The 56,094-nt window shown below is 69.3% G+C and carries 51 protein-coding genes and 1 pseudogene (2 of these 52 cut by a window edge); 18 read left to right on the top strand and 34 right to left on the bottom strand.

All coding sequences use genetic code 11. From position 1 onward, the window contains the following. From M5C96_RS03555 to M5C96_RS03475, 17 genes are all read right to left on the bottom strand, one after another. Positions 1 to 893: the 5' portion of a D-alanine--D-alanine ligase gene (locus tag M5C96_RS03555; RefSeq protein WP_272567216.1), read on the bottom strand. Its footprint begins 133 nt before the window's first position; only the first 893 of its 1,026 coding nucleotides appear in the window; it begins with the start codon at positions 891 to 893; its stop codon lies beyond the left edge, outside the window. Continuing rightward, positions 890 to 2,323, bottom strand: coding sequence for a UDP-N-acetylmuramate--L-alanine ligase (gene murC / locus M5C96_RS03550; RefSeq protein ID WP_272567214.1), 1,434 nt, complete (start codon positions 2,321 to 2,323; stop codon positions 890 to 892). The genes M5C96_RS03555 and murC overlap by 4 nt, the downstream gene beginning before the upstream one ends. Further along, complete coding sequence (gene murG / locus M5C96_RS03545; protein ID WP_272567213.1) at positions 2,320 to 3,384, bottom strand: undecaprenyldiphospho-muramoylpentapeptide beta-N-acetylglucosaminyltransferase; 1,065 nt, start codon at positions 3,382 to 3,384, stop codon at positions 2,320 to 2,322. Before murG ends, murC begins: the two co-directional genes overlap by 4 nt. Before the next feature lie 162 nt (positions 3,385 to 3,546). Then, on the bottom strand, positions 3,547 to 4,833 hold the full coding sequence (gene ftsW / locus M5C96_RS03540; RefSeq protein ID WP_272567211.1) for a putative lipid II flippase FtsW: 1,287 nt from the start codon (positions 4,831 to 4,833) through the stop codon (positions 3,547 to 3,549). Further along, positions 4,830 to 6,887: a UDP-N-acetylmuramoyl-L-alanine--D-glutamate ligase gene (murD, locus tag M5C96_RS03535; protein ID WP_442867354.1), complete on the bottom strand. Its 2,058-nt coding sequence runs from the start codon at positions 6,885 to 6,887 to the stop codon at positions 4,830 to 4,832. The genes ftsW and murD overlap by 4 nt, the downstream gene beginning before the upstream one ends. After that, positions 6,884 to 8,062: a phospho-N-acetylmuramoyl-pentapeptide-transferase gene (mraY, locus tag M5C96_RS03530; RefSeq protein WP_272567209.1), complete on the bottom strand. Its 1,179-nt coding sequence runs from the start codon at positions 8,060 to 8,062 to the stop codon at positions 6,884 to 6,886. Before mraY ends, murD begins: the two co-directional genes overlap by 4 nt. Then, positions 8,053 to 9,474 (bottom strand): UDP-N-acetylmuramoyl-tripeptide--D-alanyl-D-alanine ligase, encoded by a 1,422-nt coding sequence (locus M5C96_RS03525; RefSeq protein ID WP_272567207.1) that lies wholly within the window; start codon positions 9,472 to 9,474, stop codon positions 8,053 to 8,055. Before M5C96_RS03525 ends, mraY begins: the two co-directional genes overlap by 10 nt. Next, entirely contained in the window at positions 9,465 to 10,976 is a 1,512-nt protein-coding gene (locus M5C96_RS03520) for a UDP-N-acetylmuramoyl-L-alanyl-D-glutamate--2,6-diaminopimelate ligase (RefSeq protein WP_272567206.1), read from the bottom strand. Before M5C96_RS03520 ends, M5C96_RS03525 begins: the two co-directional genes overlap by 10 nt. Beyond that, on the bottom strand, positions 10,973 to 12,718 hold the full coding sequence (locus tag M5C96_RS03515) for a peptidoglycan D,D-transpeptidase FtsI family protein (RefSeq protein WP_272567204.1): 1,746 nt from the start codon (positions 12,716 to 12,718) through the stop codon (positions 10,973 to 10,975). Before M5C96_RS03515 ends, M5C96_RS03520 begins: the two co-directional genes overlap by 4 nt. Continuing rightward, positions 12,715 to 13,053 carry a cell division protein FtsL gene (gene ftsL / locus M5C96_RS03510; RefSeq protein ID WP_272567203.1) on the bottom strand — a complete coding sequence of 113 codons (339 nt, stop codon included), beginning with the start codon at positions 13,051 to 13,053 and terminating at the stop codon, positions 12,715 to 12,717. Before ftsL ends, M5C96_RS03515 begins: the two co-directional genes overlap by 4 nt. Next, positions 13,050 to 13,979: a 16S rRNA (cytosine(1402)-N(4))-methyltransferase RsmH gene (rsmH, locus tag M5C96_RS03505; RefSeq protein ID WP_272569588.1), complete on the bottom strand. Its 930-nt coding sequence runs from the start codon at positions 13,977 to 13,979 to the stop codon at positions 13,050 to 13,052. Before rsmH ends, ftsL begins: the two co-directional genes overlap by 4 nt. A 7-nt stretch (positions 13,980 to 13,986) precedes the next feature. Continuing rightward, on the bottom strand, positions 13,987 to 14,415 hold the full coding sequence (gene mraZ, locus M5C96_RS03500; protein WP_272569587.1) for a division/cell wall cluster transcriptional repressor MraZ: 429 nt from the start codon (positions 14,413 to 14,415) through the stop codon (positions 13,987 to 13,989). Between the two features lie 298 nt (positions 14,416 to 14,713). After that, a complete protein-coding gene (gene hslU / locus M5C96_RS03495) occupies positions 14,714 to 16,042 on the bottom strand; it encodes an ATP-dependent protease ATPase subunit HslU (protein ID WP_272567201.1) in 1,329 nt (442 codons plus the stop codon). An 82-nt stretch (positions 16,043 to 16,124) separates the two neighbouring features. After that, the gene (gene hslV, locus M5C96_RS03490; protein ID WP_272567200.1) at positions 16,125 to 16,670 is read right to left on the bottom strand and encodes an ATP-dependent protease subunit HslV; all 546 of its coding nucleotides are present in this window, start codon (positions 16,668 to 16,670) and stop codon (positions 16,125 to 16,127) included. 110 nt (positions 16,671 to 16,780) lie between these two features. Further along, complete coding sequence (locus M5C96_RS03485) at positions 16,781 to 18,514, bottom strand: STAS domain-containing protein (RefSeq protein WP_272567198.1); 1,734 nt, start codon at positions 18,512 to 18,514, stop codon at positions 16,781 to 16,783. 54 nt (positions 18,515 to 18,568) lie between these two features. Continuing rightward, the gene (dksA, locus tag M5C96_RS03480) at positions 18,569 to 19,306 is read right to left on the bottom strand and encodes an RNA polymerase-binding protein DksA (RefSeq protein WP_272567197.1); all 738 of its coding nucleotides are present in this window, start codon (positions 19,304 to 19,306) and stop codon (positions 18,569 to 18,571) included. A 175-nt stretch (positions 19,307 to 19,481) separates the two neighbouring features. Beyond that, the gene (locus M5C96_RS03475) at positions 19,482 to 20,564 is read right to left on the bottom strand and encodes a CobW family GTP-binding protein (RefSeq protein WP_272567194.1); all 1,083 of its coding nucleotides are present in this window, start codon (positions 20,562 to 20,564) and stop codon (positions 19,482 to 19,484) included. Between the two features lie 208 nt (positions 20,565 to 20,772). Here M5C96_RS03475 and M5C96_RS03470 point away from each other — a divergent pair, with 208 nt between their 5' ends. Then, positions 20,773 to 22,098 carry a sensor domain-containing diguanylate cyclase gene (locus M5C96_RS03470; protein ID WP_272567192.1) on the top strand — a complete coding sequence of 442 codons (1,326 nt, stop codon included), beginning with the start codon at positions 20,773 to 20,775 and terminating at the stop codon, positions 22,096 to 22,098. Between the two features lie 10 nt (positions 22,099 to 22,108). On the opposite strand, the gene M5C96_RS03465 is transcribed toward M5C96_RS03470, so the two are convergent. Further along, complete coding sequence (locus tag M5C96_RS03465) at positions 22,109 to 23,290, bottom strand: class I SAM-dependent rRNA methyltransferase (RefSeq protein ID WP_272567189.1); 1,182 nt, start codon at positions 23,288 to 23,290, stop codon at positions 22,109 to 22,111. Positions 23,291 to 23,507: 217 nt separating this feature from the next. Here M5C96_RS03465 and M5C96_RS03460 point away from each other — a divergent pair, with 217 nt between their 5' ends. After that, positions 23,508 to 25,112, top strand: a complete 1,605-nt coding sequence (locus M5C96_RS03460; protein ID WP_272567188.1) for a methyl-accepting chemotaxis protein — start codon at positions 23,508 to 23,510, stop codon at positions 25,110 to 25,112. A gap of 54 nt (positions 25,113 to 25,166) precedes the next feature. Here the strand turns inward: M5C96_RS03460 and M5C96_RS03455 are convergent, their stop codons facing one another. From M5C96_RS03455 to M5C96_RS03410, 10 genes are all read right to left on the bottom strand, one after another. Next, a complete protein-coding gene (locus tag M5C96_RS03455; protein ID WP_272567186.1) occupies positions 25,167 to 26,174 on the bottom strand; it encodes a tyrosine recombinase XerC in 1,008 nt (335 codons plus the stop codon). A 67-nt stretch (positions 26,175 to 26,241) separates the two neighbouring features. Further along, positions 26,242 to 26,937, bottom strand: coding sequence for a DUF484 family protein (locus tag M5C96_RS03450; RefSeq protein WP_272567184.1), 696 nt, complete (start codon positions 26,935 to 26,937; stop codon positions 26,242 to 26,244). Continuing rightward, complete coding sequence (dapF, locus tag M5C96_RS03445) at positions 26,934 to 27,812, bottom strand: diaminopimelate epimerase (RefSeq protein WP_272567181.1); 879 nt, start codon at positions 27,810 to 27,812, stop codon at positions 26,934 to 26,936. The genes M5C96_RS03450 and dapF overlap by 4 nt, the downstream gene beginning before the upstream one ends. Positions 27,813 to 27,962: 150 nt before the next feature. Further along, positions 27,963 to 28,898 (bottom strand): ROK family protein, encoded by a 936-nt coding sequence (locus tag M5C96_RS03440; protein ID WP_272567180.1) that lies wholly within the window; start codon positions 28,896 to 28,898, stop codon positions 27,963 to 27,965. Positions 28,899 to 29,047: 149 nt separating this feature from the next. Further along, a complete protein-coding gene (locus M5C96_RS03435) occupies positions 29,048 to 29,950 on the bottom strand; it encodes an amino acid ABC transporter substrate-binding protein (RefSeq protein ID WP_272567178.1) in 903 nt (300 codons plus the stop codon). 94 nt (positions 29,951 to 30,044) lie between these two features. Then, the gene (locus M5C96_RS03430) at positions 30,045 to 30,239 is read right to left on the bottom strand and encodes a DUF2905 domain-containing protein (protein WP_272549218.1); all 195 of its coding nucleotides are present in this window, start codon (positions 30,237 to 30,239) and stop codon (positions 30,045 to 30,047) included. Positions 30,240 to 30,354: 115 nt separating this feature from the next. Beyond that, complete coding sequence (locus M5C96_RS03425; protein WP_272567177.1) at positions 30,355 to 31,263, bottom strand: ABC transporter permease; 909 nt, start codon at positions 31,261 to 31,263, stop codon at positions 30,355 to 30,357. Beyond that, positions 31,260 to 32,246, bottom strand: coding sequence for an ABC transporter ATP-binding protein (locus M5C96_RS03420; protein ID WP_272567176.1), 987 nt, complete (start codon positions 32,244 to 32,246; stop codon positions 31,260 to 31,262). The genes M5C96_RS03425 and M5C96_RS03420 overlap by 4 nt, the downstream gene beginning before the upstream one ends. Before the next feature lie 8 nt (positions 32,247 to 32,254). Next, entirely contained in the window at positions 32,255 to 33,295 is a 1,041-nt protein-coding gene (locus tag M5C96_RS03415) for an ABC transporter substrate-binding protein (RefSeq protein WP_272567175.1), read from the bottom strand. An 81-nt stretch (positions 33,296 to 33,376) separates the two neighbouring features. Then, on the bottom strand, positions 33,377 to 34,309 hold the full coding sequence (locus tag M5C96_RS03410) for a TauD/TfdA dioxygenase family protein (protein ID WP_272567173.1): 933 nt from the start codon (positions 34,307 to 34,309) through the stop codon (positions 33,377 to 33,379). Positions 34,310 to 34,717: 408 nt separating this feature from the next. Between M5C96_RS03410 and M5C96_RS03405 the strand changes: the two genes are divergently transcribed. The 9 genes and pseudogenes from M5C96_RS03405 (at position 34,718) to M5C96_RS03365 (ending at position 43,081) form a co-directional block, all read left to right on the top strand. Next, the gene (locus M5C96_RS03405) at positions 34,718 to 35,494 is read left to right on the top strand and encodes a DeoR/GlpR family DNA-binding transcription regulator (protein WP_272567172.1); all 777 of its coding nucleotides are present in this window, start codon (positions 34,718 to 34,720) and stop codon (positions 35,492 to 35,494) included. A 27-nt stretch (positions 35,495 to 35,521) separates the two neighbouring features. Beyond that, positions 35,522 to 36,919, top strand: a complete 1,398-nt coding sequence (locus tag M5C96_RS03400) for an ethanolamine ammonia-lyase subunit EutB (protein WP_272567171.1) — start codon at positions 35,522 to 35,524, stop codon at positions 36,917 to 36,919. Next, positions 36,919 to 37,749 (top strand): ethanolamine ammonia-lyase subunit EutC, encoded by an 831-nt coding sequence (gene eutC / locus M5C96_RS03395; protein WP_272567169.1) that lies wholly within the window; start codon positions 36,919 to 36,921, stop codon positions 37,747 to 37,749. Before M5C96_RS03400 ends, eutC begins: the two co-directional genes overlap by 1 nt. Positions 37,750 to 37,900: 151 nt before the next feature. Continuing rightward, on the top strand, positions 37,901 to 38,857 hold the full coding sequence (locus tag M5C96_RS03390) for a TauD/TfdA dioxygenase family protein (protein WP_272567168.1): 957 nt from the start codon (positions 37,901 to 37,903) through the stop codon (positions 38,855 to 38,857). Positions 38,858 to 38,875: 18 nt separating this feature from the next. Beyond that, on the top strand, positions 38,876 to 40,207 hold the full coding sequence (locus tag M5C96_RS03385; RefSeq protein ID WP_272567167.1) for an ABC transporter substrate-binding protein: 1,332 nt from the start codon (positions 38,876 to 38,878) through the stop codon (positions 40,205 to 40,207). Positions 40,208 to 40,214: 7 nt separating this feature from the next. Continuing rightward, positions 40,215 to 41,127, top strand: a pseudogene (locus M5C96_RS03380) (carbohydrate ABC transporter permease). Then, complete coding sequence (locus tag M5C96_RS03375; protein WP_272567162.1) at positions 41,114 to 41,800, top strand: carbohydrate ABC transporter permease; 687 nt, start codon at positions 41,114 to 41,116, stop codon at positions 41,798 to 41,800. Before M5C96_RS03380 ends, M5C96_RS03375 begins: the two are co-directional and overlap by 14 nt. Next, positions 41,797 to 42,006 (top strand): hypothetical protein, encoded by a 210-nt coding sequence (locus tag M5C96_RS03370; protein ID WP_272567161.1) that lies wholly within the window; start codon positions 41,797 to 41,799, stop codon positions 42,004 to 42,006. The genes M5C96_RS03375 and M5C96_RS03370 overlap by 4 nt, the downstream gene beginning before the upstream one ends. 1 nt (position 42,007) lies before the next feature. Further along, on the top strand, positions 42,008 to 43,081 hold the full coding sequence (locus M5C96_RS03365) for an ABC transporter ATP-binding protein (protein ID WP_272567160.1): 1,074 nt from the start codon (positions 42,008 to 42,010) through the stop codon (positions 43,079 to 43,081). A 49-nt stretch (positions 43,082 to 43,130) separates the two neighbouring features. Here the strand turns inward: M5C96_RS03365 and M5C96_RS03360 are convergent, their stop codons facing one another. Next, a complete protein-coding gene (locus M5C96_RS03360; protein ID WP_272569585.1) occupies positions 43,131 to 44,249 on the bottom strand; it encodes a class I SAM-dependent methyltransferase in 1,119 nt (372 codons plus the stop codon). Between the two features lie 8 nt (positions 44,250 to 44,257). Between M5C96_RS03360 and M5C96_RS03355 the strand changes: the two genes are divergently transcribed. The 6 genes from M5C96_RS03355 to M5C96_RS03330 all read left to right on the top strand — a co-directional run bounded on the left by M5C96_RS03355 (position 44,258) and on the right by M5C96_RS03330 (position 48,964). Next, positions 44,258 to 45,061, top strand: a complete 804-nt coding sequence (locus tag M5C96_RS03355) for an SDR family oxidoreductase (RefSeq protein WP_272567158.1) — start codon at positions 44,258 to 44,260, stop codon at positions 45,059 to 45,061. 42 nt (positions 45,062 to 45,103) lie between these two features. Further along, positions 45,104 to 45,472, top strand: a complete 369-nt coding sequence (locus M5C96_RS03350) for a dihydroneopterin aldolase (RefSeq protein WP_272567157.1) — start codon at positions 45,104 to 45,106, stop codon at positions 45,470 to 45,472. A gap of 5 nt (positions 45,473 to 45,477) precedes the next feature. Beyond that, positions 45,478 to 46,464, top strand: a complete 987-nt coding sequence (gene ttcA / locus M5C96_RS03345; protein WP_272567155.1) for a tRNA 2-thiocytidine(32) synthetase TtcA — start codon at positions 45,478 to 45,480, stop codon at positions 46,462 to 46,464. A gap of 61 nt (positions 46,465 to 46,525) precedes the next feature. Then, entirely contained in the window at positions 46,526 to 47,155 is a 630-nt protein-coding gene (locus M5C96_RS03340; protein ID WP_272567153.1) for a DUF4136 domain-containing protein, read from the top strand. A gap of 17 nt (positions 47,156 to 47,172) precedes the next feature. Further along, positions 47,173 to 47,811, top strand: coding sequence for a histidine phosphatase family protein (locus tag M5C96_RS03335; RefSeq protein WP_272567152.1), 639 nt, complete (start codon positions 47,173 to 47,175; stop codon positions 47,809 to 47,811). After that, positions 47,795 to 48,964, top strand: a complete 1,170-nt coding sequence (locus M5C96_RS03330; protein ID WP_272567151.1) for a DSD1 family PLP-dependent enzyme — start codon at positions 47,795 to 47,797, stop codon at positions 48,962 to 48,964. Before M5C96_RS03335 ends, M5C96_RS03330 begins: the two co-directional genes overlap by 17 nt. A 149-nt stretch (positions 48,965 to 49,113) precedes the next feature. On the opposite strand, the gene M5C96_RS03325 is transcribed toward M5C96_RS03330, so the two are convergent. The 5 genes from M5C96_RS03325 to ruvA all read right to left on the bottom strand — a co-directional run bounded on the left by M5C96_RS03325 (position 49,114) and on the right by ruvA (position 55,410). Then, positions 49,114 to 49,746 (bottom strand): phage tail protein, encoded by a 633-nt coding sequence (locus M5C96_RS03325; protein WP_272567150.1) that lies wholly within the window; start codon positions 49,744 to 49,746, stop codon positions 49,114 to 49,116. A gap of 234 nt (positions 49,747 to 49,980) precedes the next feature. Beyond that, entirely contained in the window at positions 49,981 to 51,054 is a 1,074-nt protein-coding gene (gene ruvB, locus M5C96_RS03320; protein WP_272567148.1) for a Holliday junction branch migration DNA helicase RuvB, read from the bottom strand. A 10-nt stretch (positions 51,055 to 51,064) separates the two neighbouring features. Then, complete coding sequence (locus M5C96_RS03315) at positions 51,065 to 52,990, bottom strand: trypsin-like peptidase domain-containing protein (protein WP_272567147.1); 1,926 nt, start codon at positions 52,988 to 52,990, stop codon at positions 51,065 to 51,067. Between the two features lie 141 nt (positions 52,991 to 53,131). Then, entirely contained in the window at positions 53,132 to 54,694 is a 1,563-nt protein-coding gene (locus tag M5C96_RS03310) for a trypsin-like serine peptidase (RefSeq protein ID WP_272567145.1), read from the bottom strand. 143 nt (positions 54,695 to 54,837) lie between these two features. Then, positions 54,838 to 55,410 (bottom strand): Holliday junction branch migration protein RuvA, encoded by a 573-nt coding sequence (ruvA, locus tag M5C96_RS03305; RefSeq protein ID WP_272567143.1) that lies wholly within the window; start codon positions 55,408 to 55,410, stop codon positions 54,838 to 54,840. A 48-nt stretch (positions 55,411 to 55,458) separates the two neighbouring features. Here ruvA and M5C96_RS03300 point away from each other — a divergent pair, with 48 nt between their 5' ends. Then, positions 55,459 to 56,094: the 5' portion of a PhoH family protein gene (locus M5C96_RS03300; protein WP_272567141.1), read on the top strand. It continues 324 nt past the right edge of the window; the window shows 636 of its 960 coding nt (coding positions 1-636); its start codon is at positions 55,459 to 55,461; its stop codon lies off the right edge, out of view.

The raw sequence follows: 56,094 nt of genomic DNA, 5'->3' as shown, positions 1-56,094 counted from the left end.
CGGGCCGACATGGGCACCAGCGAATGGCCGGTCATGCCGGGCGAGGTGTTGATCTCCAGCAGGAAGGGCTTGCGGTCGCTGGCGCGGATCATGATGTCGGCGCGCGCCCAGCCTCGGCACTGCAGCGTGCGGAAGGCCTCGACCACGAGGCGCTGGATCTCACGCTCCTCGGCCTCGGGCAGGCCGCTCGGGCAGTGGTACTGAGTAACGTCGGTGAAGTACTTGTTCTGGTAGTCGTAGTTGCCGGCCGGCGCCACGATGCGGATCACCGGCAGCGCATGCGCATCCGCCCCCTGGCCCAGCACCGGGCAGGTGGTCTCGTCGCCTTCGATGAATTCCTCGCACAGCACTTCGGGGTCGTAGCGGGAGGCCAGCAGGTAGGCCTGTTCGCACTGCCCGGGCGAGGTCACCTTGGTCAGGCCGATGGTGGAGCCCTCGCGCGAGGGCTTGACGATCATCGGCGCGCCCAGCGCCTGCAGCGCCTGCGCGGTCGCGGCGGCGCTCGACACCAGGCGCCAGTCCGGCGTGGGCAGCCCCTCGAAGCGCCAGATGCGTTTGGTCATGATCTTGTCCATCGCGATGCTGGACGCCATCACGCCGGGGCCGGTGTACGGAATGCCGAGCAGCTCGAGCGCGCCCTGCACCGTGCCGTCCTCGCCATGGCGGCCGTGCAGGGCGATGAAGCAGCGCGCATAGCCGCCGTGCCGCAGCTCGGACAGGTCGGTCTGCGACGGGTCGAACGCGTGCGCGTCCACGCCGCGGGCGCGCAGCGCCTGCAGCACGCCGCCGCCGGACATCAGCGAGACCTCGCGCTCGGCGGACGAGCCGCCCATCAGCACCGCGACCTTGCCCAGGGCGCGCACGTCGATGGCAGGGGTGTCTTCGTGGCTCATCGCGCGACCTCCGCCAACGCTGGCGCTTCTTCTTTCTGCAGCATTTCCACCACCTTCGCCGGCACGGCGCCGATGGAGCCCGCGCCCATGCACAGCACCACGTCGCCGTCCCGGGCGTTGTCCACGATCGCCTGCGCGAGCAGGGCCACGTCGTCCACGAACACCGGCTCGACCTTGCCCGCCACGCGCAGGGCGCGCGTGAGCGAGCGGCCGTCGGCGGCGACGATGGGCGCCTCGCCGGCGGCATACACCTCGGTCAGCAGCACGGCGTCCGCACTGCCCATGACCTTCACGAAATCCTCGAAGCAGTCGCGCGTGCGGCTGTAGCGGTGCGGCTGGAACGCCAGCACCAGGCGCCGGCCCGGGAAGGCGCCGCGCGCCGCGGCCAGCGTGGCCGTCATCTCGACCGGGTGGTGGCCGTAGTCCTCGATCAGCGCGAACCTGCCACCGCCCGGCGCGGCGATGTCGCCGTAGCGCTGAAAGCGCCGGCCCACGCCCTTGAACTGGGCGAGGGCGCGCAGCAGCGCGTCGTCGGGAATGTTCAGCTCCACCGCCACCGCGATGGCCGACAGGGCGTTCAGCACGTTGTGCTCGCCCGCCAGGTTCAGCACCACGTCGATGTCGGGCAGCGTGACGCCGTTGCGCCGCTGCACGCGAAAACGCATCTGGCCCGCATCGGCCCGCACGTCCACTGCGCGCACCTGGGCGTCTTCGGAGAAGCCGTAGCTCGTCACCGGGCAGGTCACGTCGGCCAGGATGTCGCGGATGGCCGGGTTGTCCACGCACAGGATCGCCGTGCCGTAGAACGGCATGCGGTGCAGGAACTCGACGAACGCGCCCTTGAGGCGGCCGAAGTCGTGCCCGTAGGTTTCCATGTGGTCGGCGTCGATGTTCGTCACCACGGCCATCACGGGCAGCAGGTTGAGGAACGAGGCGTCGGACTCGTCCGCCTCCACCACGATGTAGTCGCCGCTGCCCAGCTTGGCATTGGCGCCCGCGCTGTTGAGCCGCCCGCCGATCACGAAGGTCGGGTCGAGCCCGGCCTCGGCCAGCACGCTGGTCACCAGGCTGGTGGTGGTGGTCTTGCCGTGCGTGCCGGCGATGGCGATGCCGCGCTTCAGGCGCATCAGCTCGGCCAGCATCAGCGCGCGCGGCACCACGGGAATCTTTTTTTCGCGGGCGGCCAGCACCTCGGGGTTGTCGGCCTGCACCGCCGTGGAGGTGACCACTGCATCCGCCCCCTCGATGTGCGCGGCCGCATGGCCCACGCAGGTACGGATGCCCAGCGCCTGCAGGCGGCGCAGGGTGGCGCTGTCGGACAGATCCGAGCCCGAAATGCCGTAGCCCAGGTTGAACAGCACCTCGGCGATGCCGCACATGCCGGCGCCGCCCAGGCCGACGAAATGGATGTGGCGAATGGCGTGCTTCATGCCAGCTCCTCGCAGGCAGTCACCACTTCGCGGGTGGCGTTGATCTTTTGCATGTTTTTGGCTTTCCGAGCAATATCCACTAGGGCATTGCGCTCTGAATTTTGTAGCAACTGTGCCAGCCACTCGGGGGTGAGGTCGCGCTGCGGCACGAGCCACCCGCCACCGGCGTCCACGAGGAAGCGGGCATTGGCGGTCTGGTGATCGTCCACCGCGTGGGGGAAGGGCACGAACACCGCCGCCGCGCCCACGGCGGCGATCTCGGTGACGGTGCTGGCGCCCGCACGGCAGACGATGAGGTCCGCGTCGGCGAACGCCGCCGCGGTGTCGTCGATGAACGGCGTGAGCGTGGCCTGCACGCCCGCCTTCGCGTAGTGCTCGCGCAGCGCATCGATCTGCGCTGCGCCGCTCTGGTGGGTGACGACGGGCCGGCGGTCCGCCGGAATCAGCGCCAGGGCCTGCGGCACGATCTCGTTGAGCGCGCGGGCGCCCAGGCTGCCGCCCACGACCAGGAGGCGCAGCGGCCCCGTGCGGCCGGCGAAGCGCTCGGCCGGCGCGGGCTGCTGCGTGAAGGCGGTGCGCAGCGGGTTGCCCACCCACTGGGCCTTCTTGAGCACCCCGGGAAAGGCCGTGAAGATACGGTCGGCCACGCCGGCCAGAACCTTGTTCACGAGGCCGGCCACCGAGTTCTGTTCGTGCAGCACCAGCGGCTTGCCCAACAGCACGGCCATCATCCCGCCCGGAAACGTGACATAGCCGCCCAGGCCCACGACCACGTCGGGGCGCACGCGGCGCACCACGGCCAGCGACTGCCAGAAGGCGCGCAGCAGGCGCAGCGGCAGCAAGGCCAGCGTGAGCAGCCCCTTGCCGCGCACGCCGGAAAAATCGATGGGCTCGAACGCGAACCCGCGCGGCGGCACCAGGCGCGACTCCATGCTGCCGGGCGTTCCCAGCCAGTGCACGCGCCAGCCGCGCGTGCGCAGCTCCTCGGCCACGGCCAGGCCCGGGAAGATGTGGCCACCGGTGCCGCCGGCCATGATGAGCGCGGTTTTGGGTGCGCTCATACGCGTCCACCCCGCACCGTGCGCTGCGCGCCCGGCATGGCTGGCGCCATGCAGTGCCTGTTTTGTTGAAACAAGCACCTCATACGCGGCCTCCGCGCATCGCGCGCTGCGCGCCCGGCATGGCTGACGCCATGCGGTGCCCGTTTTGTTGAAACAAGCACCTCATACGCGGCCTCCGCGCATGAGGTGCTTGTTTTCGTAGTCAACCCGAAGCACCACGGCGATGGCCACCAGATTCATCAGGATGGCGGAGCCCCCGAAGCTCATCAGCGGCAGGGTCAGCCCCTTGGTCGGCAGCGCGCCCAGGTTCACGCCCATGTTGATGAAGGCCTGAAAGCCCATCCAGATGGCCACGCCCTGCGCCACCAGGCCGGCGAACACTCGGTCCAGCGCGATGGCCTGGCGGCCGATGTGCATGATGCGGCGGGTCATCCACAGGAAGAGCACGATGAGGATGAGCACGCCGACCAGGCCGAACTCCTCGCCGATCACCGCGAGCAGGAAGTCGGTGTGCGCCTCGGGCAGCCAGTGCAGCTTTTCCACGCTGCCGCCCAGCCCGACGCCGAAGATCTCGCCGCGGCCGATGGCGATCAGCGAGTGCGACAGCTGGTAGCCCTTGCCCAGCGCGTGCTTTTCGCTCCAGGGATCGAGGTACGCGAAGATGCGCTCGCGCCGCCAGTCGCTCATCATCACCATGAGCGCGAAGGCGCCCACCAGCACGGCGGCGATCAGGAAGAACATGCGGGCGTTCACGCCGCCCAGGAACAGGATGCCCATGGCGATCACGGCGATCACCATGAAGGCGCCCATGTCGGGCTCGGCCAGCAACAGCGCGCCCACCACGGCCACGGCCGCGCCCATGGGCAGCACGGCGCGAAAGAAGCGCTCCTTGACCTCCATCTTGCGCACCATGTAGTCCGAGGCGTAGATGAGCACGGCGAACTTCGCCAGCTCCGACGGCTGGAAGTTCATGACCCCCAGCGAGAGCCAGCGCCGCGCGCCGTTGACCACCGTGCCCACGTGCGGGATCAGCACCGCGATGAGCAAAGCGATCGACAGCACGAACAACCACGGCGCCACGCGCTCCCAGGTGGACATGGGAATCTGGAACGCCAGCAGGGCCGCGACGAAGGCCATCACCAGCGCCATGATGTGGCGCACCAGGAAATGGGTGGGCGCGATCTTGCCGAAGCGCGGGTTGTCCGGCATGGCGATGGACGCGGAATACACCATCACCAGTCCCCAGGCGAGCAGCGCCACCACGACCCACAGGAGGGCCTGGTCGAAGCCGAGCACGCTGGCCGGCGTGGTCGTGGTCTGGCGGTATTCGGTGCCGCCCACGCGCACCGGCAGCACGTCGGCGGGCTTGGCGGGCAGGCCACCGAACCAGCCGCCGAACTTTCCGGTCACGCGCTGCAGCAGGCCGGGGGATGCGGGTGCGGTGCTCATGCGGAGCCCTCCAGGTCCTGGCCGCGATCGTTCGCAAGCGCCTGCACGGCTTCGCAAAACACGCGGGCGCGGTGCTCGTAATCGTTGAACATATCGAAACTGGCACAGGCGGGCGACATCAGCACCGCATCGCCGGCATGGGCGCGCTGCGTGGCCAGATCCACCGCCTGCGGCAGCGTCGGTGCGTCCAGCAGGGCCACGCCCGCGTCTTTGAGCGCGGCGCGGATCTGGGGTGCATCGCGGCCGATCAGCACCACGGCGCGGGCGTAGCGCGACACGGGCGCGGCCAGCGGCGAGAAGTCCTGCCCCTTGCCGTCGCCGCCCAGGATGACGACCAGCCGGCGCTCCGCGCCCAGGCCGGTGAGCGCCGCCACGGTGGCGCCCACGTTCGTGCCCTTGCTGTCGTCGAAATATTCCACATCGCCGATGAGCCCCACGGGCTCCACGCGGTGCGGCTCGCCGCGGTAATCGCGCAGGCCGTACAGCATGGGGCCCAGCGCGCAGCCGGCGGCCTGTGCGAGCGCCAGCGCGGCGAGCGCGTTCACGGCGTTGTGGCGGCCGCGGATGCGCAGCGCATCGGCGGGCATCAGGCGCTGGATGTGCAGCTCTTCTTCCTGCGCACGCGAACGGCGGGCGGTTTCGTCGGCCTCCTGCGCCCGCACGAGCCAGGCCATGCCGTTGACGATCTCCAGGCCGAAATCGCCCGGGCGCTGGGGCATGTCGCCGCCGAACGTGACATGGGGACGCACCTGCACCTTCGGGGCCTTCGCGCGCCCGGTCGCCGGCCTGGCCGCGCTGCGCGCCAGCCCGGCCTCGGGCAACATGCCCATGACCTCCGGGTCTTCGCGGTTGAGCACCATCAGGCCGCTCTCGCCGAAGATGCGCGCCTTGGCGGCCGCGTAGGCGGCCAGGCTGCCGTGCCAGTCCAGGTGGTCCTGGCTGATGTTGAGGACGGCCGCGGCCGTGGGCTCGAAGCCCGCCACGCCGTCGAGCTGGAAGCTGGACAGCTCCAGCACCCAGACCTCGGGCAGGGTGCCCGCATCGATGTGCTGGCCCAGCGTGTCCAGCAGGGTCGGGCCGATGTTGCCGGCCACGGCCACGGTCTTGCCGGCGCAGTCCACGAGCCGGCCGGTGAGCGAAGTCACCGTGGTCTTGCCGTTGGTGCCGCTCACGGCCACCACCGCCGGGGCGTAGCCGTGCGCGGCGCGCAACTCGCGCAGCGCCATGGCGTACAGGGCGAGTTCACCCTCCATGCGGATGCCGCGCGCTCGGGCCTCGGACGACAGGGCGGCCAGCGTGTCGGGACGCAGGCCGGGCGAGCGGTAGATGGCCTGCGGCGTGCGCCCTTCGAGCAGGGAGGCGTCGAACGCACCGGCCACGAAGCGCACCTGGGGCAGCTCGGCATGCAGCGTGCCGCGCTGCGGAGGCGCCTCGCGCGTGTCGGCCACGGTCACCTGCGCGCCGCAGCGCACGCACCAGCGGGCCATGGCCAGCCCGGAAGCGCCCAGGCCGAGAATGAGAATGTCCTGGCCCTGCAGCAGCGCAGCGCCCTCGCCCGGCCAGCCGGCCGGCACCGGCGTAGGACCGGCCACCGGGCCGGTGGCGCCGTCGGCCGGGGCTGCGTCATCGGAGGATGGCGCCGCGCCCGGATCGCGCGGACCGGCCGCGGTGGCGGACTCGGGCGAGCCCACGTCCGCGAAGATCTGCGCCACGAACGCCGCAGCGGCCGCAGCGGCCGAGACTGCGGGCGCGGTCATGCCGGCGAGCGCCTGCGCCATCGCGTCGTTCGCGGGGGTCGGTGGTGCCTGCGGGGCCGGTGCGGAGGATGCGTCCTCATCCTGCGGCGCCAGCGCCACGCTTTCGGGCGTGCGGGGCACGTCGGGCGAATCGGGAGCGCCGGATGCGTCTGAGCGCGGCGGCATGGCGTCCATGCCCTGCACCGACACCACCACGGACGGAGAAACCCTGGGCGCGACCTCCCCCTCGCCGGGGCCATCGGCACCCTGCGGCAGGCCTGGCGCCTCGCCAGGAAGAAGGGGGTCGTGCGGGTTCATCGCAGTTTCAGCGTGGTCAGGCCGATGAGGCACAGCAGCATGGTGATGATCCAGAAGCGCACGACCACCTGCGTCTCCTTCCAGCCGCTTTTCTCGAAATGGTGGTGCAGCGGCGCCATCTTGAGCAGCCGCCGGCCCTGGCCGTAGCGCTTCTTGGTGTACTTGAACCAGGCGACCTGCAGCATCACCGAAAGCGCCTCGACCACGAAGATGCCGCCCATGATGGCCAGCACGATCTCCTGGCGCACGATGACGGCGATGGTGCCCAAAGCGCCGCCCAGCGCCAGCGCGCCCACGTCGCCCATGAACACCTGGGCCGGGTGGGTGTTGAACCACAGGAAGGCCAGGCCCGCGCCGGCCATGGCCGAGCAGAAGATCAGCAATTCGCCCGCGCCGGCGATGTGCGGGAACAGCAGGTACTTGGAGTACACCGTGCTGCCGGCCACGTAGGCGAACAGCCCCAGCGCCGAGCCCACCATGACGACCGGCATGATCGCCAGTCCATCGAGGCCGTCGGTCAGGTTGACCGCGTTGCTCGATCCCACGATCACGAGGTAGGTCAGGATCACGAAGCCCAGCACGCCCAGCGGGTAGCTGACTTCCTTGAAGAACGGCACCAGCAGCCCGGCCTGCGGCGGTAGGTCCAGCGAGAAGCCGGACTGCACCCAGGTGATGAACAGCTCGAACACGCGCGAATTGGAGTTCTCGGAAATGCTGAACACCAGGTAGAGCGCGGCCAGCAGACCGATGACGGACTGCCAGAAATACTTCTCGCGCGAGCGCATGCCTTCCGGGTCCTTGCGCACCACCTTGCGCCAGTCGTCCACCCAGCCGATGGCGCCGAAGCCCAGGGTCACGGCCAGCACGATCCACACGAAGCGGTTGGACAGGTCGAACCACAGCAGCGTGGAGATCGCGATCGAGCCCAGGATGAGCACGCCCCCCATGGTCGGGGTACCGCTCTTGGAAAGGTGCGATTCCATCGCGTAGCCACGGATGGGCTGCCCGATCTTGAGCGAGGCGAGCATGCGGATCACCTTCGGCCCCGCCGCCAGCCCGATCACCAGTGCCGTCAGCGCCGCCATCACCGCGCGGAACGTGAGGTACTGGAAGACGCGGAAGAACCCGAATTCCGGGGACAGGCCCTGCAGCCATTGCGACAGCATCAGCAGCATGTGGCGCCCCCGCGTGCGTTCGTCTTCGTGTCCGCACGGGCTTCCAGCGCCTGCACCACCTGCTCCATCTTCATGAACCGAGATCCCTTCACCAGCACGCTGCCCACCTGGGGCAGGGCTTGCCGCACCGCTGCAAGCAGCGATGCCATGTCTTCGAAATGCCGCGCATCCGGCCCGTGGGCCTGCGCAGCGTGGGTGCTGAGCGCGCCCAGCGCGAACAGCCTGTCGATGCCGCTGGCGCGCGCCTGCGCGCCCGCTTCGGCGTGGAACTGCGGCCCTTGCTCGCCCACCTCGCCCATGTCGCCCAGCACCAGCAGCCGTGGACCGGGCAGGCCGGCCAGCACGTCGATGGCGGCGCGCATGGAATCGGGGTTGGCGTTGTAGGTGTCGTCCACCGCCGTGACCACGCGCCCGTCCTGCGGCACGCTGAAGGCGCGCGAGCGCCCCTTGACCGGCACGAAGGCGGAAAGCCCGCGCGCGACGGCATCCAGCGGCACGCCCGCCGCCCATGCGCAGGCCGTGGCGGCCAGTGCATTGGTCACGTTGTGCATGCCTGCGATGCGCAGCGTGGTATCGAAGCCGCCCTGCGGCGTTTCGATGCGGATGTGCCAGGTGTTCGCTTCCCAGCGCGCGGCGGTGCATCGCACGTCGGCGCCGTCCGCACCAAAGGTCACGCAGCGGCGTCCCGCGGCCAGTTGCCGCCAGAGTGCGGTGTAGGCATCGCCCGCGGGGAACACGGCCACGCCGTCGGCGGGCAGGGCCGGGAGGCAGGCGCCGTTCTCCTCGGCCACGGCCTGCACCGTGTGCATGAACTCCAGGTGTTCGCGCTGCGCGTTGTTGACGAGCGCCACCGTGGGACGGGCCAGCCCCGCCAGGTACGAGATCTCGCCCGGATGGTTCATGCCCAGCTCGATCACCGCCGCCTCGTGCGCCGCGTTGAGCCGCAGCAGCATCAGCGGCACACCGATGTCGTTGTTGAAATTGCCTTGCGTCGCAAAGGCCGCCGGGCCCTTCCAGGCCTGCAGCACCGCCGCGAGCATCTGTGTGACGGTGGTCTTGCCGTTGCTGCCGGTCACCCCGATCAGCGGCAGCCGGAACTGGGCCCGCCAGCCGGCGGCCAGGGCACCGAGCGCCGCCAGCGTGTCGGGCACCTCGATGCCGGGCAGCCCGGCCGCATCGAGCAGCCCGCCATGGGCCACGGCGGCGGCGGCACCGGCCTTGCGCGCGTCGGCCAGGAAGGCATTGGCGTCGTAGCGCTCGCCCTTGAGCGCCACGAAGAGGTCGCCGGCCTGGAGCGTGCGCGTGTCGGTGTGCACGCGGGACAGCGGCATGCCGCCCTCGCCCACCAGCCGTGCAGCGGGGACGCGCGCCTGGATGAACCCCAGCGCCTCTTGCAGCGTCATCATGCCCATGCACGGCCTCCCCGGGCGGCCAGTCCGGCCTGGGCGTGGGACATGTCGGAGAACGGCCTGCGCTCGCCCGCCGCCTCCTGGTAATCCTCATGGCCCTTGCCGGCGATCAGGACCACGTCCCGCGGGCCGGCCTCGGACAGCGCGAGCGCGATGGCCGCGGCGCGATCGACCTCGGCACGGACGGTGCGCCCGGCCAGGGTGCCCTGCAGGATCTCATGGATGATGTCCGCAGGCGTCTCGCCGCGCGGGTTGTCGCTGGTGACGATGACCGCATCGGCACGCTGCTGCGCGACCGCGCCCATCAGGGGGCGCTTGGTGCGGTCGCGGCTGCCGCCGCAGCCGAACACGCACCACAGCCGACCGCCGCGTTCCGCCGCGATGGGGCGCAGCGCCTGCAACGCCTGGTCGAGGGCATCGGGCGTGTGGGCGTAATCCACGGCGACCAGGGGCTGGTCGGGCGCATGGATCTGCTCCATGCGGCCCGGCACCGGCGACAGCTGTGCGCAGGCATACAGCGCGTGTTCCAGCGGCACGCCCAGCGCCCGCAGCGTTGCCATCACGAGCAGCAGGTTGCCCACGTTGTAGTGGCCGATGAGCCGGGTCTGCAGCACGTGGCTTTGCGCGCCCTCGGCCACAGTGAACGACAGGCCGCCATCGCCCCAGGCAATGTCCCGCGCCTGCAGGCGCGCCGGCCCCTGAAGGGAGACGCTCCACAGGTCCAGCGGCTGCTGGGAGAGCGTCTCGTGCAGTTCGGCGCCGCGCCGGTCGTCGATGTTGACCACGGCGATCTGCAGCCCGGGCCAGTCGAACAGGGTGCTCTTGGCCTGCCAGTAGGCGGCCATGCTCGGGTGGTAGTCCAGGTGGTCCTGGGTGAAATTGGTGAACAGGGCCGCCCGCACCCGCGTGCCGGTCAGGCGGTGCTCCGCCAGCCCGATGGACGACGCCTCGATCGCGCAGGCCACATGGCCTTCTTTGGTGAAATGAGCGAAGGCGCGCTGCAGGCGCACCGGGTCCGGCGTGGTGAGGCCGGTGGATTCGAGCGCGGGCGGCACGCCGGCACCCAGCGTGCCGATCAGCGCGCAGCCGCCGGGCGCCGCCAGTTCGTTGCGCGCCAGCAGGTTGAGCGCATCGGCCAGCCACCAGCTGACGCTGGTCTTGCCGTTGGTGCCGGTCACGGCCAGCACGTCGATCGACTGGGTGGGGTGCCCGAACCACTCGGCCGCCAGCGTCCCGGTGATGGCCTTGAGCCCGCGCAGCGCGGCCACCGGCGCGTCGGCGAAATGGAAGGCCTCGATGCCTTCGTGCTCGACCAGGCAGGCCATGGCGCCACGCGCCAGTGCGTCGCCCACATGGGCGCGGCCATCGGTGGCGGCGCCCGGCCAGGCGATGAAGCCGTCGCCAGGCTGGATCAGCCGGCTGTCGGTCTGCAGCGTACCGGTCACCCGGGCGGCCAGCCATTGCACGGCGTCGTGCACCGAAGTGAGCAGCGGGGTCGTCGTCATAGCGATTCCTCCACGGTGTTGGCCACGATCTGGGGCTTGACGGCCATGTCGGGCTGCACGCCCATCATGCGAAGGGTCTGCTGCACCACGGCGCTGAACACCGGCGCGGCCACCGCGCCGCCGTAGAACACGCCGTTGCTGGGCTCGTCGATCATCACCGCGACGATGATGCGCGGCTTGTCGATCGGCGCCATGCCGGTGAACCACGCCCGGTACTTGCCCGAGGCATAGCTCTTGCCCACCTGCTTTCGCGCGGTGCCGGATTTTCCGCCCACCGAGTAGCCCACGGTCTGCGCCTGCTGGCCCGTGCCGCCGGGGCCCGCGGCCATCTGCAGCATCTTGCGCACCTGGTCGGCCGTGCGCTCGGAGAACACGGGCACGCCGACCGCCGGCGTGCTCGACTTGAGCATGGTGGCGGGAATGATCTGGCCGCCGTTGGCGAACACCGTGTACGAGCGCGCCATCTGCAGCAGGCTGGCCGACAGGCCGTAGCCGTAGGACATGGTGGCCTGCTCCACCGGGCGCCAGGTCTTGTAGGGCCGCAGGCGGCCGCTCACCACGCCGGGGAAGTGGATCTGCGGCTTCTGCCCGAAACCGGCCGCCGAGAAGGTCTCCCACATCTCGCGCGCCGGCATCTGCATGGCGATCTTGGTGGTGCCCACGTTGCTGGATTTCTGGATCACGCCCTCGACCGTGAGCACGCCGTAGTTGTGCGTGTCGGAGATGGTCGAGCCCGTGATGGTGACGCGGCCGGGGTTGGTGTCCACGATGGTTTCCGGGCGCACGCGGCCGGTCTCCAGCGCCAGGCCGATGGTGAACGGCTTCATGGTGGAGCCGGGCTCGAACACGTCGGTGAGCGCGCGGTTGCGCAGCTGCTCGCCGGTGAGGTTCTGGCGCTTGTCGGGCACGTAGCTCGGGTAGTTGGCCAGCGCCAGCAGCTCGCCCGTGTGCGCGTCGATCACCACCACGCTGCCGGCCTTGGCCTTGTGCAGCGCCACCTGGTCGCGCAGCTTCTGGTAGGCGAAGAACTGCACCTTGCTGTCGATAGACAGCTGCATGTCCTGCCCGTCCACCGGCGGTACCTCGGCGCCCACACCCTCCACCACGCGGCCCAGGCGGTCCTTGATGACGCGGCGCGAGCCGGCCTTGCCGGCCAGCTGCTGGTCGAAGGCCAGCTCCATGCCCTCCTGGCCATGGTCTTCCACGTTGGTGAAACCCACCACGTGCGCGGCCGATTCGCCTTCGGGGTACTGGCGCTTGTATTCCTTACGCTGGTAGATGCCCTTGATGTCGAGGGCGGCGATCTGCTGGCCGACCTCCCAGTCGAGCTGGCGCTTGATCCAGACGAAGGTCTTGTCCTCGTCCGCGAGCTTGGTCTTGAGCGCGGGCAGCGGCATCTCCAGCAGCTTGGCCAGTTGCTGGAGCTTTTCGCGCACCTCGGGCTTGTCCTGCTCCACGTCTTCCGGAATGGCCCAGATGCTGGCCGCCGGCACGCTGGAGGCCAGGATCAGCCCGTTGCGGTCCAGGATGCGGCCCCGGTTGGCGGGCAGCTCCAGCGTGCGGGCGAATCGCACCTCGCCCTGCCGCTGGAAGAACGCATTGCCGAACACCTGCACGTAGGCCGCGCGGGCGCCCAGGCCCACGAAGCCCAGCGCCACCATGGCTACGATGAACTTGCTGCGCCAGACCGGCGTCTTGCTGGCCAGCAGCGGGCTGGAGGTGTAGTTGACGCTGCGGCTCATCGGCGCACGCTCCCCGCGCCACCCGGCGTGGCCGGCACCGGAGCCGCCGTGGCGGCCGTGACCACGGGCGTGCCGTCGTCGGCGACGTACTGCGTGATGGCCGGCGTGGCCGTGCGCATCTGCAGGCGGTCGCGGGCGAGCTTTTCCACCCGCAGCGGCGTCGCCTGGGCGCGCTTTTCGACCTGCAGGCGCTGGTGTTCGGTCTCCAGGCGGCGCGAATTGGCCACCGCGCGGTCCAGTTCGGTGAACAGGCGCCGCGACTCGTACTGCATGTGCACGAGGTACAGCGCGCTCACCATCACCCCCAGCAGCAGCACCAAGCTCAGGCGCGTCATGCCGGCACCTCCGTGCGCTCGGCCACGCGCATCACCGCGCTGCGGGAGCGGGGGTTGGCCTCGATCTCGGCCGCGGTGGGCTTGATGCGGTCCAGCGCCTTGAGCCGCATGGGCTGCGGCTGCGCAAATGGTGCGCGGCGGTCGAAGACCTCCTTGGAATGCTGGGCGATGAACTGCTTGACGATGCGGTCTTCCAGCGAATGGAAGCTGATCACCACCAGCCGGCCACCGGGTGCGAGCACCCGCAGGCTGGCCTCTAGCGCCTGTTGCAACTCTTCAAGCTCGGCGTTGATGAAAATCCGAAGAGCCTGAAATGTGCGCGTTGCAGGGTTCTGGCCTGCTTCGCGGGTCTTGACCGAGCCAGCCACGAGTTGGGCCAGTTCAGCGGTGGTGGCAAGAGGGCCCCGCTCCTCGCGACGAGCAACAATCGCCTTTGCAATGGGGCCAGCAAACCGTTCTTCGCCGTAGTCACGTATCACCTCCGCAATCTGCCCGACCTCGGCCGTGGCCAACCAATCGGCCACGCTCTCGCCGCGCGTGGTGTCCATGCGCATGTCCAGCGGGCCGTCGAAACGAAAGCTGAAGCCCCGGTCGGGGCTGTCGATCTGGGGCGAACTCACGCCCAGGTCCATGAGGATGCCCGCGGCGCTGCGCTCGGGCAGTTCGGCCAGATGGCGGAATCCTTCGTGCCGAATGGAAAAGCGCGCATCGGTGATGCGCGCTGCTTCTGCGATGGCCTCGGGGTCCTTGTCGAACGCCACGAGGCCCCCGCCCGGCCCCAGCCGGTCCAGTATCTTGCGGGAGTGCCCGCCACGGCCGAAGGTGGCGTCGATCCACACGCCGGCGGGCGCGGGGCCGGCGGCGCCCAGCAAGGCGTCGACCGCCTCGCCCAGCAAGACCGTGGTGTGTTGCAGCGGTGCGTTCACCATGGCCTCAGAAAGAAAAGTCCTGGAAAGCGGCCGGCATCTCGGCCTGCATGGCAACAGCCTCCTGCGCCTCGTAGGTGGCCTTGTCCCACAGCTCGAAGTGGTTGCCCATGCCGAGCAGCATCGTGTCCTTGGTGATGCCGGCGGCCTGCCGCAGTTCGGGCGAGACCAGCACGCGGCCGGTGCCGTCCATGTCCACGTCCATCGCGTTGCCCAGGAAGATGCGCTTCCACCACTGGGCGGACATGGGCAACTCGGCAATGCGCTCGCGGAATTTTTCCCATTCGGGGCGGGGGAACACCATGAGGCAGCCGTGCGGATGCTTGGTGATGGTGAGCTGGCTGTTGGCGGTCGCCGCGAGGACGTCACGATGCCGGGTAGGCACGGAAAGCCTTCCCTTCGCATCCAGACTCAGCGATGACGCCCCTTGAAACACGGAATCGAACCCCAGCTCGTTGTCGCGCCTGCGCATCCGGAATGGACGCACGAGGGCACTTTTCACCACTTAATTGCACTTTTTTGCACTGTAGCAGGAAAAAAATACCGAGCCCCGCCAGGTGCAACAAAGTTTTGCAATGAAATCAACGACTTAGCACCGACAGTGCCAGTGGAGAACGCCCAAAATGCTTTACTGAATAAGCACTTAGCCCAGGCTATGCAAGTGATACCTGAAGGCTATCGGGCAACCTGGAATCCGGGCAAGAATCCAGGGGCCCGCAACACGCCGGAATCTTTTACAAGATATAGCGCGACAAATCCTCGTCCTGGCTCAAGGACTCGAGCCGCGCGTTCACGTACGCGGCATCCACCACCACCGTCTGGCCGGACAAACGGGCGGCATCGAAGCTCACTTCGTCGAGCAGCCGCTCCATCACCGTGGACAGCCGGCGCGCGCCGATGTTCTCGGTGCGCTCGTTCACCTCGAAGGCGATGTGCGCCAGGCGCGTGATGCCCTCGGGCGCGAATTCGAGCGTAACGCCTTCGGTGGCCAGCAGGGCCTGGTACTGCTTGACCAGCGAGGCATGCGTCTGCGTGAGGATGGCTTCGAAATCCTGCACGGACAGCGATTCGAGTTCGACGCGGATCGGAAAACGCCCCTGCAGCTCGGGGATCAGGTCGCTCGGCTTGCTCAGGTGGAACGCGCCTGAGGCGATGAACAGGATGTGGTCCGTCTTGACCATGCCGTACTTGGTGGACACGGTGGTGCCCTCCACCAGCGGCAGCAGGTCGCGCTGCACGCCCTGGCGCGAAATGTCCGAGCCGCTCGATTCCTGCCGGGTGGCCACCTTGTCGATCTCGTCGATGAAGACGATGCCGTTCTGCTCGGCGTTCTGCACGGCGCGGGTCTTCACCTCGTCCTCGTTCACGAGCTTGGCGGCCTCCTCGTCGGTGAGCAGCTTGAGCGCCTCGGCGATCTTGAGCTTGCGCGTGCGGCGCTTTTCCTGGCCCATCTGGCTGAACATGCCGCGCAGCTGCTCGGCCATCTCTTCCATGCCCTGCGGGCCCATGATCTCCAGTTGCGGGCGGGCGTCGGCCACGTCGATCTCGATTTCCTTGTCGTCCAGCTGGCCCTCGCGCAGCTTCTTGCGAAAGACCTGGCGGGCGGTGTTGTCGGCGGGCGCGGCCGCATCCTGCGCGGTGTTCCGCGCAGGCGGCACCAGCACGTCGAGGATGCGGTCCTCGGCCGCGTCTTCGGCGCGGGCCCGGCCCTTCTTCATGTCGTTCTCGCGCGCCTGCTTGACGGCCATCTCGACCAGGTCGCGGACGATGGAGTCCACGTCCTTGCCCACGTAGCCCACCTCGGTGAACTTGGTGGCCTCGACCTTGATGAAGGGCGCATCGGCCAGCCGGGCCAGGCGGCGCGCGATCTCGGTCTTGCCCACGCCGGTGGGGCCGATCATGAGGATGTTCTTGGGGGTGATCTCGTGGCGCAGGCTGCCTTCCACCTGCTGGCGGCGCCAGCGGTTGCGCAGCGCGATGGCGACGGCGCGCTTGGCGCTGGCCTGGCCGACGATGTGGTGGTCGAGTTCGGAGACGATTTCCTGGGGGGTCATGGACGACATGGGGACCTGCAATCAAATGAGCCGTCAGCGCATATTCTTCTATGGCAGACAGCTATCAAAATAATAGTAACCGCCGGGGCGCTCAGAGCGTCTCGATGGTGTGGTTCATGTTGGTGTAGATGCACAGTTCGCCGGCGATCTCCAACGACTTCTTGACCACTTCCTGCGCGCTGAGCTCGGTGTGGTTCAGCAGCGCCTTGGCCGCCGAGTGCGCATAGGCGCCGCCCGATCCGATGGCCACGATGCCCTGCTCGGGCTCCAGCACGTCGCCGTTGCCGGTGATGATGAGCGAGGCGCTGGTGTCGGCCACGGCCAGCATGGCCTCCAGGCGGCGCAGCACGCGGTCGGTGCGCCAGTCCTTGGTGAGTTCGATGGCCGCGCGCGTCAGGTGGCCCTGGTGCTTTTCCAGCTTGGCCTCGAACCGTTCGAAGAGCGTGAACGCATCGGCCGTGGCCCCGGCGAAGCCCGCCAGGACCTTGCCGTGGTAGAGCTTGCGCACCTTGCGCGCGGTGCCCTTGACCACGATGTTGCCCAGGGTGACCTGGCCGTCGCCGCCGATGGCGACCTGGATGCCGTCCGCCGTCTGGCGGCGGACGCTGAGGATGGTGGTGCCGTGAAACTGTTCCATAGCGTTGGCATGTGGGGATGCCTGCACGGTTTGCAACGGCCCCCGCGCACGGCGCTGCACGGGGCATGGAGAGCGGCCAGCGCGTCCTGCCGGCGCCCTGCGCCCGAGGGTCAGTTCTTGCGCGGAACGACCCAGGCGTGTTCGTTCACGCCGATCACGTTGAAGAACACCGCCACCAGCCGCTGCAGGTTGACGAAGTGGACCGCATGGCCGTGGGCCTGCTGCTCGGCCGCCCAGTTGAGCACCGAGCCGGCCGCCGCGAAGTCCACGCGCACCAGGCGGTCGCACGCGATGATCAGCGGCGCGCCGGGCTTCACCTGCTCCTCGAACGGCGCCAGCAGCGGCACCGCGTCGCCCTCGATATGGCCGGACAGCGAGGCCGAAGGCTCGGCGCTCTCCAGGCCCGCCGGCATGGACGAGGGATCGCCGTAGCCCGAGGCATGCAAATCGGAGGACTTGGCATCTTCGGGCACCGGGGCCCCGCTGTCGTCGCTGGAATAACTGCACCGCGGCGAGATCCACGATGGCGGCGAGACCTCGTAGGTCACGCAGTAGTCGAGTGCCACGAGTTCGAACTCGTCGGGTCGGCCCATGAGGCGCAGCGCCGCCATGCGCAGGCGCCACCACTCGGGGGACGTATCCCGGTCGCCGGACTGGGTGCGGGCTTCCAACACCGTGTTGAGCGCCTCCACGCCGAAGAACGTCAACTGCACCTCCTGCTCCGCCCACTGCGTGAACAGGTTGGCCAGCAGCGGCACGGCCGCCTCGTCGATGGCGGCCAGGCGCGACCAGGTCAGCGTCCAGGGCGGGGCGGCGCGGGCGAGCGACGCCTGCAGCGCCACCACCGATTGCGCGGCCAGCGTGGTCGGCGAGTTCCAGCTGAATTCGCGCTGCGCGAAGCCCGTGACGGCCGGCGCGGGCTGCGCCTGCAGGCCCAGCAGCTCGGGCATGGAAAACCACAGCGGCGCCGAGCGGCTGAACCGGGCCGCGTAGTCGATCGCCAGCGCATCGAAGCGCTCGTGCTCCCCGATGGCGCGGTACAGGTCGAACAGCGTCATCCAGATCTCCAGCTGCTGCTGGGGATCGTCCTGCTCGTGCTGGGCCAGCACTTCGAGCAGGCCGGACTCCGCGCCGGCATGGTCGCCATTGGCAAAGCGGATGGCGGCTTCCTCGAGGTCGGGTTCGTGCACGAATTCCTCCGGTTCTGCGGGGGCCACCTCGGGGGCCGGTGGCGGGGCGTATGCAGCAGCGGCTGCCGGCACCGCCTGCGAAGGCGATGGCGCTGCGCCGGCCCCCTCGGGCGCGCCAGAGGGCAGCAGGCTCTCGCCCGAAAACAGCGGCTGCACGGCGGTCGGCGCCGACAGCACGCCAGGCAGGCTGGCGGGCGCCGTGGGGGCGAAGGCCCGGTCGTGGGCCGCGGCGATGGTGGAATCGGTGGCGGTGGCGGCGGAGTCACCCAGTTCGCTGGGCGTGGGGGTGTTCTTGCTCTTCCACCACTGCTGGGACATCTGCGCTTCGATCTCGTCGATCTTCTTGAGCGTGACGGCCCGGTCGTCGGGCGACGCCATGCTGCTCTGGAAGAACGAAGGCCGCGCGGTCGGGTCTTCGGTGCGCTGGCCCTGCAGGGCCTCGCGCTTGCGCAGCTTGCGCAACTGGTCGAACTCCCGGCGCCGCACGAAATCGTTGCGGCGCTTGCGCTCGATCATCTCCTTGAGCATCTGCTTGCTGTACTGGCTTTCGCGGTCGGCATCGATGGAATCGAGATCGGTCCAATTGACCGTGGGGTTGCGGACGAACCGAACCATCTTGGACAACAGGCCGGGGGAAGACTCTTCCTTGCTCATGGATGGTGGGTCAGGTCGCTCGCCGCGCAAAAAAGGGAGGGCAGGATCGGCCGGTCAGTCCCCGAACATCTTTTGCTTGAGTTCGCGGCGCTGCTGCGCTTCCAGCGACAGCGTGGCCGTGGGGCGCGCCAGCAGCCGGCCGACGCCGATGGGCTCGCCCGTCTCGTCGCAGTAGCCGTAGTCGCCCGCATCGATGCGGCCGATGGATTGCTCAATCTTCTTGAGCAGCTTGCGTTCGCGGTCGCGCGTGCGCAGTTCGAGGGCGTGCTCTTCTTCGATGGTGGCGCGGTCGGCGGGGTCGGGCACGACCACGGTGTCTTCGCGCAGGTGCTCGGTGGTTTCACCGGCGTTGTTGTGCATGTCCTGCTTGAGCTGCACCAGCTTGTGGCGGAAGAACGCCAGCTGCTTTTCGTTCATGTACTCGCTGTCGGGCATGGCGAGCACTTCGGCGTCGCTCAGCTCTTCGGCGGACTTGGTTTTCCAGTTGCCGGCCAGCTTGGGATCTTTCTTGGCGGCCGCGACGGAATTTTGCGGTTGCAGGGTCGTAGGCATGGTGTGTGTATAGCTGGCTTTGGCGGCGGTGGAGGCCACCGCGGGTGCCATGGATGGTACGGTCAATTGGGCCAAACGGGAAGAAGGCCGGGGACTGCGCGCGGGTTCGCTCGAAGGCCCCGCGGAGGCAGGCACCGGCACGGCGGCTTTGGACTTGGCGGGCGCCTTGGCGGCCGCGCGGACGGTGCCGCTGGAGGGTGCCTTGGCATCCGCCTCGGGTTTGCTGGGTTCGGCTTTCACTTCCTGTCTCCTCGCAGTAGGGGCGGGCCCTGAGCACGCGACGCGGCTCCAGGGGCAGTAGCAGGCCTTCCGGCGTTTTACCGGGGCGCGATTGTATCGATCCGGGCCCGGCGCGAACTGGAAAGTGGCAGATATCACACAAGCCGGCGCGGCAAGCCCCAAACGGGGTCCCGTCCTACTCGGCCAGGCACTGTTCCAGGCCCTGGAGAAAGATGTCCTTGGGCAGGTCGATGCCGATGAAGACCATCTTGCTCAGGCGCTGCTCGCCCTCGGCCCACTGCGGGCCCAGATCGCTGCCCATGAGTTGGTGCACGCCCTGGAAGATCACCTTGCGCTCGGTGCCCTTCATGTTCAGCACACCCTTGTAGCGCAGCATGCGCGGGCCGTAGATGTTGACGATGGCGCCCAGGAAGTCTTCCAGCTTGGCGGGATCGAACGGGCGCTCGGCGCGGTAGACGAAGCTCTTGACGTCATCGTCGTGGTGATGGTGGTGGCCGTGTCCCTGGCCGTGCTGGTGCGAGGGGTGGTCGCAATGCTCGCCATGCGCGTGGTCGTGATCGTGGTGGTCATGTCCATGGTCGTGGTCATGCCCGTGGTCGTCTTCCTTGAGGAAATCCGGGTCGATGTCGAGCTTGGCGTTCAGGTTGAAGCCTCGCAGGTCCAGCACCTCGGCCAGCGGCACCTCGCCGAAATGCACGGCCTTGATCGGCGCGCGGGGATTCATGTGCTTGAGGCGGTGGATCAGGGCGTCGGCCTCTTCCTTGCCCACGAGGTCGGTCTTGGACAGGAAGATCTGGTCGGCGAAGCCCACCTGGCGGCGCGCTTCCTGGCGGTCGTTGAGCTGCTGGGGGGCGTGCTTGGCGTCCACCAGGGTGATGATGGAGTCGATGAGGTAGGTCTCGGCGATCTCCTCGTCCATGAAGAAGGTCTGCGCCACGGGGCCGGGGTCGGCCAGGCCCGTGGTCTCGATCACGATGCGGTCGAAGTCGAGCAGGCCCTTGCGCTTCTTGGCGGCCAGCTGCTGCAGCGTCTCGCGCAGGTCCTCGCGGATGGTGCAGCAGATGCAGCCATTGCTCATCTGCACGATCTGCTCCTTGGACTCGGTGACCAGGATGTCGTTGTCGATGTTCTCTTCGCCGAATTCGTTTTCGATCACGGCGATCTTCTGGCCGTGGGCCTCGGACAGCAGGCGCTTGAGCAGCGTGGTCTTGCCCGAGCCCAGGAAGCCGGTCAGGATGGTGGCGGGAATGAGGGACATGGAGAAAAGCCTTGGGTGAAACAGCGGGTGCCGCAACGCGGAAAGAAAGAAAAAGCACGGCGCGCCGGCCTCTGCAGCGCGGCCGCGAAGGCGGCTGCAGGACCATCATCCAGTGTAGCGGCGCTGTCAAGCACCCCCATCGAGCGCAACACCGTCATCGGCCTGCTATACATTGACTATCGAAGAAGCTTTTTGATACGTTTTGGCCATGGACTACCGCCTGACCGCCACGCTGCTCGACTCCCTGGGCATCGCCCTGTGCGTCTTCGACGACCAGCACCGCACCGTGCTGTGGAACCAGAGCTTCCTGCGCTTCTTTCCAGAGCACGACGGCCACGTCCACGCCGGCGAGCCGTACGCGGACAACCTGCGCCGCTTCTATCGCCAGCGCCTGGCCCCGGACGACCTGCGCTACCTGGAGCGCCATGTGGCCGACGGCATCGCGCGGCACGTGCAGCAGACGCGCCCCTACGTCTTCCAGCACCGGGGCCGCTGGCTGCGGGTGGCGGCGACCTCCATGGGCGATGGGCACCGCGTGCGCATCTGGCTGGAGGTGGCCGAGGCCAACCTTCCCATGCCCACCCAGGCGCCCGCACCGCCCCCCGACGAACGGCCGGCCGGCGATGCGCTGCAGATGCTCGAACACGCGGGCGACGGCGCCTCGGTGCAAAGCGGCGACGGTCGCATCGTGTTTGCGAGCGACCACTTTCTTGCCATGTACGGCCTGCCCTCGAAGGTGGCGGCGCTCGGGCGCAGCTACGCCGAGGTGGTGCGCCAGCATTGGGCGTCGGCCTGCGCCCCGGACGAATACGCAGCGCGCGCCGAAGACATCGTCGCCGCCCTGCACGACAGCCTGAACTTCGCCGGGGTGCCGTTCGAGGTGCCGCTGCCCGGCGGCCGCTGGGTGCGGGTGGCCATGAACCGCATGGCCGACGGGCAGACCTGCGCCTTCCACACCGACATCAGCACCGACAAGCGGCGCCAGGACGAACTGCGCGCGCTGACGGACCAGTTGCGCGAGGAAAGCCTGCACGATGCGCTCACAGGCCTGCAGAACCGGCGCGGGCTGCATTCCATCGTGCAGACGCTGTCCGGCCAGCCCGGGCCGCATGCCCTGCTGTACATCGACCTGGACGGCTTCAAGGCCGTGAACGACGCGGCGGGCCACGGCGCGGGCGACCAGGTGCTGTGCCAGGTGGCGGTGCTGCTGTGCCAGGTGGCGGTGCTGCTGCGCCAGTCGGTGCGCATGGCCGACACGCTGGTGCGCATCGGCGGCGACGAGTTCGTCGTGGTGCTGCAGGCCTGCGAGACGCAGCAGGCGCAGGCCGTGGGGGCGAAGATCGTCCAGGCCATCCACCAGCAGGACTTCGCCGCCGAAGGCGCCCGCTTCCGCGTGGGCGCCAGCGTGGGGGTGCGCGTCTTCTCCAGCCACAGCGACAGCCCCGACGTGGTGCTGCACGATGCCGACGTGGCCTGCTACCGGGCCAAGCACAACGGCCGCGGGCGCGTCGAAGTGTTCGGCGCGGTCGGCTGAGCGCGGCCGGTTATTTGCGCATCACCGCCAGGCCCTTGAGGTACTCGCCCTCGGGAAACTCCAGCGTCATGGGGTGGTCGGGCGCGCCGCCCAGGCGCTCCAGGATGAAGCCGTCCACCCCCGCGTCGGCTCCGGCCGAGGCGACGATCTTGTGGAACAGATCGGCGCTGATGCCGCCCGAACACGAGAAGGTGTACAGCATGCCGCCCGGCTCCAGCAGCTGCAGCGCCAGGCGGTTGATGTCTTTGTAGGCGCGCGCGGCCCGGTCGGCGTGCGCGGCGGTGGGCGCGAACTTCGGCGGGTCCAGCACGATGGCGTCGAAGGTGCGCCCTTCCTTGAGGAACTGCCGCAGCGAGGCGTTCACGTCGGCATCGAGGAAATCCGCGCGGCCGACCTCGAAGCCGTTCAGGGCAACGTGCGCCCGGGCGCGCTCCAGCGCCGGGCCGGACGAATCGATCGAGGTCACGTGCCCCGCCCCGCCCGAGAGCGCCGCGACGGTGAACCCGCCCGTGTAGCAATAGCAGTTGAGCACGCGCTGAAAGCCCAGGCGCTGCGTGGCGTCGGCGAAGCGCTTGCGGCTGTCGCGCTGGTCCAGATAGAAGCCGGTCTTGTGGCCTTCGGCGATGTCCAGCGTCAGGCGCCAGCCGTGTTCGCGGATCGACAGGCCCGTCTCGCCCTCACCGCGCAGCCAGCCGGTGGCCGGCTCCAGCCCTTCCAGCCCGCGTACGCTGGCGTCGGAGCGTTCATAGAGGCGCGCCAGCCCGGTTTCCTGCAGCAGCGCGTCGGCGATCACGGCCTTCCAGCGCTCGGTGCCGGCGCTGGTGAACTGCGCCACCAGGGTGTCGCCATAGCGGTCCACGATCAGGCCGGGCAGCCCGTCGGACTCGCCGTGCACCAAGCGCACACCATCGCTTTCAATGCCGAATCGGCCTCTGGCGCATATGGACCGCCGGCATGCTGCTATGAAAAAAGAAGCGTCGATGCGCTGGGCTTCGTCGAAGCTCCACACGCGTGCGCGGATGCGCGAGGTCGGGCTGAACGCGGCCCAGGCGAGGAACTGGCCTTCGTGCGATTCCACGCGCACGGTCTCGCCGCTGTCGCCGCCGCCCTTGGCGATGGCCGATTCGAAGATCCAGGGGTGGCGGCGCAGCAGGGAGCGCTCTTTGCCGGGTCGAAGGCGTAGGGTTTTCATGCCCGCGATTGTGCGATGCCCGTGCGCCGCCCCGGCGAAAGCCATGGCGCGGGCCCGGTGGCGCGCGGCCAGGCAGGGAGGACGCAAAGCAACATTTGAGCATTGTTGAGAAACATCCGCTCACAGATTCCTACCATCCACCCCATCTCCAGCCCCCTGGCAGGAGACGCACATCCAAGCACCAAGCATTCCAACAATTTCAGGGAGAAAACACCACATGCTGCACTTCGGTCCTTTGAAAGTCGCCACCCGCCTGGCCCTGCTCCTGGCCCTCCTGTGCCTGCTCGCCGCCGGCGTCGGCACCGCCGGCCTGCTGGGCATGGCGGGCTCCAATGCCGCACTCGTGTCGGTCTATCACGACCGTGTCGTGCCGCTCAAGCAGATCAAGATCGTGGCGGACGCCTATGCCGTGAACGTCGTGGACACGGCGCACAAGGTGCGCGACGGCGCCATGACGCCCCGCCAGGGCCTCGACTCGATCGCCAGCGCACGCAAGGACATCGACGCCCAGTGGTCGGCCTACCTGTCCGCCCCGCTGATCGGCGAAGAGCGCCGGCTGGTCGCGCAATTTCGCCCGCTGCAACTGGCCGCCGATGCGGCGGTGGCGCGGCTCGAAGGCCTGCTGCACGCCGGCGACATCCCGGGGCTGACCGCCTTCGCCGCCCGCGAGATGTACCCGGCGCTCGACCCGCTGCAGACGGTGCTGTCGTCCCTCACGCAGGTGCAGCTGGACACGGCGCAGGCCGACTACGAAGCCGCCGAGGTGGCCTTTGCCGACACCCGCCTGGGGATCGTGGTGGCCGTGGCGGCGGGCGTGCTGGCCGCGCTCGGCTTCGGCTACCTCGTGGCGCGCAGCATCCTGCGCGAACTGGGCGCCGAGCCCGCCACCGCCGCCGCCCTGGCGCGCAGCGTGGCCCAGGGCGACCTCACCGTGGCCATCGCCCTCGCCCCCGGCGACGACACCAGCCTGATGGCGCAGCTGCGCCACATGCGCGACCACCTGGCCACGGTGGTGACCGCCATCCACGAGGGCGCCGAGAGCGTCTCGGCCGCTGCGGCGCAGATCGCCCAGGGCAACGGCGACCTGTCGGCGCGCACCGAGGGCCAGGCCGGCGCGCTGCAGCAGACGGCGGCGTCCATGGAGCAGCTGAGCGCCACGGTGCGCCACAACGCCGACAGCGCGCGGCAGGCCGACCAGCTGGCGCAGACCGCGTCCGCCGTGGCCCGCGAGGGCGGCGCGGTGGTGTCGGACGTGATCCAGACCATGCGCGGCATCAACGACAGCAGCCGCCAGATCGCGGACATCATCGGTGTGATCGATTCCATCGCCTTCCAGACCAACATCCTGGCGCTGAACGCCGCCGTGGAAGCGGCCCGCGCCGGCAACCAGGGCCGGGGTTTCGCCGTGGTGGCGGGCGAGGTGCGGAACCTGGCGCAGCGCGCGGCGCAGGCGGCCGGCGAAATCAAGGGCCTCATCACCGCCAGCGTGGACCGCGTGAACGCGGGCACGGCCCTGGTGGACCGCGCGGGCCAGACCATGGGCAGCGTGGTGAGCAGCATCGGCGGCCTGACCGGGCTGGTCGGCGAGATCACCGCCGCCAGCCGCGAGCAGAGCGAGGGCGTGGACCAGATCAACGGCGCCGTGACGCAGATGGACCAGACCACCCAGCACAACGCCGCCATGGTCGAGGAAATGGCCGCGGCCGCCGCTGCCCTGAGCAGCCGGGCCCGCGAACTGCTGGCCTCGGTGGCGGCCTTCAAGCTGCCCCAGCACCCCGTCCTGGCGGCCCCGCGCATCCCGCGGCGCCTGGTGCGCGGCTGATCCCGCCCGGCGGCCGGCCGCCGGCCTCCAGGCCCGGCGCCAGCGGCCGGCCCCTCAGTCGCCGGATTTCTTGCGGGCCCGTGGATGGGCCGCGTCGTACACCTTGGCCAGGTGCTGGAAATCGAGCCGCGTATAGACCTGCGTGGTGGTGATGTTGGCGTGCCCGAGCAGCTCCTGCACCGCGCGCAGGTCGCCGCTCGACTGCAACAGGTGGCTGGCGAACGAGTGGCGCAGCATGTGCGGGTGCACGGGCGTGGTCAGCCCCGCCTGCTGGCTGCGCTGGCGCAGGCGCAGCCAGATCGACTGCGCCGTGAGCCGCTGGCCGCGCTGGCCCACGAACAGCGCCGCATCCAGCCGCGCCGACGCAGCGCCGCCGAAGGGCTGCGGGCGCTGCGCCAGCCAGGCCTGCAGCGCAGCCAGCGCGGCCGTGCCCACCGGCACGCTGCGGCGCTTGGAGCCCTTGCCGAACACGTGGGCCTCGCCAGCCTCCAGGTCGATCCAGCCGCGGCCCTGGCGCTGGGTGTCGGGGCCGGGCACGGCATCCAGCCCCACCAGCTCGCCCACCCGCAGTCCGCAGCCGTAGAGCAGCTCCACCATGGCGACGTCGCGCGCCTCCAGCCAGGGGTCTCCGCCCGCGTGCTCGAACTCGGCCAGGCGCACCGCGTCGTCCACGGGCAGGGCCTTGGGCAGCGGCTTGGGCGCGCGCGGCGCCCGCACGCCCTGCACGGGGTTGTGCGGCACCACGCCCTGCTGCCCGGCCCAGGTGAAGAACCCGCGCCATCCCGAGAGGATGAGCGCGATGCCGCGCCCGCTGCGCCCGCCGCCGTGCATCTGCGCGACGAAGCGGCGGATGTGCGCGGTGGTCAACCCGAGCAGCGGCACGCCCGCGCCTTCGGCGAAGCGGGCGAGCTTTTGCAGGTCCAGCGTGTACAGGGCCAGGGTGCGGGCGGCCAGGCGCTTTTCCACGCGCACGTGCTCCAGGTAGCGCAGCACCGCCGGATCGGTGGGCGCGGTGGAGGCCGGTGCCGGCTCGGCATCGGCGGTGGGCACCGGTTCGGTCATGGCAGGCGGCGATGCAGGGGAAATGAAGGGCAGAAGGCGCCGGCGGGCAAGGGGCCAGCGCCGCCGCTCAGCGCAGGCGCGAGAGCGCGCCGCTCGCCAGCTCCGCCATGCGGGCGAGAAAATCCGTGCCCATGGCGGCATCGAAGCGGTGCGGATCGGCCGAGCCCAGCACCAGCAGACCGAAGGCCGGCTCGGTGCTGTCGATCGCGCCTTCGCGCAGCGGCAGCAGGGCCAGCGACTGCACCTGCGATGCATCGGGCAGCCACGCCGTGGGCTCGAACCCCAGGTTGGGCCCACAGAACGGCATGGTCAGCGACGAGGCGAAGGCCCGTGCATCCTCGCTCGCGCCCTGGGCGTAGGCCGCACCGGCATAGGTGGGGGCCACGTCCCACAGGCGCAGCGCGGCCTGGGGCACGTCGAACAGGCGGCGGATGCCCTCCTCCACCACGTTCGGCAGGCTGGAGGGGTTGCGGGCCTCGGCCAGCTCGCGCGTCCAGCGGTGGATCTTGTGGGCGATGGCGGCGTTCTCGTTGCTGTTGCGCACCATTTCCATGATGCGCTGCTCCAGGCCCTTGATCTTCTCGCGCAGCATCTCGGCCTGGCGCTCCTGCAGGCTCACGGCCCGCTGGCCGTGGGGGCTGGTGATCTGCACGCTGGCCAGCACCTCGGCGTGGCGCTCGAAAAAGCCCGGCGTCTGCGCCAGGAACTCGGCGATGTCGTCTTCAGTGATGGGGGGAACCTGGGTGCTGTGGGGAATGGTCATGGTGTGTCGGGAATGTCGATCTGGCCTTCGAAGACGGTGGTGGCGGGACCGGTCATGAAGACCGGGTCCGTGTCGCCGCCGTTCCAGGCGATGGTGAGGAGGCCGCCACGCGTCTGCACGTCCACGCGCGCATCAAGCAGCCCCAGGCGGATGCCCGCCACCACGGCGGCGCAGGCGCCCGTGCCGCAGGCCAGCGTCTCGCCGGCGCCGCGCTCGTACACGCGCAGGCGCACCCGGGTGCGATCCACGACCTGGAGGTAGCCCGCGTTCACACGCTGCGGAAAGCGCGCGTGGCGCTCGATGAGCGGGCCGGTCTGCGCGACGGGCGCGGTGTCCACGTCGTCCACGAGTTGCACCGCGTGCGGATTGCCCATGGAAACGACTGCTACAAAAACAATAGCGTCACGCCCTAGTGAATCATGCGCCAGAGGCCATTTTTGCCCCAAACCCTGCATGATGGGGGTGAGGCCCGTGGTGTCGAACGGCACGCGCGCGGGATCGAGCACAGGGCGGCCCATGTCCACCGTCACGCGGCCGTCGGGGGTGAGTTCGGGGGCGATGTCACCAGCGCGGGTGCGCACGCGGATGCGGTCGCGGGTGGTCAGGCCCTTGTCGCGCACGAAGCGGGCGAAGCAGCGCGCGCCGTTGCCGCACTGCTCCACCTCGCCGCCGTCGGCGTTGTGGATGACGTATTCGAAGTCGATGCCCTCGGCGGGCGAGGGACGGACGGTGAGGATCTGGTCGGCGCCCACGCCGAAGTGGCGGTCGCCCAGGAAGCGGTACTGCGCGGCGGTGAGGCCGAGGCGGCCCTGGGTTTCATCGATCACGACGAAATCGTTGCCCGCGCCCTGCATCTTGGTGAAGCGGATGTGCATGGGGCCGGATTATCGTCCCCCCGACCGGGCCGCCATGTAACGGTTCATGCGGTTTGGCCTTCCGCCGGACCACCCGGAGGGAAGCCGCTGACAGTGCGGGAACCCGACCAGGCGATCCAACGGAGCGAGGCGGTTGAAGGCCGATCCATCTCAGCCGCTTGCCACCGCCAGCGCCGCATAGTCGCCCACCTGCAGGCCCAGGCCGGCCGGCACCAGCCGCACCCCGGCCGTGAGCGCCGGCAGGTGCGCCGACACCTCGGCCTGCAGCGGCGGCAGCAGGTAGTCCTGGTGGTGCAGGAACACGCTGCCCCCGAGGCTGATGCGCTGCAGGTCCAGCGTGGCCACCAGGTTGTAGAGCATGCGGCCGAGCACGCGGCACATGCCCGCGACCGCGGCGTGCGCGGCGGCATCGCCCCGCTTGGCCGCATCGACCAGCTGTTCGGCGTCATGGCCGAAGCGGCGCGGCATCGAACTGCCGGCCACGAGCGACTCCACGTCGCCCACGTTGCCGCAGCCGCACAGGGCGTCGCCCGGCCCGTCGCTGGAAAAACTGTGGCCCGCATGGCCCGCGTTGCCGTTCTTGCCGCGCAGCACCCGGCCGTCCACGCACAGGCCCACGCCCACGCCGGTGCTCCAGGTCACGTAGGCGCAGTGGTCCAGGCCCTGCAGCGCGCCCCAGCGGCGCTCAGCCAGCAGCGCGGCGACGGCGTCGTTCTGCGCATGGACCGTGCCCAGCGCGGCCGCCAGCGGCGCCTGCAGGGGGATCTGCATCCAGTCGTTCGGCGCGTCGCGCCCTGGGCCGGCCAGGCCGCCGCAGATGTTGGGGGTGGCCAGTTCCACCTGGCCGTCGCGCAGCGCGAAGGGGCCGCAGGCCGAAACGCCCGTGGCCTGCAATTGCGCGCGGGTGATGCCCGCTTCGGCGCAGGCCTCGTCCACCATGCGCAGGGCCTGCCGGGCCAGGGCGTCGGGTGCGCCAGTCTTGGCGGTGGGCTCGGTGCGGCGCGCCACCAGTTCGGCCAGGCCGGTGCCCGCGGGCGCCAGGGCAACGGCGATCTTCGTGCCGCCGATGTCGATGCATGCTCTCATTACCACCTCGCGTTCGTGCAGGGCCTGGGCCCGGCCGGCCCGCAGGGGCGGCGGCGGTCAACGGACGCAGGCGTTGCCCGCCAGTATCGGCGGGGCGGCGGCGGCGGCATGTAGGCCAGGGCCGACCGCCGGCGCGCCCGGCGGGGACCTCAGATGGAGTAGCCCAGGACCATCGCCACGCCCGGCTCCTTGTTCGGGCGGCTGAAGCTCTCGCGGCTCAGGCGCGCCATGGGCAGGTTGAACTGCTCGGTGGCAAACCATTTCTTGTACAGCGGGTCGATCTCGCGGCTCGAGAACAGGCGGTTCAGCGTGCGGTCCACCACGGCGCCCAGCTCGGTGTCGCCCTTGCGCATCATGATGGCGTAGGGCTCCACCGACAGCACGAACTTGCTCAACTCCACCTTGTCCGCGGCCTTGTTCTTGGCGGCCATGCCGAGCAGCAGCGAATCGTCGTTGGCATAGGCGCGCACGGTGCCGTCCTGGAAGGCCTTGTACGCCTCGGTGTCGGACGCGAACACCTTGAGCTGCATCTTCACCTCGTTGACGGCGAGCTGGGTCAGGAGCTTTTCGGACGTCGTGCCCTTGCTCACCGCCACGGGCAGTCCGGCCAGGTCCTGCAGCACATCCATCTTGACGCCCTTGGGCACCAGAACGCGGATGCCCGCCACGAAGACGGTGTTGCTGAACGCCACGCGATCCTGCCGCGCCTTGGTGTTGGTGGTGGAGCCGCACTCGAGATCGATCTCGCCGGCTTCGAGCTTGGGGATGCGCTCCGTGCCGCTCACCACCTTGTATTTCACGTCCAGCTCCTTGAGCTTGAGCGTGCGCTTGATCTCATCGACCGCGGCCAGGCACAGGTCCACGGAGTAGCCCGCGGGGGCCTTCTTGTCGTCCAGGAACGAAAACGGCCAGGCCGCTTCGCGCACGCCCAGGGTGATGGAATGGGTTTCCTGAATGCGTTGCAAGGTGTTGGCCGGGCCCTGGGCCATGGCGGAAAACGGCGCGATGGCGCAGGCGAGCAGCGGCAGCAGCCGGGCGATGGAGCGGAACATGGGAAAAACGACTTTCAAAGGGGCGGCCGGGACATCGGGCGCGCCCAGTGTGACAAGGGCAGATGGAAAATCCGTGACAGGCGACGCGCGGGCCTCACACCCATTTGGCGATCAGGCTCGCCAAGGCGCTGAGCAGCAGCGTGCTGGTGAGTGGAATGAACCACTCGCGACCGAACAGACGGAACCGGAAGTCCCCCGGCAGACGCCCCATCCCCAGGCGCTGCAGCAGCGGCGTGAGGCCGTTGATGAGCACCAGCGCGAGAAAAACGACGATCAGCCAGCGAAACATGGGCTGCAAGTGTAGGGCTTGCGGCTTTTCAGCCCCTGGATCGGCTGGTCAGGGCCCTGAAAGCCCAGGGGCATGGCTCCCACCCGCGCGCCCCCCCGTGCAGCGTGCCGTTCGGTCAGCGCTGCACGCCCCAGCGGCGCACCGTCAGGCGCTCCAGCGTGTGAAAGCCCAGCGTCTCCACCAACAGCCCGATGAGGATCACGAGCGCCAGGCCCGCGAACACCTTGTCGGTGTAGAGCTCGTTGCGGTTCTGGAAGATGTACCAGCCCAGTCCCCCCTTGCCCGAGGACGCGCCGAACACCAGCTCGGCGGCGATCAGCGTGCGCCAGGCAAAGGCCCAGCCGATCTTCAGGCCCGACAGGATGGACGGCAGCGCCGCCGGCACCAGGATCTGCAGCACGTAGCGGATGCCCGTGAGGCCGTAGTTGCGCCCGGCCATGCGCAGCGTCTCGGGCACGCCCTGAAAGCCCGCGTAGGTGGCCAGCGACAGCGGCCACAGCACCGAGTGCACCAGCACGAACACCAGGCTGCCCTGCCCCAGGCCGAACCACAGCAGCGCCAGCGGCAGCAGCGCGATCGCGGGCAACGGGTTGAACATGGCGGTCAGCGTGGACAGCAGATCGCGCCCGAACTGGGTCGATACCGCCAGCGTGGTCAGCACGAAGGCCCCCGCGATGCCGGCCAGGTAGCCCTTGAGCAGCACCGACAGCGAGATCGCGGCCTTGGCCAGCAGCTCGCCCGACGCCAGGCCCTCGGCCAGGGCCCGGGCGGTCTGAACGAACGTGGGCAGCAGCAGATCGTTGTCCTGCCAGCGCGCCAGCAGCTCCCACAGCACGGCCAGCACCGCCAGGATGGCGAGCCGGCGCACGGCCTGCTGCTGCCAAATGCGTGCGAACAGCGGCAGCGGCTGCTGGGGCGCAATGCCTTCGAGCGGCGCGAGCGGGCCTTCGAACTCCGGCCGCACGGGCGGCTCGGGCCGCGCACGGGGCGCGGTATCCACGGGAGGAGTGAGGGCAGCGGTCATACGGAAATCTGGAAAGGCAGGCCGCCGATCGGCCGCGCCGCGGCGGAAGGCACGGCCCGCTCGTGCGCCTGCACCTCGGCCTGCACCGGCCCGGCCGCGCCGCCACCGGGCGCCGGCTCGTCGAACAGCAGCCGGTGGATGCGCTGGGCCGTGGCCTGGAACGCCGTGCCGCCCAGGCTGTGCAGCCCGAACTGGTGGCAGTTGACCTCGGCGCGCAGCCGCCCCGGGTGCGGCGACAGGATGGCGATGCGGTTGCCCACCACCAGCGCTTCTTCGATGGAATGGGTGACGAAGATCAGCGTGAAGCGGAACTCGTCCCACAGCCCCAGCAATTCTTCCTGCATGCGGCGGCGCGTGAGCGCATCGAGCGCGGCGAAGGGCTCATCCATCAGCAGCACGCGCGGCTGCATGGCCAGGGCGCGGGCGATGGCCACGCGCTGCTTCATGCCGCCCGACAGCTGGTGCGGGTGCGCATCGGCGAACCGGGACAGCCCCACCTTGTCGAGGTAGAGCGCCGCGCGCTCTGCGGCTTCGGCGCGGCTGGCGCGGCGTGCGGCCAGCAGCGGGAACATGACGTTCTCGCGCACGGTCTTCCAGGGCGGCAGCTGGTCGAACTCCTGGAACACCACCACGCGGTCGGGCCCCGGCCGCGTGACGGGCTGGCCGTCGAGCACGATGCGGCCTTCGCTCGGCGGGATGAAGCCCGCAATGGCCTTGAGCAGCGTCGATTTGCCGCAGCCCGATGCGCCCAGCAGCACGAAGCGGTCGGCCGCATGCACCTGGAAATCCACCCGGTGCGTGGCCCGCACCACGGTGTCTCGCGTGCGGTAGTCGATGCTCACGCCCTCCACGTGCAGCAGCGCCGACGGGTCCACCGCACGGGTGGGCAACGGCCCGGCCGCCGGGGCCACGCCACCGCCGGCGCCGCCGGTCTCGGGCTCCAGTCGCTCCATCAGCGCGGGGGAAAGGGGTCCCAGCCGCATGGCGCGCTTCAGTTGCCGCCAGCGGTGTGGGCGTCTTCGAAGAAATAGTCCTTGAGCGTGGTCGGCGCATTCTTGATGGCGCCCACGCGGTGCAGGAACTGGCCCATGCCCAGCGTGTTCTCGGGCTTCACCTTGAACTGGACTTCCGGGTTCTTGATGATCTTGAGCAGCAGGTCCCGGTCGGTCTTGGCGCCGGTCACACGCAGGTAGATGTCCGCCGCCTTCTCGGGATGGGCGGTGATGAACTTGGCGGCTTCGTCCAGGCCATCCAGAAACGCCTTGTAGGTCTTGGGGCTCTCGCGGCGGAATTTTTCGGTCGCGTACAGCACGGTGGCCGACGAAGGCCCGCCCAGCACGTCGTAGGAGTTGAGCACGATGCGCGCGGCCGGGTTGCCGGCCAGTTCCTGTTCCTGGAACGGCGGGTTGCCGAAATGGCCCGTGATCTCGGTGCCGCCCTTGATGATCGCGGCGGCGGCATCGGGATGCGGCAGGGCCACCTGGATCTTGTCCAGGCGGTTGAAATCCTTGTCGCCCCAGAGCTTGGCCGAGGCCATCTGCAGCACGCGCGACTGCACCGACACGCCGACGGCGGGCAGCGCGATGCGGTCCTGCTCGGTGAAATCGGCCAGCGTCTTCACCTTGGGGTTGTTGCTCACCAGGTAGTACGGAAAGTTGCCCAGCGAGGCCACGCCCTTCACGTTCTGGCGGCCCTTGGTGCGGTCCCACAGCGTGAACAGCGGGCCCACGCCAGCACCTGCGATGTCGATGTTTCCGGACAGCAGGGCATCGTTGACCGCCGAGCCGCCGGACAACTGGAGGTAATCGACCTGGATGTCGATGCCTGCCGCCTTGCCGTGCTTTTCGATGAGCTTCTGGTCCTGCGCCACGTTCAACAGCAGATACACCACGCCGAACTGCTGCGCGATGCGCAACCGGCCTTCGGCCGCGTGCGAAGCGGCGGGCAGCCCCAGGCCGCAGGCGATGAGGCCGGCAGTGGCCAGGGCGGCAAGGGTGCGGCGGGCGGCGCCGCGGCGTGAAGGCGGGTGCATGGTGGGCATTTCCTGGCGCGAGAAGCGAGAAGCAACGACGAAGGGGGAAGGGAGGAGCGCGGGGGCGAAGGCGGCGGCCGTTCAGAACGGCAGGTCGCCCTCGACCGTGGTGCGGTAGAGCTTGCGGCGCTCGCTGTCGGGCGTGCCAGCCGCCAGGTGCATGACCGAGCGGTTGTCCCAGAAGACCAGGTCGTGCGGCAGCCAGCGGTGCCGGTACAGGAACTCGGGCCGCACACTGGCGGCGAACAGTTCGTCCAGCAGCGCGCGGCTTTCATCGTCGGGCAGGCCGACGAGGCGCGTGGTGAAGTGCTCGCTCACGAAGAGCGCCTTGCGGCCGGTTTCGGGGTGGGTGCGCACCACCGGGTGCACGGCGGGCGCCACCTCGTCGATCTGCGCCTGCGTGAGCTTCGGGCGCCAGGGGCTGCGGGCGCGCAGTTCTTCGTACTTGGCCAGGTAGCTGTGCTCGGCCGACAGCGGAGCGATGGCGTTCTTGAGCGCCTGGGGCAAGGCATCGTAGGCCGCGTGCTGGTCGGCGAACAGCGTGTCGCCGCCTTCGCCGGGCAGCTCCTGCGCATGCAGCAGCGAGCCCAGGCTGGGCTTTTCCTTGTACGACAGATCGGAATGCCAGTAATGGCCCGCATCGCCCAGCCCGATGGGCTGGCCACCGGCGTCCTTGATGTTGGAGACGATCAGGATCTCGGGGTGATCGGCCAGCTGGAAGTTCTTCAGCACATGGATCTGCAGCGGGCCGAAGCGGCGGCTGAAATCGATGTGCTGGCGCGGGGTGATGCGCTGGTCGCGGAACACCAGCACGTGGTGCGCAAGGTGCGCGCGGTGGATGCGGTCGAAGTCCTGCGCGCCGAGGGGCCGCGACAGATCGAGGCCCACCACCTCGGCGCCCAGCGGGCCTGCGGCGCCGGCCACCGGGCGGATATCGAAGGGCTGCGGCGCGGCATCATCTTCCAGGGCGATGGTCGTCGCGGAAACCGGGGCGTGGGACAGAACTGCCGACATGGTGAACCACCTTTGAACGGGCCCGGCGGGGCCCTCTGGGTTGCCACTTTATTCAGCACGCCTGCAAACCGGAACGAATGATTTATGCATTGCTAACTACAAAATCATCTATCGACACGGCACCCCTACTGCTTGCCCAGTGCTGGCACCCGTCACGAAACGGACGCCTGACCTTGGCATATTGGGTGCTTGTGCCCTTTCATGCAAAAGTTAACACTGGGCACCTATGCACCCCATCGCACCCACCGGGGCCGCACGGAGCGCACACACCCTCCCCCGTTCTTTCGCGATGCTCCCAGGACACCGGCGCCTGCGGGTGAACGGAGCCACCCGGCACCACCGGGCCACGGGCACGGCCCCTGCGCTATCCCCACCCGCGAACGAACCGACACGACAGGATCACAGGACATGCTGCAGGAAGAACGATTCATCCGCATCCGCACGCTGCTGGCCACGCTCACCCGCGTGAGCACCGAGCGCATCGTGAAGGACCTCGACGTTTCGCGCGAGACCGTGCGGCGCGACCTCGTCGAGCTGGAGGCGCAGGGCGTGCTGCGCCGTGTGCACGGCGGCGTGGTCGCGCCCGGCCCGGCGCCCGAACCCCCGCTGGCCGTGCGCCAGGCGGTGCGCGAGCGCGAAAAGCGCGCCATCGCCCGCGCCGCGCTGCGGCAGCTGCAGCCGGGGCAGACGCTGTTCCTCGATGCCGGCAGCACCACCACCCTCCTGGCGGCGGAGCTGTCCGCCCTGTCGGGCATGACGGTGGTGACCAACAGCCTGAACGCCGCGCTCCAGCTGGCCGGGGCCGATGCCGGCCGCCCGGCGCGCAACGACGTCATCCTGCTGGGCGGCCGCACCGACCCCGGGGTGCGGGCCACGCACGGCGACATCACGGTGGCCGAGATCCACCGCTACCGCGCCGACGTGGCGCTGCTCTCGCCCGTGGGCATCCACTGCCTGCACGGGGCCACCAGCTTCGACCACCACGAGGCGGCCATCGCCCGCGCCATGGCGGCGCAGGCGCAGCGGCTCATCGTGCTGGCCGACCACAGCAAGATCGGCCAGGCCAGCCGCGTGGTGTATGCAGGCCTGCCCGAGATCGATACCATCGTGACCGATGCGGGATCGCGCGCGCTGCCCGGCCTGTCGGCGCTGCAGGCGGCCGGCAGCCACGTCATCGTCGCCTGACCGTCCACGAAAGGCCCCCGACGCCCCATGCCCGCCAGCCGCTACCACCACACCGCCGGCGGACAGCGCTGGCAATTCCGCGACCTGGGCGACGTGATGGCCAAGGCCACGCCGGCCCGGTCGGGCGACGTGCTGGCGGGCATCGCGGCGGGCACGGCGGTGGAACGCATGGCCGCGCGCATGTGCCTGGCCGATGTGCCGCTCGACCGCTTCCTGAGCGAAGCGCTGGTGCCCTACGAGGACGACGAGGTCACCCGCCTCATCATCGACACGCACGATGCCGCGGCCTTCGCGCCCATCGCCCACCTCACCGTCGGGGGGCTGCGCGACTGGCTGCTGGCCGCGGACAGCGTCCTGCTGACCGCCGTGGCGCCGGGCCTCACGCCCGAGATGGCGGCCGCCGTGAGCAAGCTCATGCGCAACCAGGACCTGGTGGCGGTCGCGCGCCGGTGCCGGGTGACCACGCGCTTTCGCAACACCCTCGGCCTGCCCGGGCACCTGGCCGTGCGGCTGCAGCCCAATCACCCCACGGACGACCTGCGTGGCATCGCCGCCTCGATGATCGACGGCCTGCTCTACGGCGCGGGCGACGCGGTGATCGGCATCAACCCGGCCACGGACAGCATCGCGGCCCTGACAGGCCTGGTGCACCGGCTTGACGAGGTGATTGCCACGCTGCGGATCCCCACGCAGTCCTGCGTGCTCACGCACGTGACCCACACCATCCAGATGATCGAGCAGGGCGCGCCGGTGGACCTGGTGTTCCAGTCCATCGCCGGCACTGAAAAGGCCAACGCCGGTTTCGGCGTGAACCTGGCCCTGCTGCACGAGGCGCGCGAGGCGGCCCTGTCGCTCCGGCGCGGCACGCTGGGCGACAACGTCATGTATTTCGAGACCGGCCAGGGCAGTGCCCTGTCGGCCGACGCCCACCACGGCGTGGACCAGCAGACCTGCGAAGCGCGGGCCTACGGCGTGGCGCGCGCGTTCTCGCCCCTGCTCACCAACACCGTGGTCGGCTTCATCGGGCCGGAGTACCTGTACGACGGCAAGCAGATCATCCGCGCGGGCCTGGAAGACCACTTCTGCGGCAAGCTGCTGGGCGTGCCGCTGGGCTGCGACGTCTGCTACACCAACCATGCCGAGGCCGATTCGGACGACATGGACACGCTGATGACGCTGCTGGGCGTGGCGGGCCTGACCTTCATCATGGGCGTTCCGGGTGCGGACGACATCATGCTCAACTACCAGAGCACCTCGTTCCACGACGCGCTGTACCTGCGCGAAGTGCTGGGCCTGCGGCGCGCACCCGAGTTCGAGGCCTGGCTGCAGCGCATGCAGCTGACCGACGGGGCCGGTCGCCTGCTGCCCGCCGCGCAGCAGCGGCCCGCGCTGGCGCAGTTGCGGCGCATCGGAGGGGCCGGGTGATGGCCGACACGCCCGCCACCCCGGACGCCGGCCCGCCGCCCGATCCCTGGGACGACCTGCGCGCCCACACGGCGGCGCGGCTGGCGCTGGGGCGCGCAGGCACCGCCATCCCCACGCGCGAACTGCTGGACTTCGGCATGGCCCACGCCCAGGCACGCGATGCCGTGCACCGGCCACTCGATGCCGAAGGCCTGGCCACGCAGCTCGCCCCGGCAGGCGGCACCCCGCTGCAGGTGGCCAGCGCCGCCACCGACCGTGCCACCTACCTGCTGCGCCCCGACCTGGGCCGCCGCCTGGGCGATGCCGATGCCGAACGCCTGCGCGGCCTGGGCCGCCAGGGCGATGGCGGCACCCCGCAGGCGGGATGCGACCTGCTGCTGGTGGTGGCCGATGGCCTCTCGTCCCTGGCCGTGGAACGCCATGCCGCGCCGCTGGTGCACGCCATCCGGGGCACGGCACCGCAGGGCTGGCGCATCGGCCCTTTGGTCATTGCCACGCAGGCGCGCGTGGCGCTGGGCGACGAGGTGGGCACACTGCTGGGCGCACGCCTGGTAGCGGTGCTGATCGGCGAACGCCCGGGCCTGAGTTCGCCCGACAGCCTGGGCATCTACCTCACCTGGCATCCGCAGGTGGGCCGCAGCGATGCGCAGCGCAACTGCATCTCCAACGTGCGGCACGAAGGGCTGGCACCGGCCGCGGCGGCAGCGCGCCTGTGGTGGCTGTGCCAGGAGGCCCGGCGCCTGGGGCTCACCGGCATCGGGCTCAAGGACCGCAGCGATGCGGCCACCCTGGACGCCGCACCGGCCAAGGGCACGCTGGCCGACGGGTGACGGGTAACGGGCCGGCAGCGCCCTTCCATCTTTTCGGCCTATGGATATGGCCCGATGTTCGGGTCGCTTGCATATCCGATTTGGTCGCTTCGCGTCCGTCATGGCGGTCTCCAGAATACGGCCATCACCCCTTCCCCGCTGGAGCCTGCCCGTGAGCGAAACATCCCCATTCCGGTTCGATACGTCCTTTGGAAACCTGCGCATCCGCCGCGTGGCGGGCAGCCTGGGCGGTGAAGTGCTCGGCCTCCAGCTGTCGGGGGAGCTGGACGACGCGACCATCGCCGACCTCACCGCCGCGCTGGTGCGCCACAAGGTGCTGTTCTTCCGCGGCCAGACGCACCTGGACGATGCCGCGCACCAGGCGTTCGGCGCGCGCCTGGGCAAGACCGTGGCCCATCCCACGGTGCCCTCGCCCACGGGCACGCGCATCTTCGAACTCGACGCCTCCAAGGGCGGTGGCCGTGCCGATTCGTGGCACACCGACGTGACCTTCATCGACGCATTCCCCAAGTACGGCATCCTGCGCGGCGTGACCATTCCGGCCTACGGCGGCGACACGGTGTGGGCCAACACGGCCGCGGCCTATGCCCGCCTGCCCGAAGACCTCCAGCGCCTGGCGGACGGCCTGTGGGCCGTGCACAGCAACGACTACGACTACGGCGCCGAGCGCGTGGTGGTCGAGGAGGAACGGCTGAACCACCACCGCAAGGTGTTCGTGTCCTCCGTGTTCGAGGCTGAGCACCCCGTGGTGCACGTGCACCCCGTGTCGGGCGAGCGCGCGCTGCTGCTGGGCCACTTCGTCAAGAAGATCGCGGGCTTTTCCAGCACCGAATCGGCACGCCTCTTCGAGATCCTGCAAAACCGCGTGGTCCGCCTGGAGAACACCGTGCGCTGGCAGTGGCAGCAGGACGACGTGGCGATTTGGGACAACCGGGCGACGCAGCACTTCGCAATCAACGACTACGGCACCCAGGCCCGCGTGGTGCGCCGCGTCACGGTACACGGCGAGCCTGCCGTGGCGGTGGACGGGCGCCGCAGCCGCACCCGCGTGCGGCCCGAAGCCACCAACGACGCGCAGATCGACAGCGTCATTACCGCGACCGCCTGACGCCACGGAGCCATCGACATGACCCAACGACGCCAGTGGCTCCAGGCCGCATCGGCCCTGGGCGCCACCGCCCTGCTGCCCGGCTTTGCGAAGGCGCAGAGCGGTGCGAAGAAGTTCCAGGGCGTGACCCTGAATGTCTCGACCTTCAGCGCGGCCTACCCCAAGCTGCTGCAGCAGTACCTGCCCGAGTTCGAGTCGCTCACGGGCGCCAGGGTGAACTTCGACGCACCCTCGTTCCCGGTCTACAACCAGCGTGCCGACCTGGAACTGTCCACCAAGGGCTCGGCCTACGACGTGGTCAACGTGACCTTCATCTACTCGAGCCGATGGATCCACTCGGGCTGGCTCACGCCGCTCGACGATTTCATCAGGAACCCCAACCTCACGCCCGCCGACTGGGACGTGAACGACTTTTTGCCCGGCGCCCGCGCGCCCGAGACCGGCAAGGATGGCAAGCTCTACGGCATCCCCTGGACGGCGGAGGCGCTGCTGTCCGCCTCCTCGCGCTTCGACCTGGTGCAGCAGGCCGGCCTGGCCTACCCGGACACCACGGACGACCTGGTGAAGGTACTGCGCGCCGTGAACAAGAAGGAACGCGTGGCGGGCTTCGTGTCCGACAGCCACTACGGCTGGACCTTCGTGCCCTATCTGCATGCCTTCGGTGGCGATGTGTTCCGCAAGGCACCGGACGACCTGTATCCCACGCTGGACACGCCCGAAGCCATCGCAGCGGCCGAGTACTACGCCAGCCTGCTGCGAGAGTTCGGGCCCGACGGTGCCATCACTTACACGCCCGACCAGGTGACCCAGGCCCTCAAGCTCGGCCGCGTCAATTTCACCGATGCGGGGCAGTTGCATCTCGCGCAGCTGGGGGACCCGGCCTCCAGCAAGACCTTGAAGACTCTGCAGTTCGGCCAGGTGCCCAAGGGGCCTGCAGGGCGCTTTCCGGGCACGGCCGTGCATGGCCTGGGCATTCCGACGGGGTCGAAGAACAAGGAGGCCGCTTGGGCCTTCATCCAGTGGGCGCTGTCCAAGCAGACCACGCGCCGGGCGGTGCTGGCCGGCTACGGCTCGCCGGCACGCCGCTCGGACATCGACTCCAGGGAGTTCCGCGCCAGGCAGGTCATCAACGGCAACGACCTGGCACAACTGGCACTGGACTCGATCGAGCTGGCCTCCAAGACCGGGCACATGAAGTACCGCACGGTGTCGGTCTACCCGCAGGTGGACCAGCAGCTCAACAAGGCGATCGCGCTGATCGCCTCCGGCCAGGCCAGCGCGCGGCAGGCGCTGCAGCAGGCGCAGGCCCAATCGATCACCGAGCTCCAGCGCGCCGGGCTGAAGCTGTGAGCCGGCGGTGAACACCTTGACTCTGCGCCCCGGCCTCGGCTGGGAAGCGGCGCGCCGCCGCGCCTTCCTGTGGGGCCTGCTGCCCTCGCTGGCCGTGCTGCTGGTCATCACGCTGGCGCCGGCCACGGCGCTGCTGGTGACGAGCTTCACGCCCCTGAGCCTCACGGACGCGGCCGGCACCTTCCGCTTCGACGACCCGCTGGTGAACTACCGCCACCTGCTGGTGGACACGCGCTTTCTGCGCTCCATCGCCACGCAGCTGCAGCTGTCGGTCTCCAGCGTGGCGCTGCAACTGGGCGTGGGGCTGGGCCTGGCGCTGCTGCTCAACGGGCGCTCCAAGCTGCTGGGCGCCACGCGCACGGCGTTCCTGATCCCCATGGTGCTGCCACCCATCGTGGTGGCGCTGATCTGGAAGATCCTGTACACGCCCGACGTGAGCCCGCTGCACCGCGCGCTGGAGGCGGTGGGCCTGCCGGTGCGCTCGCTGATCGCCAACCCCGACACGGCCCTGTGGGCCATCTCCATCGCCGATACCTGGCAGTGGTTTCCGTTCACCCTGCTGATGGTGCTGGCCACGCTGCAGATGGTGCCGGACGACCCGCTGGAGGCCGCGAGCCTGGACGGCGCCAACCGCTGGCAACTGTTCCGGTACATCGTGCCCTACCTGCGGCCGGTGCTGGTGGTGTGCGGCCTGTTCCGGCTGATCGACAGCTTCAAGGCCTTTCCGCTGATCTACGTGCTGACCGATGGCGGCCCGGGCACGGTGACCGAGGTGACCAACTACTACGGCTTCATCCAGGCCTTCAATTTCTCCTACTGGGGGGTACGCCAGCGCCATCGCGATGGTGATTCTCGCGGGCGTGTTCGCGCTCAGCTGGCTGGTGGGCCGCCTCGGATGGAACGACCATGACAAACGCTGAAGCCGCCCTGCCCCTGCCCTCCACGTTCACGCCGCCCCCTGCCGCGCGGCCCTTGCCAGATGCGCGGCGTGCCGGATGGCTGCGCCGCCATGCGCGCGGCCTCGTGGCCGTCGCTCTGCTGCTGGTGGTGATGTTCCCCTTCCTGTGGCTGGTGCAGCTGGCCTTCCGGCCCAGCGCGGACATCTTCGAGGACCGCCTGCTCTTCACGCCCACGCTGGAAGGCTTTCGCAGCCTGCTGCAGGGCAACTTCCTCAAGTCGTTCTGGAACAGCCTGGCGGTCAGCACCCTGTCCACCGGCCTGTCGCTGCTGATCGGCGTGCCGGCCGCCTATGCACTCACGCGCTGGCAGTTCCGGTGGCGGCGCCAAGTGGCCCTGTGGATCCTAGTGACGCGCATGGCGCCGCCCATCGCCTTCACCATCCCGTTCTTCCTTGCCTACCGCTGGCTCGGCTTGCAGGACACCATCGTGGGCCTGGCCATCGTCTATCTCACCTTCAACCTGGCGATCGTGATCTGGCTGATGCAGACCTTCTTCGAAGCGGTGCCCACCGCGCTCGAAGAGGCGGCCTACATCGATGGCTGCGGCGTCTGGCAGGCCTTCTGGCGCATCACGCTGCCGCTGGCGGCCCCCGGGCTGGCGGCCACCGCCGTGCTGTGCTTCATCTTCTCGTGAACGACTTCTTCTACGCACTGATCCTCACGCGCACGAATGCCGTCACCGCCCCGGTGGCCATCGTCAACTTCCTGCAGTACGAAGGCTGGGAGTGGACCAAGATCGCCGCGAGCGGCACGCTGGTGATGTTCCCGGTGGTGATCTTCACGGTGCTCGTGCGCACCTACCTCGTGCGCGGGCTCACGGCCGGCGGCGTCAAGGACTGACATGGCCGAACTGTCCCTTCACCAGATCGTCAAGCACTACGGCGGCACACCCGTGATCCACGGGGTGGACATCGACATCCGCGACGGCGAGTTCGTCGCGCTCGTCGGGCCCTCGGGCTGCGGCAAGTCCACGCTGCTGCGCGCCATCGCGGGGCTCGAAACCATCACCAGCGGCGAGATCCGGCTGGGTGGGCGCGTGATCAACGACGTGGCGCCCAAGGACCGCAACATCGCCATGGTGTTCCAGAACTACGCGCTCTACCCCCACATGACGGTGGCGCAGAACCTGGGCTTCTCGCTGAAGCTGCAGGGCGAGAGCCAGGCCGCCATCCGGCGCCGGGTGGACGAGGTGGCCGCCATCCTGGGCCTGGAAGCCTTGCTGGACCGCACGCCGCGCCAGCTCTCGGGCGGCCAGCGCCAGCGCGTGGCCATGGGCCGCGCCATCGTGCGCCAGCCCCATGCCTTCCTGTTCGACGAGCCGCTGTCCAACCTCGATGCCAAGCTGCGCGTGCAGGTGCGCACCGAAATCAAGGCACTGCACCAACGCCTGGGCACCACCACGGTGTACGTCACGCACGACCAGGTGGAGGCCATGACCCTGGCCGACCGCATCGTGGTGCTCAAGGACGGGGTGATCGAGCAGGTGGGTGCGCCCCTCGATCTGTACGACCGGCCGGCCAATGCGTTCGTGGCGGGGTTAATCGGCTCGCCGGCCATGAACTTCATTCCGGGCCGTCTGCACCTGGATGGCGAGGCCAGCGTGGTGACCGACGACGGCTTGCGCCTGCCCCTGGCCCGCCCGCCCCGCGGGCGCCATGGCGACAACGTGCTGTACGGGGCCCGGCCCGAGCACTTCGCGCTGGACACCAGCGGCGCGGGCCTGCCGGCCCAGGTCGTCGTGGTGGAGCCCACGGGCTCGGAAACCCAGGTCGCGCTGCGGCTCGATGGCCGGCACGACATCCTGGCGGCGTTCCGCGACCGCACCGACGTGCGGCCGGGCGACGCGCTTCAGTTGCGGCCTGTGGCGGCGCAGGCGCACCTGTTCGATGCGGCCAGTGGTCAGCGGCTGAATTGACACCACCCTGTGTTGGGCCCACCCGAAGGGCCCAGGGCGGCACAGCGCATCACAGCCGATGGGACCGATCCCCTTGCGAAAAGCCGACGGGCTCCCACGGTTCGCCCGCGCCCAGCGCCAGCACCTTGAACAACTCGCCCATCTCGTGCTCCATGACCAGCTTGGCGGCTGTCGCGCGTTTGAGCGGGGGCAACTCCACCATGCGCTGGGCCAACCCGCAGTTGATGAGGAAGTGCGCCTGCGTGGTGTAGCCCAGCACCTGCAGGCCCGCGTCCTGCGCGGCCAGCGCCATGGCCGTGAAGTTGACGTGCGCGGTGATGTCCTTGCGGCCCACCGCCACCAGCGGATCGCTGTCGGCCAGGTGTCCCTGGTGGCACATCACCGTGCCCATGTGGCGCTGGGGGTGGTAGTACTCCGCCTCGCCGAAGCCGTAGTCCAGCAGGAAGGCCGCGCCGCGCTCCAGCCGGTCGGCCAGGGTGCGGATGAAGCCCTCGCCCTGCGGGTGGATCTCGGTCAGGTAGTCGTGCGGGCCTTCCACCTCCACGGGCGGGCGCAGATCGGTGGGCCGGTCGGCCCAGGCGAAGGCATCGCCCTGCAGCACCACGCCGCGTTCATGCCACACGCCGGCCGCCTGCCCGCCGTGGCGGGCCAGCAGCTTCACCGGCATGGCGTCCAGCACCTCGTTGCCCACCACCACGCCCGCGAAGCGGTCGGGCAGCGCGTCCACCCACCGCACCTTTTGCGCATGCGGGGACAGCAGCACCTGCTGGCGCGCACGCAGGCTGCCGGACAGATCGACGATGGTGTAGCGCTGCACCCGCTCGCCCAGGGCATCGAGCAGCTGCAGCGCCAGGGCACCGGAGCCCGCGCCGAACTCCCACAGTTCGTGCGTTCCGGTCTGCGCCAGGGCCTCGCCCACCTGCACGGCCAGGGTCTGGCCGAACAGGGGGCTCAGCTCGGGCGCGGTCACGAAGTCGCTGCCCGATCCGGGCAGCAGGCCGAACTTGGTGGAGTCGTTGGCGTAGTAGCCCAGGCCGGGCGTGTACAGGGCCATGGCCATGAAGCGGTCGAAGCCGATCCAGCCGCCGGCCTGCGCAATGGCCTGGCCGATGTGGGCCGCCAGGGCGGTCGTTAAACTTGGGGGTTCTGTCGTCGTCACGGTCCCGATTGTCCCCGATGCCCTCCCCCTCCCGTCCTCGCACCGTGCTGGTGACCGGCGCCGCCAAGCGCCTGGGCCGCGACATCGCGCTCGCGCTGGCGGCCGGCGGCTGGCAGGTGGCCGTCCACTATCGGCATTCCGAGCAGGATGCTATCGAAACCGTAGCGGTATGCCGGCGATTTTCATGCGCCAGCGCCCATTTCGATGCCGATTTCCAGGACGAGGCCGCCGTGCGCGGCCTGCTGCCCCGCGTGGTGCAGCATTTCGGCGCGGTGGATGCGGTGGTCAACAGTGCCTCGCTTTTCGAGCACGACGATGCCGCCAGCTTCGGCTTTTCCACGCTGGAGCAGCACTTGCGCAGCAACACCGCGGCGCCCGTGCTGCTGGCCCAGGGCCTGCATGCGCATCTGGAACAGCGGGCCGCAGCCGCTGCGGGCGATGGGGGTGACCAGGGCGAAATCCACGGCGCCGTGGTCAACCTGCTCGACCAGAAGCTCTGGAACCAGAACCCCGACTTCCTGAGTTACACCCTCTCCAAGGCAGCGCTGGAGGCGGCCGGCACCATGCTGTCGCTGGCCCTCGCGCCCCGGGTGCGGGTGGTGGGGGTGGCGCCAGGCCTCACCCTCACCAGCCACCTGCTGGAAGGCGAGAAATTCCGCCAGCTGCACGCGTTGAGCCCGCTGGGCCGGTCTTCCACGCCCGCCGACGTGGCCGCCACCGTGAAGTTCGCGCTGGAAAACCGCTCCATCACCGGCACCACGCTGCTGGTGGATGGCGGCCAGCACCTGATGCGGTTCGAGCGCGACTTTTCGATGATGTGAGCGCAAGCCGGCTCCGCCCTCCCCCTTTCCTTCCCATACCCCATGTACAACGCCGCAGGCACCCAGATCCTCACGCTCACCGGTTTGCGCTTCGACGCCAACCTGGGCATCCTCGCGCACGAGATGACCACGCCGCAGCCCATCCAGGTCGATGCCGAGCTGCACCTGGGCACGCAACCCCTGCACCCCGACGACGACATCCTGCACGTGCTGGACTACCGCAAGGTGCGCCAGATCATCATCGACGAGTGCACGGCCGAGCACGTGAACCTGCTGGAGACGCTGATCGGCAAGCTCAGCGCCCGGCTCATGCTGCTGCCCGGCGTGCTGGGCGTGCGCGTGAAGATCGCCAAATTGGAAATTTTTGACGACTGCGAAGTGGCCATCCGCAGCGAGACAGGACAGTGGTGAACCCCATGAATGCCATCCTCAACGACCCCACGCCCGGCTGGACCGCCGACGCCCCCGAGCCCCTCGGCACGCCCGATGCGGCAGCAAGCGCCGAGGCCGCTGCGGCGCCGGCCCGCCTGAAGATCGAGCGCGAAACCCACAAGCTGGAAAAACGCCTGTGCCGCGAGGTGGGCAAGGCCATCGTGGACTACCAGATGATCGAGGAGGGCGACAAGGTCATGGTGTGCATGTCCGGCGGCAAGGACAGCTACGTCCTGCTGGACATCCTGCTCAAGCTCAAGGCGCGCGCGCCCATCCACTTCGACCTGGTGGCGGTGAACCTCGACCAGAAGCAGCCCGATTTTCCAGAACACGTGCTGCCCGAGTACCTGGCCTCGCAGGGCGTGCCGTTCCACATCGAGAACGAAGACACCTACAGCATCGTCAAGCGCCTCATTCCCGAAGGCAAGACCACCTGCAGCCTGTGCAGCCGGCTGCGCCGGGGCATCCTGTACCGCGTGGCCGACGAACTGGGCTGCACCAAGATCGCCCTGGGCCACCACCGCGACGACATTTTGCAGACGCTGCTGCTCAACATGTTCTTCGGCGGCAAGCTCAAGTCGATGCCCCCTAAGCTGGTGAGCGACGACGGCAAACACGTGGTGATCCGCCCACTGGCCTACGTGGCCGAGAAGGACACCGCGCGCTGGGCCGCGCACCGCAACTTTCCCATCATTCCCTGCAACCTGTGCGGCAGCCAGGAGAACCTGCAGCGCAAGCAGATGGGCGAGATGCTGCGCGAATGGGACAGAAAATTCCCCGGCCGTGTGGAAAACATGTTCAACGCGCTGCAGAACGTCGTGCCGTCGCACCTGCTCGATGGAACACTGCACGACTTCAAAGGTCTGAAAGCGACGGGCATCGCCAGCGAAGACGGAGACAAGGCGTTCGACCGCGAGGATTTCCCTGCCGCCCCCGGATTGCCGGGCGTGCAGGTGGTCCAGCTGTCCTGAACACCCCATCGATCATCGCCAGCGCTGACCGCACCATGACGGCCCCTTTCCGGAGACACCCATGAAGACCCTGCGCTGCGCTTTCTCCATCACCCTGGCCACGGCCGCCCTGATGCTCGGCGGCTGCGCCGTCACCCGCACCGTGGACAGCGCGGTGCACAGCTACTCGACGCTGGCGGCCCTGCCCTCGCCACCCACCTACCGACTGGAGCGCCTGCCCTCGCAGCAGGCCCACGCCGCATCGTTCGCCCCCATCGAAGCCATGGCCCAGCAGTCGCTGGCGCGCGTGGGGCTGCAACGCGACGACGCCAACGCCCAGCTCGTGCTGCAGGTCGGCGCGCAGGCGAGCTATGCCACGCCGGCCTACTGGCCCTACTACGGCGACCCGTTCTACCCCCGCTGGGGCCTGGGCCTCGGCTACGGGGGCCACGGCGGCCGCTGGGGCTGGGGCATGGGCGGCAGCTGGATGATGGACCGCCCCCCCACGCTCTACCGCCGCGAGGCCAGCCTGGTGCTGCGCGACGCCGCCACGCAGCAGATCGTGTACGAGACCTCCGCCGTGCACGAGGACGTCTGGACCAGCGACCCGGCCATCTTCGGCATCCTGTTCGACGCCGCCCTGACCGGTTTCCCGCAGCCCCCCGCGGGCCCGCGCCAGGTGCGCACCACCCTGGCGCCGCCTGCCCCCTGATCGACGAACTCGACGCCATGCACGCCACCCGCATCATCGCCATCCGCCACGGAGAAACCGCCTGGAACGTGGACACGCGCATCCAGGGCCATCTGGACATTCCGCTCAACCACACCGGCCTGTGGCAGGCGCGCCGCGTGGGCGAGGCCCTGGCCGGAGAGCCCGTGGCCGCCATCTATGCCAGCGACCTGCAGCGCGCCCATGCCACCGCGCAGGCGGTGGCCGACACCACGGGCGCACCGCTGATCGCCGAGCCCGGCTTGCGCGAGCGCAGCTTCGGCCAGCTCCAGGGCCGCACCTTCGCCGAGATCGAGACCGAAATGCCCGAGGAGGCCCGCCGCTGGCGCCAGCGCGATCCGCACTTCGTGCCCGACGGGGGCGAGTCGCTGATCGTGTTCCGCGAGCGCATCCTTGGCACTACCCACCAGCTGGCGCAGCGCCACCCCGGCGAACTCGTGGTGCTGGTCGCCCACGGCGGCGTGATGGACGTGCTGTACCGCGCCGCCACCGGCCAGGAACTGCAGGCCCCACGCACCTGGCAACTCACCAACGCGGCCATCAACCGCCTGCTCTGGACCGGCGACGGCCTCACCCTGGTCGGCTGGGCCGACACACAGCACCTGGACGACGCCACGCGCGATGAAGCCCATTCCTGAATCCCTGCGCGCCAGCATCGGCCTGCGCGTCGACCTGATCGACACCCCTGCACTCGTCGTCGATCTCGACGCCATGGAACGCAACATCCAGCGCATGGCCGACTTCGCGCGCAAGCACCAGGTGCGCTGGCGACCCCATGCCAAGATGCACAAGAGCGCCGAGCTCGCCCTGCTGTTGCAGCAGGCCGGTGCCACGGGCGCCTGCGTGCAGAAGGTGAGCGAGGCCGAGGCGCTGGCCGCCGCCGGCGTGAACGACCTGTACATCAGCAACCAGGTCATCGCCGCCGCCAAGCTGCTGCGCGTGGCGCGCCTGGCGCACCAACTTGGGCTGCGCGGCGGGCGCCTGGCCCTGGCGGTGGACAGCGAGGAAGGCATCGAGCGCCTGGCCGAGGCCATGGCCGTCACCGCCAGCGATGCAGGCATCGATGTGTTCGTGGAAATCGACGTGGGCCAGCGGCGCTGCGGCGTACCGCCCGGCGAACCGGCCGTGGCCCTGGCGCTGGCCGTGGCGCGCCATGCCCGGCTGCGTTTCGCGGGCCTGCATGCCTACCATGGCCGCGCGCAGCACCTGCGCGGTGCCCAGGCCCGGCGGGAGGCCATCGCCGCCGTGGTGGAGGCCGCTCGCCACACGCGCGACCTCATTACCGCCGCCGGCCTTGCTGTGCCGCTGGTGACCGGCGCGGGCACCGGCACGCTGGTGCACGAGGCCGCCAGTGGCGTCTACGGCGAACTGCAGGCGGGCTCGTTCCTGTTCATGGACGCGGACTACGCCGGCAACGAACGCGAGCCGGCCCAGCCGGCCTTCGAGCATGCGCTGTTCGTCAAGACCCAGGTCATCTCCAGCCAGGAAACGCACGCGGTGTGCGATGCCGGCCACAAGAGCCACGCCATCGACTCCGGCCTGCCGATCGTGGCGATGCTGCCGCCCGAGCGGGCGCTGCGCTATGCCAACGGCGGCGACGAGCACGGCATTCTCTACGCCGACGGCAACAAGGCCCGGCTGCCCTCGCTGGGCCGCATGCTGTGGCTCATTCCCGGCCATTGTGACCCGACGGTGAACCTGTACGACTTCTTGATCGGTGTGCGCGGCGGACTGGCGCACGGCGTGGTGGAGCGGATCATCCGGGTGGATGCCCGGGGGGCGTTGACCTGACCTGAAGCACCGGCGGACGCCTGTGCGGCGGTCCGCAAAAAGAAAGAAAAAGGCCGGGTTGCCCCGGCCTCGTCGGCCATCGCCACCGAAGCGCTTACTGCGCCCGGGTGGCCATGGCGGCAGGCAGGCGGCTGCCTGCCCATCCGCGGTCAGGGACGCGACGGATAGATGCCGTTCACGGCAATGATGAAGTTCAGCGTGATGCCGGGCTGCAGCGTGCTGACCGTGACGGGCACGTTCATCTGCACGGGCGTAGGCGTGACGCTGCCGGCCGCTTGCGTAGTGATGGCAGGCAGGGTCAAGGGTGCATCGAAAGGCTTGAGCGTCGTGGTGGAGGACTTGGAGCTGTACACCTTGGCGGTGTTGTTGCCCGCCGTCGCCTTCCCGGCGATCAAAGTCGGCCCAGGAACGTTGTTATCGCCCGTGGTGTCGTCGGCTGGAATGGACACCGAGGCCGTTCCGCCCGCAGCCACCGTCACCCCATGGGTGTGGGCCGGCAGGTTGGCGAGCGACAGGATCGCAGCGCCAATGGCGTTGGTGGACGCGGTAGCGGCACCGCTCGTACCACCGATGGTCACCATGTTCTGGGAACCGAGCGGAACCCGGTTGCGCAGATCGGGCAAGCCGAAGGTGTTGACGCCATCGCCGCCATAACGGGTGCCCAGCAGCGAGTAGAGCGCCTGGTTCTGATTGATTGACAGCAGTGTGCCGTCGCACAGGGCCCAGCCCTGCGGAACCCATGGCACGGCCCAAAGAATGATCTGGCCCAGAATCGGATCCATGTGAGTTTCCCTCTCCCAAAAAAGGTTTGTCGATCAATATCCGCACCTGGCAGCGATGCTTTTTGACGATCTCGCAGCGAAGGCGGATAGAGGGAGTAAACACCAGAAATCGCAGGGCGACAAGCGAGAATTCACGGGGCGTCGAGAATGCAACGCGCGCCGATCCCCCGCGCGTATCTGGCTGCTGCGATGAAGCCGCAGGAGCGTTTTAACAAGGGGCTCGGGAGCGATGGGTCAAGCCGCCGACGGTGGCCCGCCGAACAGGTCGGCAGGGTTGCGGGATGGCGCCACGCCCAGGTGGCGATAGGCCGCCAGGGTGGCCACGCGCCCGCGCGGCGTGCGCTGCAGGTAGCCCTGCTGGATCAGGTAGGGCTCGATCACGTCCTCGATGGTGCCGGACTCCTCGCCGATGCTCGCGGCGATGTTGTCCAGCCCCACGGGACCGCCGTCGAAGCGGTGGATCACGGCCTCGAGCAGCTTGCGGTCCATCACGTCGAAGCCCTGGGGGTCCACGTCGAGCATGGTGAGCGCGCGCTGGGCGATATCGAGCGTGATCTGGCCCGTGCCCTTCACGTCGGCGTAGTCGCGCACCCGGCGCAGCAGGCGGTTGGCGATGCGCGGCGTGCCGCGCGATCGGCGCGCGATCTCGAAGCCCCCGTCCGGCTGGATCGGCGTGTTGAGCAGCCCGGCGCTGCGCATGACGATGCGCGAGAGTTCCTCGGGGGTGTAGAACTCCAGCCGCGCGACAATGCCGAAGCGGTCGCGCAGCGGGTTGGTGAGCATGCCGGCGCGGGTGGTCGCCCCCACCAGGGTGAAGGGCTGCAGGTCCAGCTTGATGCTGCGCGCCGCGGGCCCCTCGCCGATCATGATGTCGATCTGGTAGTCCTCCAGCGCGGGGTAGAGGATTTCCTCCACCACGGGCGAGAGCCGGTGGATCTCGTCGATGAACAGGACGTCGTTGCGCTCCAGGTTGGTCAGCAGCGCGGCCAGGTCCTTGGGCTTTTCCAGCACGGGCCCGGAGGTCTGGCGCAGGTTCACGCCCAGCTCGGCAGCAATGATGTGGCTGAGCGTGGTCTTGCCCAGGCCCGGGGGCCCGAACAGCAGCACGTGGTCCAGCGCCTCGCCGCGCTTGCGCGCCGCGCCGATGAAGATCTCCAGCTGCTCGCGCGCCTTGGCCTGACCGACGTACTCCTGCAGCAGCTTGGGGCGCAGCGCCCGCTCCAGCGCTTCCTCCTGCGGGGAGGCCGGCGCGGCGGAGATCACGCGTTTGGCGGGTGCGGGGGCGAAGTCGTCGGTCTGGATACTCATGCGTTGCGGATCAATTGGAAGTCCAGGCGTAGTACACGGGGCCTTCGTACTGGTACACCGGATAGGTGGCCTGCACGAAGTCGCGCTCTCCCTGGCTGATGGTGTAGAAGTGCGTGCCGTTGCTCTTGTTGAAGAAACGGTACATCGCGGTCGAGCCGTTGCCGGCGCCGGTCTGGGCATACCAGATCGGGCCCTCGTACTCGAACGACGGGTAGGTGGCGCGCACGAAGTCGCGTTCGCCCGCATCGATGGTGTAGAAGTGCGCGCCGTTGCTCTTGTTGAAGAATCGGTACACGGCGCTCTGGCCGGCGGTGGCGCCGCCGTAGGCGTAGAAGGCCACGCCTTCGTAGGCGAAGGCCGGGTAGGTGTTGATCACGAAGTCGCGCTCACCCGCGCTCGCCGTGAAGAAGTGCGCGCCCGTGCTGCTGTTGAAGAAGCGGTACACGGCGGTGCGGCCGCTGGCGCTGGTGGCCGGCGACAGCCAGTTCTTGATGGACGCGTTGTACGCCACGTCGAAGCGGCCGTAGTAGTCCGACGAGGCCTTGTTGGTGCACACGGCGCTGCCGCCGTAGAGCGTGCCGATCAGCGCGCCGCCGGAGAAGATGCCCGAGCCGCTGCTGCCGCCCTCGGTCGTGCCTTGGCTCCACGTCACCCGGTAGAAGTTGCCGCTGGTGCCGCTGCACGTGAAGTTGGTGTCGCTGATGGACGAGCACGCGGTGAGGGATGCCAGGTTGCCGAAGCTGATCTTCTGCAGGTCGCCCTTCGGGTGGTGGATGCCGACGACGGCGCCGCCCAGCCCCTGGGGATTGGCGTTCCATGCGGCGAACACGGCGCCGGCGGGCGGGGCCTCGTTTAGGCGCAGGAACGACGTATCGCTGCTGTCCGTCGCGTACAGCAGTGTGGCGCCGCCGGTGCGCGCCGTGGTGGCGGACGACAGCGTGCGGCTGTTGCAGCTGGGGGAGCGGTAGAACCAGTCGGTGCGCAGGGTGGACGCCACTGTCTGCGTGGAAATGCAGTGGTTGGCCGAGATGAAGTAGGGCGTGCCGGTGCCGTCGCGGTCGTTCAGCAGCGTGCCCGAGCACACGTACGTCTTGCCGTCGGGGTACACGAACAGCATCCGCGCCACGGCGTTGCGCTGGGCGGCGTAATCGTCATAGCAGGTCGAATCGAGGTTGCAGGCGTCGGATTCGTTGATCTTGGTCTGCTGCTCCAGCTCTTCGGCCGTGGGCAGCGACAGGTTGTCGTAGATGTGCGACAGGCGCGGCACCGACAGGTCGATCGCGCTCGCGGGCGTGCCGGATGGCAACTCGATCTCCAGCGTGGCCTCGTCGCCGCCCGTGTCGGGCGTCCACCAGGTGCGGCCGGCGTCGGAGGTATCGCCCGCCGCCTGATTGCGCTCGATGATCTGCAGCACTTCCTGGCCGGCGATCTCGAACACCGCCGAGGGCCGGGCCTGGCTGTACACGCGCAGCACGGCGCTGCCGGGCAGCTGGCGCACCAGCACGCCCAGGCGCAGCCCGTGCGCGCCGTCGGCCGAGAAACTGAGCGCGGCGACCTGGCCGCCGCTGGCGGTGGGTGTCCACTGCAGCTGCTGCGAGGTGGCGCTGGCCGTGGCCGTCTGGGCAATGCTGCGGGGGCTACCGACCTGGCGCGGGCCGAAGCCGCTGACCGCCCCTTCCTTGGACTGGTCCAACGGCCCGAGGGCGATGCGGGCGGGTGCGATGGCCGCGCCGACCGCGCGGTCCTTGACCCGCGCCACGTCCTGCACGGCGGAAGCCGGCTGCTCGCGCGACTCCACGCTGTAGACCAGTGCCCTGGCCTGCGGCGCGGCCGCGGACTGCACCGCCTCGCCGCCGTTGCCGCCACCGCAGGCAGCCAGCACCGAGGCCACCGCCAGAACCGCCAAAGATCGAATTCGCCTCATTACCAGCTGCATGGAACAACTCCTGTCATCGGTTCGGGGCGGTCCCATGCCGCCCCGGATTGCAAAATGTGCCACAGCCCCGTGGCTGCCGGCAGGTGATTTCATCGCCGCGTTGCGGCATCGCGTCATGGCCCCGTTGCGCTCCCCGGCCCACTACCGCGCGGCCAGCCGCTCTCGCCAGAACGGTGCGGGGCCATCGCCGGAGTGGCCCGCCGGCCCGTGCGATGCCCCGAATCCGCGGGCGGGATGCCGCCAGGCCACCGGCACGCTCACCGGGGGCGACAGCCACTGCTTGAGCGCCTTCTGGTAGGCCAGATCGAAGCGGCCGTACACCCGCACGTCGTCGACCGAGCATTGGGCGCTGGAGGCGAACCCGTACAGCGTCCCGATCACGCGGCCGCCATGGAAGATGGCCGATCCGCTGCTGCCGTCCTCCACCGTGCCGCGGTCGAACCCGACGTCGTAGTAGCCGGCCGAGGCGTCCGTGGAGGAGTCGCACAGCATGGAGCCGTCCGTGTCGTTGGTGCAGGCCAGCGTGCCCATGATGCTGCCGGTGCTGATCTTCTGCAGGTCGCCCCGGGGATGGTGGATGCCGACCACGGCCGTCGATTCGGCTTGCGGGCTGGCGTCCCAGGCGGCGAACACGGCACCCGGGGGCGGCGCCTCGTTCAGCCGCAGCAGGGCGGTGTCGGTATCGGCGCTGGCATACAGCAGCGTAGCGCCGCCCGTGCGCGCGGTGGAGCGGGACGACAGCGTGGCGCTGTTGCAGGCCGCGGAGTGGAAGAACCAGTCCGTCTGCAAGGTGGACGCCACGGTCTGCGAGGCAATGCAATGGTTGGCGCTCAGAAAATACGGCGTGCGCGTGGCGTCGCGGTCGTTGATCAGGGTGCCGGTGCACACATAGGCCTTGCCCTTGTCCACGAACAGCATCCGCGCCACGGCGTCGCGCTGGGCAGCGTATTCGTCGAAGCAGCTGGCATCCAGGTTGCAGGCGATGGCATCACCGACTGCCTTGGTTGTCTGGGCGCCTTCCTGCGGCAGGGACAGGTTTTCGAAAAGATGCGCCAGCGCCGGCACGGCCACCTCCAGCGCGGAGGCCGGCACGCCAGCGGGCAGCTCGATCTCCAGCGTGGCCTCGTTCGCGCCGGAGTTCGGGGTCCACCACGTGCGTGCGTTGTCCGATGCGTCGCCCGCCGCGATATTGCGCTCGATGGTCTGGCGAATGGCCTGGCCGGTGGTTTCGTACACGGCAGCAGGCCGGTCCTGGCGATAGACCCGCACCACGGCCTCGTCGGGAATCTGCCTCACCCGCACCCCCAGGCGCAGGCCCTGCGCGTCTTCGGAGGTAAAGCTCACGGCCGATTTCATGCCGCCGTTGGCCAATGGGACCCATTGCAGCAGCCGCTGCAGGTTGTCCGCCGTGGCCGTGGCTTCGACGGTGCGGGCCTCGCCCACCCAGCGGGCGCCGTCGCGCCGGAGTTGCGACGACTTTGGGCGCACGAAGGCGGGCAGGGCCACGCGGGCCGCCTCCACCTGCGGGCCGGCTGCCCGCTGCTTGGTGCTGGAAACCCCTGCATCGGTGTCGGCCGGCTGCACCGCCGATCCGACCTGAAGCACCTCGGACTGCGTCGCGCCGCCCGCCAGAACGGTTTCACTTCCGCCGCCGCACCCGGCCACCAGCGAAACCACCACGGCCAGCGCAGCAGTGCGCGCCATCCATTTCCCTTTTGATTTACCTCGTGCCATCTTCCGTCGACTCCCTGTTGATTGACCCACCGGGACCCGCGCCGCGCCGCCTGCCGGCGCGTCCACAGTGCCCCCCGTTTCGCTTCACTTCCCTGCTGACTCGTTGTTTTGATTTATTTGGCCAGCGCCTTGAGCGCCAGCTTGATCCCGTCGCTCACCCCCACGTCCTGGGGCAGCGCCTTCAGCGCGGCGGCGGCTTCCTTGTCGTTGTAGCCCAGCGCCAGCAGGGCCTGCAGGATGTCGGCCTGCGCGTCGCTCGTGGCGTGCGCATGGGCGCCGATGTCGGCCCCCAGCTTGCCCTTGAGCTCCAGCAGCAGGCGCTCGGCGGTCTTCTTGCCGATGCCGGGCACCTTCACCAGGCGCCCCGCCTCCTGCAGGGACACGGCCTGCGCCAGGTCGGACACGCCCATGCCGCTCAGGATGGACAGCGCGGTGCGCGGGCCCACCCCGGAGATCTTGATGAGTTCGCGGAACGCCTGGCGCTCCGGCGCCGTGGCAAAGCCGTAGAGCAGTTGCGCGTCCTCGCGCACAATGAACTGGGTGAGCAGGGCCACGCGCTCCCCCACGGGCGGCAGGTTGTAGAAGGTGCTCATGGGCACCTGCACCTCGTAGCCGACGCCGTGGCAGTCCAGCAGCACTTCTGGCGGGTTCTTTTCCAGCAGCGTGCCGGTGAGTTTGCCTATCATTGATGTCCTTCGCCGCACCGTTGCGGCCATCCAACCGGAATTATCCGCGTGATCCTGCGACACACCTTCACCCCCCACAACAACAACCGGCTGTCGCACCTGTGCGGCCCGGCCGATGCGAACCTGCGCACCATCGAGACGGCGCTGTCGGTCAGCATCGCGCACCGGCACGAGCAGTTCAAGGTGGATGGGCCGAAGGCCAAGGCCACCCAGGCGATGGAGCTGCTCCAGGCGCTGTACGAAATGGCCGAGCGGCCCATCGCCGAAGAGCACCTGCAGCTCATGCTGGCCGGCGACAGCGCCATGCTGGAGGCGCCCGGTGACGGCGCGGTGACGCTCAACACCCGCCGCGCCGACCTGCGCGCGCGCACCCCCACGCAGATCAACTACCTGGACAACATCGCCAGCCACGACATCACCTTCGGCATCGGTCCGGCCGGCACCGGCAAGACCTACCTGGCCGTCGCCTGCGCGGTGGACGCCCTGGAGCGCAACGCGGTGCAGCGCATCGTGCTGACGCGCCCGGCGGTCGAGGCCGGCGAGCGCCTGGGCTTCCTGCCCGGCGACCTCACGCAGAAGGTGGATCCGTACCTGCGCCCGCTGTACGACGCGCTCTACGACCTCATGGGCTACGAGAAGGTGCAGAAGGCCTTCGAGCGCAACGCGCTGGAGATCGCGCCGCTG

This window comes from Acidovorax sp. GBBC 1281 (genome assembly GCF_028473645.1).
Classification (GTDB): Bacteria; Pseudomonadota; Gammaproteobacteria; order Burkholderiales; family Burkholderiaceae_C; genus Paracidovorax.
This window is presented reverse-complemented; position numbering and strand designations above follow the sequence as displayed.

What these genes read in the sequence shown, in the direction of transcription:
- M5C96_RS03485 (WP_272567198.1), bottom strand. Translation starts at nt 18,514, where the DNA reads ATGAGCAAGGAAGAGTCTTCCCCCGGCCTGTTGTCCAAGATGGTTCGG.
- M5C96_RS03355 (WP_272567158.1), top strand. Translation starts at nt 44,258, where the DNA reads ATGCCCTCCCCCTCCCGTCCTCGCACCGTGCTGGTGACCGGCGCCGCC.
- M5C96_RS03400 (WP_272567171.1), top strand. Translation starts at nt 35,522, where the DNA reads ATGCCCGCCAGCCGCTACCACCACACCGCCGGCGGACAGCGCTGGCAA.
- ruvB (WP_272567148.1), bottom strand. Translation starts at nt 51,054, where the DNA reads ATGAGTATCCAGACCGACGACTTCGCCCCCGCACCCGCCAAACGCGTG.
- M5C96_RS03520 (WP_272567206.1), bottom strand. Translation starts at nt 10,976, where the DNA reads ATGACGACGACCCCGCTGCTCACTTCGGTGCACGACGCCGTGCAATGG.
- M5C96_RS03470 (WP_272567192.1), top strand. Translation starts at nt 20,773, where the DNA reads ATGGACTACCGCCTGACCGCCACGCTGCTCGACTCCCTGGGCATCGCC.
- dapF (WP_272567181.1), bottom strand. Translation starts at nt 27,812, where the DNA reads ATGCACATCCGCTTCACCAAGATGCAGGGCGCGGGCAACGATTTCGTC.
- hslV (WP_272567200.1), bottom strand. Translation starts at nt 16,670, where the DNA reads ATGGAACAGTTTCACGGCACCACCATCCTCAGCGTCCGCCGCCAGACG.
- ftsL (WP_272567203.1), bottom strand. Translation starts at nt 13,053, where the DNA reads ATGACGCGCCTGAGCTTGGTGCTGCTGCTGGGGGTGATGGTGAGCGCG.
- eutC (WP_272567169.1), top strand. Translation starts at nt 36,919, where the DNA reads ATGGCCGACACGCCCGCCACCCCGGACGCCGGCCCGCCGCCCGATCCC.
- M5C96_RS03460 (WP_272567188.1), top strand. Translation starts at nt 23,508, where the DNA reads ATGCTGCACTTCGGTCCTTTGAAAGTCGCCACCCGCCTGGCCCTGCTC.
- M5C96_RS03525 (WP_272567207.1), bottom strand. Translation starts at nt 9,474, where the DNA reads ATGGGCATGATGACGCTGCAAGAGGCGCTGGGGTTCATCCAGGCGCGC.
- M5C96_RS03385 (WP_272567167.1), top strand. Translation starts at nt 38,876, where the DNA reads ATGACCCAACGACGCCAGTGGCTCCAGGCCGCATCGGCCCTGGGCGCC.
- M5C96_RS03425 (WP_272567177.1), bottom strand. Translation starts at nt 31,263, where the DNA reads ATGACCGCTGCCCTCACTCCTCCCGTGGATACCGCGCCCCGTGCGCGG.
- M5C96_RS03330 (WP_272567151.1), top strand. Translation starts at nt 47,795, where the DNA reads ATGAAGCCCATTCCTGAATCCCTGCGCGCCAGCATCGGCCTGCGCGTC.
- ttcA (WP_272567155.1), top strand. Translation starts at nt 45,478, where the DNA reads ATGAATGCCATCCTCAACGACCCCACGCCCGGCTGGACCGCCGACGCC.
- M5C96_RS03420 (WP_272567176.1), bottom strand. Translation starts at nt 32,246, where the DNA reads ATGCGGCTGGGACCCCTTTCCCCCGCGCTGATGGAGCGACTGGAGCCC.
- M5C96_RS03310 (WP_272567145.1), bottom strand. Translation starts at nt 54,694, where the DNA reads ATGGCGCGCACTGCTGCGCTGGCCGTGGTGGTTTCGCTGGTGGCCGGG.
- M5C96_RS03340 (WP_272567153.1), top strand. Translation starts at nt 46,526, where the DNA reads ATGAAGACCCTGCGCTGCGCTTTCTCCATCACCCTGGCCACGGCCGCC.
- mraY (WP_272567209.1), bottom strand. Translation starts at nt 8,062, where the DNA reads ATGCTGCTGATGCTGTCGCAATGGCTGCAGGGCCTGTCCCCGGAATTC.
- M5C96_RS03455 (WP_272567186.1), bottom strand. Translation starts at nt 26,174, where the DNA reads ATGACCGAACCGGTGCCCACCGCCGATGCCGAGCCGGCACCGGCCTCC.
- M5C96_RS03440 (WP_272567180.1), bottom strand. Translation starts at nt 28,898, where the DNA reads ATGAGAGCATGCATCGACATCGGCGGCACGAAGATCGCCGTTGCCCTG.
- M5C96_RS03410 (WP_272567173.1), bottom strand. Translation starts at nt 34,309, where the DNA reads ATGTCGGCAGTTCTGTCCCACGCCCCGGTTTCCGCGACGACCATCGCC.
- M5C96_RS03315 (WP_272567147.1), bottom strand. Translation starts at nt 52,990, where the DNA reads ATGCAGCTGGTAATGAGGCGAATTCGATCTTTGGCGGTTCTGGCGGTG.
- M5C96_RS03515 (WP_272567204.1), bottom strand. Translation starts at nt 12,718, where the DNA reads ATGAGCCGCAGCGTCAACTACACCTCCAGCCCGCTGCTGGCCAGCAAG.
- ftsW (WP_272567211.1), bottom strand. Translation starts at nt 4,833, where the DNA reads ATGAGCACCGCACCCGCATCCCCCGGCCTGCTGCAGCGCGTGACCGGA.
- hslU (WP_272567201.1), bottom strand. Translation starts at nt 16,042, where the DNA reads ATGTCGTCCATGACCCCCCAGGAAATCGTCTCCGAACTCGACCACCAC.
- M5C96_RS03475 (WP_272567194.1), bottom strand. Translation starts at nt 20,564, where the DNA reads ATGTCCCTCATTCCCGCCACCATCCTGACCGGCTTCCTGGGCTCGGGC.
- M5C96_RS03435 (WP_272567178.1), bottom strand. Translation starts at nt 29,950, where the DNA reads ATGTTCCGCTCCATCGCCCGGCTGCTGCCGCTGCTCGCCTGCGCCATC.
- murG (WP_272567213.1), bottom strand. Translation starts at nt 3,384, where the DNA reads ATGAGCGCACCCAAAACCGCGCTCATCATGGCCGGCGGCACCGGTGGC.
- M5C96_RS03405 (WP_272567172.1), top strand. Translation starts at nt 34,718, where the DNA reads ATGCTGCAGGAAGAACGATTCATCCGCATCCGCACGCTGCTGGCCACG.
- M5C96_RS03450 (WP_272567184.1), bottom strand. Translation starts at nt 26,937, where the DNA reads ATGACCATTCCCCACAGCACCCAGGTTCCCCCCATCACTGAAGACGAC.
- murC (WP_272567214.1), bottom strand. Translation starts at nt 2,323, where the DNA reads ATGAAGCACGCCATTCGCCACATCCATTTCGTCGGCCTGGGCGGCGCC.
- murD (WP_442867354.1), bottom strand. Translation starts at nt 6,887, where the DNA reads ATGAACCCGCACGACCCCCTTCTTCCTGGCGAGGCGCCAGGCCTGCCG.
- M5C96_RS03325 (WP_272567150.1), bottom strand. Translation starts at nt 49,746, where the DNA reads ATGGATCCGATTCTGGGCCAGATCATTCTTTGGGCCGTGCCATGGGTT.
- M5C96_RS03430 (WP_272549218.1), bottom strand. Translation starts at nt 30,239, where the DNA reads ATGTTTCGCTGGCTGATCGTCGTTTTTCTCGCGCTGGTGCTCATCAAC.
- M5C96_RS03375 (WP_272567162.1), top strand. Translation starts at nt 41,114, where the DNA reads ATGACAAACGCTGAAGCCGCCCTGCCCCTGCCCTCCACGTTCACGCCG.
- M5C96_RS03465 (WP_272567189.1), bottom strand. Translation starts at nt 23,290, where the DNA reads ATGAAAACCCTACGCCTTCGACCCGGCAAAGAGCGCTCCCTGCTGCGC.
- M5C96_RS03350 (WP_272567157.1), top strand. Translation starts at nt 45,104, where the DNA reads ATGTACAACGCCGCAGGCACCCAGATCCTCACGCTCACCGGTTTGCGC.
- M5C96_RS03415 (WP_272567175.1), bottom strand. Translation starts at nt 33,295, where the DNA reads ATGCACCCGCCTTCACGCCGCGGCGCCGCCCGCCGCACCCTTGCCGCC.
- M5C96_RS03365 (WP_272567160.1), top strand. Translation starts at nt 42,008, where the DNA reads ATGGCCGAACTGTCCCTTCACCAGATCGTCAAGCACTACGGCGGCACA.
- ruvA (WP_272567143.1), bottom strand. Translation starts at nt 55,410, where the DNA reads ATGATAGGCAAACTCACCGGCACGCTGCTGGAAAAGAACCCGCCAGAA.
- M5C96_RS03335 (WP_272567152.1), top strand. Translation starts at nt 47,173, where the DNA reads ATGCACGCCACCCGCATCATCGCCATCCGCCACGGAGAAACCGCCTGG.